Genomic DNA, 57,671 nt, shown 5'->3' with positions numbered 1-57,671 from the left:
TAGGTATACTGCCCTGCCGGAAAAAGAAGGGCCTTATATCATCAAGGCCTGCGGTATGGTCAGAATGCTCGTGTGTATACAGAATACCATCCAAATGTTGAATATTATGGGTCAACATTTGCTGTCTAAAATCTGGGCCACAATCAATTACATAATGATATTTGTCCCACGAAATTAAGACGGATACCCGTAATCTTTTATCCTTTGGGTTTTCACTTAAACATACCGGATGTGTACTACCTATGATCGGAATGCCCTGCGATGTTCCCGTCCCTAAAAAAGTAACACGTAAATTATTTGTCATGCTTTACAAATTTAATTCCTTTTTAGTAAAATAAAGGTTCAAAAATTAGAAGATCAGTGTAATTAAAGCGCAATAAAGTGAAGAATGAAAGTAATTCCATTTTTTTGGGGCATATGCCAAATGTAACGTCCATTCTTTATAACTTTGTTAAAAAGATAAACAGGTAAAAATGGCATCCGTATTAAAAAGAGATAGTGTTTTTGAAAACATTCCCTCGATCAAGGCAAAAACGTTACGTATAAATCTAAATCCAGATATTTATGGAACATTTGCTGAGATTGGCGCAGGACAGGAAACAGCGCGCCATTTCTTTAGATCGGGTGGAGCATCTGGCACGATAGCGAAAGCAATGAGTGCCTATGACAAGGATTTCAGCGACGCTATTTATGGCATTGAAGCAGATGGCCGGTATGTAACACAAGCCCGTCTTAAAACTATGCTTACCCATGAAATGCAGTTAATGGAGGAGCGTATAAGTAGGGAAAACCATCCGGACAGATTGTTCTTTTCCTATGCAAACACCGTAGCTACCATAGATTTTTCAAAACGGTACAAAGGTCATGGATGGGTTGGTATACGTTACCAATTGGACCCCAACCAAAAAGAATGGGATGAAATTATATTACATATACGATTTAAACAAAATGAGGCTCGTTTGCAGCAAGAGACCCTTGGAACACTTGGTGTAAATTTAATTTATGGTGCTTTCTATAAGTATCATAAGCCAAAAAAAATGTTGAAATACTTATATGACCATATTGACAAGGATACATTGGAAATTGATATGGTCAATTTTTCAGGTCCAAATTTTAAGGATGTAGATAACCGTTTAATGAGCTTGCAGCTTATTAAGAACAATATGACAGATGCCGTTATGTTTGGCCCGGACGGAAATAACCTGTTGCCTGCCGCAGTATTGTACAAAAAAAATATTTTGGCGTTACGCGGTAGTTTTAGACCCGTTACCAAAGTAAATCTAGACATGTTTGAAAAATCGTATGATATCTTCATACGTGATTCTCAAGTAGACCAGAACAACACCATAGTAATTTTTGAAATTACCCTTTCCAATTTAAAGGCATCCGGTGAAATAGATGAGCAAGACTTCATGGACCGCGCAGAGCTGTTGTGTTCACTTGGTCATTCCGTTATGATCTCAAAATTTCAGGAATACTATAAGCTGGTTGAATATTTCAACAACTTTACCAAAAATAGAATTGGACTTACCATGGGTGTCAATAATTTGGTAGATATATTTGATGAAAAATATTACAGGCATTTAAGCGGTGGAATATTAGAGGCGTTCGGTAAACTTTTCTTTAAAGATCTACAAGTGTATCTATACCCAATGAAGAATCCGGATACCGGACAAATAATGACTAGTAATAATGTTAAGGTACACCCACGTATGAAAGAATTGTATAAATTCTTTAAATACAACGGCAAAGTAATGGATATCATTGATTATGAGCCGGATATCATGCATATTTTCTCTAGAGATGTACTTAAAAAATTAATGAACAATGAGGAAGGTTGGGAAAAAATGCTTCCTGAGGGCATTGCGGAAATTATAAAGGAAAAGAATCTTTTCAGCAGAAAGGATAATGAAGAGGAACTTCAAGAATCATAAAGTCTTTAAATTTTCTTACTTAAAAAAACCGAGCGTCCATAAATTGGGCGCTCGGTTTATTAATTTAATCCTTAAAATTATTCCAATAGTTGTGCTGCATGGTCTTTGGTCTTCACCTTATCTATAACCTTTACAACCATACCATTACCATCTATAACAAAGGTTTTTCTATGTATACCATCATATTCCCTACCCATAAATTTTTTAGGTCCCCAGACCCCAAAAATATTAAGGACCGTATGGTCTTCATCTGCCAATAGCGGAAAAGGAAAATCATATTTACTTTTAAATTTTGCTTGTCTTGCTTCAGAATCTGCACTTACCCCTAAAAGTTCATAGCCATTGGCTTGCAATTCTTGGTAATTATCCCTTAAATTACACGCTTCGGCAGTACAACCGGGGGTACTGGCCTTAGGATAAAAGAAGACGATCAGTTTTTTTCCTTTGTAATCAGAAAGTTTAACCAAATTACCATCTTGGTCCTTTGCTGAAAATGACGGCACTTTATCCCCGACTTTTAATGTATCCATAATAGTAGTTTAAATTTATGTTTAAAATATTTGATTCAAAATTAAACAAAAAATGACTAAAGCAGAAAAAATAGCGTTTACAATCTCTACGTTACAAGAGCTTTATCCTGAAATTCCTGTACCCTTAGACCATAAAGACCCGTATACATTATTGATTGCTGTTCTAATGTCTGCCCAAAGTACAGATGTACGGGTAAATAAAATTACTCCCTTGTTATTTGCAAGAGCTGACAATCCTTATGATATGGTCAAGCTGAGCGTAGATGAAATAAGGGAAATCATAAAACCTGTAGGTCTGTCCCCAATGAAAGCCAAAGGTATATATGGTCTTTCAAAGATATTGATCGAAAAACATGATGGTAAAGTTCCACAAGATCTACCTTCATTGGAAGCATTGCCCGCCGTGGGCCATAAAACGGCTAGCGTTGTTATATCACAAGCATTTGGTATTCCAGCTTTTCCAGTAGATACACATATTCATAGATTACTATATAGGTGGGGTTTTACCAATGGTAAAAATGTAGTACAAACAGAGAAAGATGCCAAACGTTTGTTTCCCAAGGAAATTTGGAACGATTTACACTTGCAGATCATTTGGTACGGCAGACAATATTCTCCTGCCAGAGGTTGGGATCTGGAGAATGATATCATTACCAAGAAAATAGGTAGAAAATCCGTATTAAACGAATATTATAAAAAGAAAAAGACCCGTTAAAAACGGGTCTTTTATTAGTTTAAAAATGTTTCGAAACTTAAATCATTGTGCTCAAATTCGTAAAGCGCCTGAGAATAACTCAACAAGAAATTAATTGTCTTTGGACATACTTTAACAAATTCTGCCTGTTCTTGAAAATTAGAGTAAATTTTTTCCATACTTCCTACGTTGTTACACTAAAATAACGCCGCAAAATTGGAAATATTGTCTACCCTATGTTCTTCCCTCTTAATTCGTAAGAACAATATTGTTTTTGTCGATGATTTTTCTAAGATTAATTAAAGCATAACGCATTCTTCCCAATGCCGTATTGATACTTACTCCTGTATTTTCCGATATTTCCTTAAAGCTCATATCCTTGTAGATACGCATTAAAAGAACTTCTTTTTGATCATCTGGCAACTCTTCTACCAATTGTCTAAGATCTGTATCTATTTGATTTTTGATGAGTTGCTTTTCAGCATTTAACTTATCATCACCTATAACAGAAAAAATATTGAAATCATCGCTACCTTCAAACATTGGCATTCTCTTATTTCTTCTAAAATGATCAATGATCAAGTTATGCGAAATTCTCATTACCCATGGTAAAAATTTACCTTCCTCGCTGTATTTTCCTTTTTTTAAGGTCTTGATTACCTTTATAAAGGTATCTTGGAATATATCTTCTGTAATATCCCTATCCAATACCTTAGAATAGATAAAACTAGTAATACGCTGATTGTGTCTGTTGATCAATATTTCAAGGGCACTTTCGTTACCATTGATGTAATCCCTTACCAATTCTGAGTCTTCAATTTGTAGTTTCATACGAGTTACTTTCTTTTAAGGTTTTAGATTGGGAAAATCTAATTGGTTATTTTGGTTTGCTTTTTAATTCTGATATAAAACTATAGAAAAGGGGTGCTGTTCAAAAAAGTATGTTGTCAAACAGCACTTTTATGATGTGAAACATCGAAAAAGTATATTTCCATACAATAAATAAGAATAAGGAAAGTTCCGTGAGAAATTTAGATATAGCTTTTAAGGACAGTAGTATGTAAAAGAATATTGTTTTGGCCTTACTACAGGACAAATATTAAAATAGGAAAGGAACATTACAATAATGTATACGGTAAGGATACCTTATATATAATTGTATAAAAAAGAAAACCTCTTGAACTTCCGTCCAAGAGGTTTATATTATTTGGTAAGGATGATTAATTTAAATTACTTTCAAATTGTAATCCCTTTGTTTCTGTTATATCCAATGACTTAGAATAGGCCAATAAAAATTCAATAGTTTCTGGTCTGGCTTTTACTAAAGTGCATTTTTCAGTTTTATCGGTGTAAATTTTCTCCATAGTATTTGTTGTTTAGGTTCAACTAAAGAACGATACATTGATGAAGATAGTAGATCCACTCGACCTGTAACCAATTAATTCGTTAAAACTATACTATTGGCCTCAACTAACTTTCTTAGGTTGATTAATGCGTAGCGCATTCTTCCTAAAGCCGTATTGATACTGACACCCGTATTGTCCGAAATTTCCTTAAAACTCATATCCTTGTAGATACGCATTTCCAAAACCTCCTGCTGATCCTCCGGGAGTTCTTTGATCATCCTCACCAAATCAGTATCTATTTGCTCCTTGATCAACTGTCTTTCTGCATCAAGTTTTTCATCACCCAATAAGGAGAAAATATTATAGCTCTCCTTACTATTGTACATGGGCATTCTGTTGTGCTTTCTAAAATGATCAATAATCAGGTTATGTGCAATTCTCATGACCCAAGGCAAAAACTTTCCCTCCTCGTTATAGGCACCTTTTTTTAAGGTACGGATCACTTTCATAAAAGTATCTTGAAAAATATCCTCGGTCAATTCCCTATCCCCTACTTTTGAATAGATAAAACCGGTTAAACGAGAATTATGACGATTTATTAAAGCCTCTATGGCCTTTTCGTCTCCTTGAATATATTTTTTGACTAATTGGGAATCTTCAATCTGTACAACCATAAACTTTACTTTAAGGGTTAAAATGTGGTCCCTATTTCATTTGAACTAGGATACCAGTAGTATTAATTTTAACTTAAAAATGTAAAGTTACTTTATAGGCCGATTAAATTTTATTAGGCTTCAAAGATAGAAAAAAAATAATACTCTTATAATTATGTGAAAATTTCTTCTCAGATTTTAGTTGGCCATCCATTTTTTAGAATAGAAAAAAGGCAAAGCGTATCTTTGTACAATTAGATTTTTATATGCCTACACTTACCGAAGTAAATCCGAAAGAGAACATAATCATTAAGGGAGCAAAACTGCATAACCTTAAGAACATAGATGTAGTTATACCTAGAAATAAACTTGTAGTGATCACGGGTTTGTCCGGATCCGGAAAGTCTAGCCTAGCATTCGATACGCTATATGCAGAAGGACAAAGAAGGTATGTAGAAAGTTTATCATCTTACGCAAGACAGTTTTTGGGCAAATTGGACAAGCCCAAGGTTGACTATATAAAAGGTATTGCCCCCGCAATTGCAATAGAACAAAAAGTAAACTCTACCAATCCTAGATCTACTGTAGGTACCACTACGGAAATATATGATTACATTAAATTATTGTTTGCCAGAATAGGAAAAACCTTTTCTCCCATATCTGGTAACGAGGTAAAAAAACATACGGTTAGCGACATTGTCAACTTTATAAAAACTTTTGACGAGCAAACAAAACTATTATTACTGGCACCCATCCAAATTAGGGAAGACAGGGATACTATTAAATCTCTGGAACTTTTTTCAAAACAAGGATATGCACGTATTAAATATAACAATGAAGTCCTGAGAATTGACCAAGCCCCAAAAGATATAGGCAAAAAATTTGATTTGGTCATAGATCGCATCATTACCAAAAACGATGAGGATTTTTATAATAGATTGGCCAATGCCATTGATACAGCTTTGTTTGAAGGTAAGGGAGAGTGCGTAATAGAGGAATTGGCTACCGGAAAACAGACATTTTTCAGTAATAAGTTTGAACTGGACGGAATGACCTTTCTAGAACCAAATGTACATTTGTTTAGTTTCAACAATCCATATGGTGCCTGTCCAAAATGTGAGGGATATGGAGATGTTATTGGTATTGATGAAGATTTGGTCATTCCCAATACGGCACTTTCAGTCTATGAAAATGCAATTTTTCCTTGGCGTGGAGAAAGTATGGGCTTTTATAGGGACCAATTGGTCAATTCTGCCTACAAATTTGACTTCCCCATTCATAAACCTTGGTATGAACTGACAGAAGAACAAAAGGAGTTGGTTTGGAAAGGCAATAATCATTTCATAGGACTTCATAAGTTCTTTGGTATGCTTGAGGAAAAAAGTTACAAGATTCAAAATAGGGTCATGTTATCAAGATACCGTGGTAAAACCAAATGTAATGTTTGTAATGGTAAAAGATTACGTACGGAGACCGATTATGTCAAAGTAGGCGGTGCCAACATCTCATCATTGGTAGGTCGTTCAATAGAAAAGTTAGGTGAATTTTTCAATACATTGGAGCTAAATGACAACGACGCCAAAATAGCTTCACGCCTATTGATAGAAATTAGGACCCGTCTTGGTTTTTTAAGCAAAGTAGGTCTAAACTACCTGACCATAAACCGAAAATCCAACACCCTTTCTGGTGGTGAGAGTCAACGCATAAACCTGGCAACCTCTTTAGGTAGTAGTTTAGTGGGGTCTATGTATATTTTAGATGAACCAAGTATTGGCCTTCATCCAAAAGACACTGAAAACCTTATAGATGTTTTAATATCCCTTAAAAATTTGGGCAATACGGTTATTGTAGTAGAACATGATGAGGATATTATGAAGGCTGCGGATATGGTCATTGACATTGGTCCTGAGGCAGGCAGCCATGGTGGTAATGTTGTGGCGCAGGGAACATTAAAGGAAATATTAAAATCAGACTCACTAACGGCACAGTACCTCAATGGTAGTATGGAGATTAAGGTTCCAAAAGAACGAAGAACCTCTAAAAATTACATTACTATTAAAGGTGCAAGAGAACATAACCTGAAAAATATTGATGTAACCTTTCCTTTGGATATGTTAACTGTAGTTACGGGTGTTTCAGGTAGTGGTAAAAGTACCTTGGTAAAAAAGTTACTCTATCCAACAATATTAAAAGAAACTGGTGGCTATGGGGAAAAAGCCGGACAGTTTACGGATGTGGAAGGAAAATATAAACATATAAAACATGTTGAATTTGTAGACCAAAACCCAATTGGTAGATCCTCCAGGTCAAATCCGGTTACTTATATCAAGGCATATGATGATATTAGAAATCTCTTTGCAAGCCAAAAGCTTAGTACCATAAGAAACTATCAGGCCAAACACTTCTCATTTAATGTTGATGGTGGTAGGTGTGAAAAATGCAAGGGGGAAGGCGAAATTACGGTAGAAATGCAATTTATGGCAGATGTGCATTTGGAATGTGAAACCTGTGGAGGCAAACGTTTTAAGAAAGAGGTATTGGAGGTAACGTTCAATGAAGCCAATATTGATGATATCCTTAATATGACCATAGATGATGCCATTACGTTTTTTGAAAAAGGTTTACAGAATAAAATCGTTACCAAGCTCAAACCCTTACAGGATGTAGGTTTAGGTTATGTAACTTTAGGACAATCTTCTTCTACTCTATCTGGAGGTGAAGCCCAACGTATTAAATTAGCCTCCTTTCTGATTAAGGGTAGCACCAAGGACAAAGCGCTCTTCATTTTTGACGAACCAACTACCGGATTACATTTTCATGATATTAAAAAGCTTTTGAAATCATTTAATGCGCTGATCAAGAAAGGACATTCCATTGTAGTTATAGAACATAACATTGATTTAATCAAATGCGCCGATTATCTAATTGACCTTGGTCCAGGCGGCGGGGAAAACGGTGGTCATTTGCTGGCCGAAGGAACTCCTGAAGAAGTCTCTAAAAGTAAAAAATCTTTTACGGCCAATTACTTAAAAGATAAATTATAAAGATAAATTAGTTTTATTTATATAGAAACTGAATCTAGTAAATAGCTGTTTATCAACAGTATAAATATAATTTATATTTTTTGGCACGCTGTTTGTAATGATGTAAGGGAATGCGAATAATTGCATTTAGAACCGCTGTCGAAAGGCAGATTTAAAACCTTATATCATGAAAAATTTAGTACTCCTTTTTACGGCGATGATATTAAGCACCACGGGTGTTTTCGCTATCGGTATTAATGAAGATAAGGTTGCTAATAGCAATGCTTATAGATTTGACAACTCCTTCATATTTGTTGAAAACGGAATCACATTTTCGGTGTATCCAGATGGCGAATTTGATTTTTATATTGAAAGTCAAGTAAGCGGTAGTAGAAATGGCATTACGTTCAACTCAGGATATGATTATAGCCCTTTTGCTCAATATGATGATTATGGAGCAGTAATTCAAGTAGAAAACGTACCCATATTTTACGATTATTATGGAAGGGTAAACCAAATTGGTGATGTCCAAATCAATTACAGAAATAACCGTGTACGCAGCGTAGGTGGTATGTATGTGTATTATAACAATCAAGGATTTTATGACTATCATACCGGTTATATCAACATATACAATAGAAATTATGTTTATAGACCTTTCCATAGATGGTTTTCAAGGCCGGCAATTAACTTGTGCCTAGTATATAACAGACCCTATAGAAGATATTATACACCAATTAGGTATTCATATTATAGACCTTATAGAAATAACTTTAGAAGAGCATACGTAAATGTTGGTAAGACATATAGATATAATAAAGTTAGAAATGAAAGAGCTACAATATATAGAAATGACAAGCGTGTAGCGGTCAGGGACAATAATTTACGCAGTAACAGAACAGTAGCTAAGAGAGACAATGGACTTAGAAACGATAAAAGGGTTGTTTCCAGTAATACATCTAGAACAAATAGAAACACTACAATTAATAGGACATCTACCGTAAAACGTAACAATGGTGCGGTTCGTAGTAATGCTAATAATAGAAGTGTAAATAAAAGAGAGGTTACTAGAACTATTGGAAACAATACAAATAGCAAACGTAGTAACAATAATGCAGTGGCTCAAAATGGTCAAAAGAGAACGGTTACAAAAAGAGAGGTAATTAGAACGCCTAGGAGCACCACGGTAAAAAGAACTACTACAACACATAGAAAAGTAAATCCAAATGTTAGAACTCAGCGAAGTACAACGGTTAAACGTTCCGTAAATACACCTGCAAGAAGTAGAAGTGCTGTAAGTAAAAGTACAAGTACAAGGTCAACGGCAAAGACTCCCTCAAGAAGTTATAGCTCAAGATCGGTAAGCAAGGCTCCTTCAAAAAGTTCAAGATCGGTTTCTACGACCACAAGAAGTAGCAGAAGAAATTAAAAATAGTTTTTAGGTTGGTTAGTTGTTTAGCACCGTAATGAATACGTTCATTACGGTGCTTTTTTGTACATGAAACTACTGTTCAAATTCAGGGAATATGTTATAAAATTTTTTTGGCAAAATTGCCTTAAAGTTCATGGTATTATTAGAAATGGGGTGTTGAAATTGTAAGGAATACGCATGTAGATAAAGCCCTTTGCCCCTAAGCTGTAAATTGTCCTTAAAGTAAAGTTTATCTCCCAATATAGGGTTCCCAATAGCATATAGATGTTTACGGAGTTGATGCCTACGCCCAGTCTGTGGTTGCAACTCAACCAAGTTTAAATAGGTAAACCTATCTGACAAGGTTGATTGGATTACAGAAAAAGAAGAAGAAGCTACCTTGTTATCAATGGGTAGCGAAATATGACCGTTTTCTCTCATCTCACCGATTGTAACAGCTAAATAAGTTTTTTTGATTGCCCTATTTTTGAACATTTGATTTAAGGCCACTATTGCACTATTGGTTTTTCCTACCAATAATAGGCCTGTAGTCTCATAATCCAAACGATGAACGGGTTGCGGATCAACAGCATCCTTGGCCATACTAATTTTTAAATTTTGAGGAAGGGCATTGGTTATGGTCAAAAATTTATTGCCGCTCACCAAAATTCCTGCGGGTTTATTAATGACAGCTAAATACTCGTCTTCAAATATAACCTGCAATGATAATTTTAATCGTTTGGAAGGAGTTTGCGTATCTACGAGATATTCTATTTTCTCCCCTCCGGAAATAAATGTTGCGGTAAAAGCCTCTTTACCGTTGACCCAAATAAGTTTCTTTTTAATTGCTTTTTTTAAAGCGGATTTACTAGTAATGCCTTCAAAGATACCTACACCGTATTCTTGTAATCTACTTTTATGAATGTTCTTTGCTACAAAATGGGTCTCTCTAATATGCATAGGTATGAGGATAAAAGAATAGTTGGCAATTAAGTCACAAGTTAGATTTTTGAATTAGAAAAATAAGTTACAGAGTTAAATTATACTAAAATAATCAGTCACCTTTACCACAATCAATCCAACAGTAAAGATTAAAATTCCATGAAGAAAATTAACCATAAGCTCATAAGGCAGATAATCATACTTGCGCTTATACTTTTTCTTGGGGGATTGATCATCACCTATATGTTACCGTACATTTCCGGTGTACTGGGTGCGTTAACCCTTTATGTCATCTTAAGAAAATGGATGATTAAATTATTGAACAAGGGCATGAAAAGAACGTGGGCGGCCACATTATTGATTATTGCATCACTATTAGGAATTTTTATTCCATTGACCGGTGCAGCCTTTATGCTAGGTGCCGAAATTGGAAATTTGGCTGATAAATCCGAAGAAGTTACAAAAGCGCTCAAGGAACAGATATTTAAATTGGAAAAATATGCCGGTTATGACCTATCATCGGCAATTGACCCTAAACAAGCTTCTGGTTGGTTAACAGATAATTTACAAGGGTTTGCCAGTGGAACCTTTACAATCCTAATTTCTTTGGGTATTTTACTTTTTATTCTCTATTACATGCTTCAAAGTCCCAAGAAATTAAAGGATTCTTTATTGGAATATATTCCCTTAAGCAATAAAACCTTGGTCATATTGGGAAAAGAAATAGATAATGTCGTTCGTTCCAATGCTATTGCCATACCATTGGTAGCACTGGCACAAGGAATTATTGCCTTAATAGGATTTTATATTTTTGGAGTGGATAATCCATTGTTTTGGTTTGTTATTGTTACTATAGGTTCTATGATTCCCTTTATAGGCACCTTTGTAGGAATATTGCCGGTATTTATTTTAAGTATGGCCGGCGGCAATGATTTTCAGGCGTGGGGCATCTTATTGTATGGCATATTGGTGGTAGGAATGACCGATAATTTAATTCGATTAGTAGTCTTAAAACAAATTGATAGCACCCACCCATTAATTACATTAATAGGAGTATTGATCGGGATACCTATTTTTGGATTTGTAGGATTGATTTTTGGACCGCTCATTATTAGCCTTTTTCTTGTTATCGTAAAAATTTACAAACAGGAATATGGTATTCAGACCTCAAGTAAAAAAGCAAAACAAAAACTATAGTTAACGCCTTAAAGTTTTATTTATAAATTGATATATATCGTCAGAAATCCTAAATTTATAAAGTACACCTACGTATACCATCAACATTAATAGGCTTTTTAACGCTATGTTCACTATTGGGTGAAAAGGAAAATCTACAAACCAAAATATACACCCTATAGCTACCAACAGTATAAAAACCTTTACAGTTTCCCGGGTAAAAGGGATAATTTTAAACTTGGACCTTACATAGATTATCTTTAAAGTATTGTAAACAAAGAAAGCACTAAAACTTGCAATTGCTGCACCATTTAATCCAAATGTTGGTATTAACCAAAGATTAAAAAGAATAGCCATAAAAGTAAGTAATACCCCAAAAAATAAAATTGAACGGTAATAATCGGAATTATATAGAATAGAATTATTATTACCTAAAAGGGCATCATATACTTTGGCCAAGCCAATCCAAAATACAATCATAAATCCATTTGCATAATTATTGGGAAGTAATTTATAAAGTTCATCAAGATTTAAAAAAATCAACAAAAACAATATCCCGGACACAATGAACAAGGTTAACGAACTTTTCTGGTAAAGGGTTTTTAAAGCAGGTTTTTCCTTGTTGTTGATATAGCTTGCAGTTAATGGGTATGTTATTTGATGCATGGCCCTTGAAGGTACCGCAATAGTAGAAGCAATAAAACCAGAAACTGCATAATAGGCTACGTTATCAATTTCCAGAAAATTGTTCAGCATCACTTTATCCACTTCCAATAGCACAATAGCTGTAGAGCCACCTAATATAATCAAGGCACTGTATTTTACAATATTTATCCAATTATAGGGAAGTGTAAAATTAATCTTGGGCTTACGCAGGTAAAATGCATATACTTTCATGATCAATGTACGCAGTAGATATGCAGTTACAAGGGCATTGATAAAGAAATATACATCAATGACTTTGAACCACAATAAAATCAATAACACGGTTTGGACGATTCTGCAAAAAATCTCCTTCATAAAATTACCGAATATGGATTTCATTCTTATTCTGGCCCAAGCATAGAATATTTCAAAATAGGCCATGGCCATCCCTACAAAGAAAATATGCCATACATAACTACGCACAATGGGGTTTTTATTCGCCAAAATATTGCCTATAAAATCGTTGGCAAAAAAACTAAGGAAGGCAATGGGTATGATTAAAACCAAGGGTAAAAACAAGATAAATGTCAAAAAGCTGTCTTGTTTGGTATGATCTTTAAAACTGGAATAAAATTTAACTACGGTATTGGGGACGCCAAAGGCCAAAATGGGCATAAGTATGGCAGAAACCGATAAAATTACTTGTATTAGCCCATAATTGTCAGGCTTCATAAAACGGGTATACAAAAATAAGGTATTGATTGCCCCAATTGCAAAACCAATATAGGTTACAATAGTATTGCTCAATGATTGTTTAAGTACAATGCCCATTAGATCAATTCTGATAATTTACGGGTCAGTTCCCTTCTGCTATAGGTTTCTATTCCTGAAGATGATATTTTAAGTTCACCTTTTTTATACTGTTCAAACCAACTTAAAAGTACATTTTTAAGTTCAATTTCATCCGTATACTCAAAAATACATCCAGCATTGGTTTCGTTAATTATTGCACCGACCTCCCAACCTTTTGGACCTATGGCAAGTATTGGTCTTTTTGCGGCTATATACTCAAAAAGCTTTCCTGGTATTATACCTTGGGTCTCAATGGAATCTATTTCGGCCAAAAGTAAAATTTGAGACATATCTTGAAAAGCCAGTGCCTTATGATGTGAAACATATCCTACGAGCTCCAAATTATCCTGTAAGCCATAATGTGATAATGAAGATAAAACTTCATCACTTATAACCCCTATAAAACGAAGAAGCAACGCCTTCTTAAACGCTTTGTCCTGGTTCAGTAATTCAGACAATACCTTCCAAAGATTGGTTGGATTTCGACCGGACAACATAGAGCCGATATGGGAAATGGTAAATTTGACATCTAATGTTTTTTTCTGACCTACTCCCCTGTCAAATCCGTTAGTGATAACAGTTATTGGTTGCTCCGTTAAAGTAGTGAACTCTTGCTTTGTTGTAGCACTGGTAACAATGATTTTATCGGCACTATTTAGAACCTTGGATTCCAAACGCTTATGTTTCTGTGCAGCAAATGAGGATAATTTCAATTTTTTATGATACCCTATTGTAGTCCATGGATCTCTAAAATCCGCAATCCAATTAATGGGCATTATTTGCTTCAACCGTAAACCAATTAAATGTACACTGTGCGGCGGACCTGTGGTAATTATTGAGGATATTTGTTCTTTATCGATAATATTGCTTAAAAATTTTACCGAAGGCCCAACCCAAAATTTTCTTGCGTCCGGTACAAAAAGGTTTCCCCTTACCCACAATAAAATCTTTTCTATAAATGACTGATCTTTGGTATTGATAATACCTGCGCTTATCCGCTTTGTTTTTTTTCTTGAAAGTAATTTTGCCCAACGGTAGGGTTCCAAAATTTCATGACTATAGATAGTAATTCCTTCTGGAATATCTTTTAAAAATGATTCATCCACTAATGGATAATTTGGATTCTTTGGAATATAAACTATGGGCTCAACATTAAAATCCCTAAGATACTTAACGAATTTGAGCCAGCGTTGTACACCCGGTCCGCCAGCGGGAGGCCAATAATAGGTAATGACCAGCACCTTCTTCATTAAGCTTCCCCTTCTTTTTTAGTATTCCAAAATGTAAAACCTATTCCGCCTAGAATTATCAAGACCAGTAATATATTGCTGGCCAATGTAATTTTACTTCCTTGAGCAACGACCTGAGGTTCAAATTTAAATTCAATTTTATGCGCACCAGCTGGAATACTTAGAGCGCGTAATACATAGTTTACCTTAAAATGATCAACCACCTCTCCATCAATGTAAGCATTCCATCCATTCTTATAATACATCTCAGAAAATACGGCAACACCTTCATTATTATTATTAGATCTGTATACTAGATGATTGGGCTCGTATGCCGTCAATGAAATGGTGGCAGTGGAATCCATTGGGTAAGTCAATGGTGCTATTTTTTCAAATTGGCTTTCATTGAACACAGCACTATTTTTGGTGTCAAGACTATCCAATGCCTTAATTTCTTCATTGGCATTAGGTACCGGAACCAGTTGCTGTACAAACCAGGCATTTCCATTTGCATTTGGGTTTTCAATAGGAAAAGTTTTTCCTTCTTGATCTTGTCTTATTAAATACTTGACATTGAGCATATTCATGACGGACAGATTTCCATTATAAATATGAAAGTTGAACAAATCTTGCATTCCTGCAGGTTTTGCCGCATGATACCCCGTTATAGTTTGATGAAAATAGGCCGTTTTTGCAGAATCAAATCCATCGGTTTGGTCAAAAACCCTATATACCCCTTCGTCCTTGGCAATGATTTTATTGGCCGCCGATGCTTGAAAAGGTTCCAGCATTTTACGTTTAGAAACAAAATTATCATTGTTCACATAGCGTAAATCAACATTAACCAAGTCAACGACGATCATAAGCCCTATGGCTATTACCAAATAATTTAATTTTATTTTTTCTTTTAAATAGAACCAGATTAACAATGCCGTTACCAAGGCAAAACCTAACGAGCGTAAAAGATCGTTCGTATATACTGCTTTGCGGTCCAGCCTTAACATTTCCGGCAGTTCCTCTAAACCGGTCATCCGTAAATTATCATCTGCCGCACCCACAAAATCAAAACTTCCCTTAAATAAGAAAAGGATAGCCCCAATACCCACTATTACCCCTGTAGCCAGTTTAAGTGACTTGAATTTATCCATAGTAGGGACTTTATCCTTAGCAAGTTTCTTCAAGGCCAATATAGCAAGGATCGGTACACAGAGCTCCAATATGATCTGAATGGAGGAAACCGCCCTAAATTTATCGTATAAAGGAAAATAATCGATCATAAAATCTGTAACGACACTGAAATTCTTTCCCCAAGAAAGTATAAGCGACATTACCGAACCGAAGAGTAACCACCATTTATGTTTTCCTTTTACAAGAAATAGACCTAAGAAAAACAGAAAAAATACTACAGCACCTAAATAGGCAGGCCCGGATGTACCAGGCTGTTCTCCCCAGTATAATGGTAATCCGCTTACAAATTCCAAGGCACTGGACCTTGGTAGTCCCTTATCTATCAAGTAATTAAAAGACTTTGATTCTTCTCCCAAATTTTCCTGACTTGCACCACCAAATAATCGGGGTACAAATAAATTTAATGACTCCGTAATACCATAACTCCAATTGGTGATATAGCTCTTGCTCAAGCCACCTATATTTTGTTTTGGAGAACCATCTGGATTAATGGTCAATTCACTTTTACCACGCGTACTCCAATCCGCATATTCCTTGGTAGCCATTAGTCCAGTGGCATTTGCGGCAATACCCAACGTTACTGCCATTGCTAAAATTCCTACTGATATTCCAAAATGCTTGATTTCCTTTTCCTTGATAGCATATACCAAATACACCACTCCCATAATGAGAACCAATAGCATAAAATAATAGGTCATTTGGTAATGATTGGCTGTAATCTCCAATGCCATTGCCAATGCTGTAAGTACAAAGCCCCACAGGTATTTTTTTCTAAAGACCAAAACTATTCCCGCCAAAAGAACAGGAAGGTAGGCAATGGCATGGGCCTTGGCATTATGTCCGGCACCCAAAATTATTATCAAATATGTAGAAAAACCAAATGCTAGAGCACCTACTACAGCCAAACGATAGTCGACTTTTAAACAGCATAACAAAATATAAAAGCCAAGCATGTATAAGAATAGATAATCTGCGGGCCTTGGCAAAAACCGAATTACCCGGTCTAATTGCTTAATATAATTATGAGGATAATTTGCCCCAAGTTGGTAAGTGGGCATGCCCCCAAAAGCACTGTTGGTCCAATAAGGCTCTTGATCTTTAGCTTTCCTAAAATCATTCTGCTCCTTGGCCATACCGGTATATTGGGCAATATCATGTTGGTACATGACCTTTCCCTGAAGTACGGGGTTAAAATAGGATAGGGCCGCTACTATAAAAAAGGCAATAACAAAAAAATGGATGAAAAAGAATTTTAAGCCTTGCTTCATTTGAAAGATACATAGTGTTTAGACAAAGATAACTAGTCTAGCTCTTCAAAATCAATGTATTCGCCTACTTTTTCCGAATCTCTCTTTTTCCTGGAAGTTTTTTTGTTTATAATGACATCCCCTACTTTCTCCTCTGTAGAAGCACGTTGGTTATCAAAAGCTTGCTTAAAATGGGATTCTGTTTTTTTAGCCGCGTAACTTAAAATTGTAGGTGCAAACAACTTAACTAAAAATTTTAGCAGGTAATACACCAAGAGAATAATTAATATCGTTTTTAAAAAAGCCATTTATTATTACTTAGGTATATCAAAAATACAATTATCACGTTGTATTAGTAGAATCATACTATTAAAATATATATAAAATCGTGTTCATGAATAGTCTATTGGCTTACTCTAAACCCAATTATTACATTTTTGCCATTTTATTGCTTATACCTCTATATGGCCTTTCCCAATATACCGATGTAATAAATTCAAATAGACCTGGACTATCGGTTAGTGCCTATGCGGTAGGAAAGAATGTGGTACAGGCAGAAATGGGTTTATTCTATGAACAGAAAGATCATACTTTGCTCAATACACAATCTGATATTTGGGGTACGGATATTGCCCTAAGATATGGTTTGCTGTTTGAACAACTTGAGCTTAGTTACGAAGGTACTTTTCAAGATCAAGACCTTACCTATTCCAATTTTAATCTTTTGGCCAAGAGAAGGGATTTTTCAAGAAATAGACTAGGGCTGAAATACCTTGTTTATGACCCGTTTAAAAATCCAGAGGCCAATAAACCAAATCTTTACAGTTGGAGAGCCAACCATAAATTTCAGTTTAAAAACCTTCTACCTGCAGTGTCCCTATATGGTGGGGCCAATTTTGTAATTGGGGACAACCCCTTCTATGTAGGGGAACCTACCATATCCTATCGCGGTATGATCGCTACACAAAGCCGACTAACCCCAAGGTTTGTATTGATTACCAATACCGCCTTTGACCGAATAACAACGGACGATCCGGAACTAAGCTATTTAATTTCATTATCCCACGCCTTTAGAAATCCTAAATGGAGCGTTTTTGTAGAGCACCAAGGTATACAAAGCGATCGTTATGCAGATCTATTGTTAAGAGGTGGAATTGCACATTTATTAAAGGAAAATCTTCAGTTGGATTTTAATATGGGGGCAAGTTTAAAAAACACGCCTACCCGAATCTTTTTTGGTTTTGGCGGATCATACCGTATGGATTTTCACAAGGACAGCCTTAAACCCATAGAAGATCAAGAAGCCGATCAAAATGGTGGTGCAATTGACAAAAACGCAATGAAGAAGGAAAAAAGAAAAAAGCGGAAGGGTAACGGTGCTGAGGATATAGACCTAGGACCTTCTAAAAAGCAGCTTAAAAAGTTGAAGAAAAAAGAAAAGAAGAAACAAAAGGAGTCTAGCGAAATAGACTTCTAAATTTGGTACATTTTACTTAGTTCCTACTTTCCTGTTATAATTAATATACCTAATATTGACACTTCTAAAAACGTGTCATGATCAGTATAAAAGAAGCAAAAACAAAGCAAGATTTAAAACGCTTTGTAACCTTTCCTTTTTCCTTATATAAAAACAATAAGTTTTGGGTACCCCCTATCATAAATGATGAACTGGAAAGTTTTGACAAGGACAAAAACCCTGTTTTCAAAGATGCCGAAGTTTGGTTTTATCTTGCCTATGAAGGAAGTAAAATTGTTGGTCGTGTAGCCGCCATCATTAATCATCTAGAGGTGAACGAACAGCAGGTAAAAAAAATGAGATTTGGATGGTTTGATTTCGTCGATGACATAGAAGTATCCAAGGCACTTTTGCAACAGGTAGCAGAAATAGGCAAAAATAATGGCCTAGAATTTTTGGAAGGTCCTGTAGGTTTTTCCAATTTGGATAAGGTTGGAGTTTTAGTAGAGGGGTTTGACCATATTGGCACCATGATCACATGGTACAATCATGCCTATTATAAGGACCATTATGAACAATTGGGATTTGTAAAGGAAAAGGAATACATGGAAAACAAATTTCCTGCTAAAAATGCAGACCCAAAACTGTTTTCCAAATTAAACGATTTGGTCAAGAGACGCTACGGTTTAAAAGAAGTGAACTTTACGAAAACCAAGGAGGTTATGCCATTGGCAGATGAAATGTTCGACCTATTTAACAAAACATACGCCAACCTCAGCTCATTTGTACCTATCACGGAAATCCAAAAGGCATATTTTAAAAAGAAATATATTAGCTTTATCAATCCTGAGTACATCAAGTTCATAAAGGACAAAGAAGATAAATTGATTGCCTTTGCCATTGTCATGCCCTCATTTTCAGAAGCTTTGCAAAAAGCAAATGGCAAATTATTTCCTTTTGGCATTTTTCATCTTCTAAAAGCCAAGAAAAATAGCAAGGATGTTATTTTCTATCTCATAGGAATAGATCCGGAATATCAAAATAAAGGAGTTACCGCAGTAATTTTTAATGAATATTACAAAACCTTTACCGAAAAGAATATTGATATGTGCTATAGAACACCGGAACTAGAGGAAAATCTAGCAATAAAACAAATGTGGAAGCATTTTGACCCGGTAATCTACAAACGTAGAAGAACCTATAAAAAACCGTTATAAATAAAAAAGTCCGTGATCAATTACATCACGGACTTTTTTATTTATTATTTACCAATTTATTCTCCCATTGCTGCAGCTACAGCGGCAGACAATCTTTTATAGGTCCCGTTTTGCAAACGTTCACGTATAGCTGAAAAAGCAGCTAAAGTCTCCTCAACATCTTGTAACGTATGGGTTGCCGTAGGAATTAAGCGTAATAATATCAATCCTTTAGGTATTACAGGATACACAACGATCGAGCAGAAAATACCGTGATTTTCACGTAAATCCTTTACCAAGGCCATTGCTTCTGGAATACTACCGTTTAAATAAACAGGAGTTACACAACTGGTCGTTGTACCTATATCAAATCCATTTTCCTTTAACCCGTTCTGCAATGCATTTACATTTTCCCAAAGTTTCTCCTTAAGCTCTGGTTGGGTACGCAACATCTCCAAACGCTTTAATGCCCCTTTAACATATACCATAGGTAATGATTTAGCGAACATTTGCGAACGTAAATTATATTTAAGATAATCTATTATTCCTTGATCTGCCGCTACAAAAGCACCAATACTGGCCATAGATTTGGCAAAAGTGGCCAAATATACATCTATTTCATCCTGTACTCCTTGCTCCTGTCCTGCACCACCGCCGGTCTTACCCAAGGTGCCAAAACCGTGGGCATCATCTACCAATAATCTAAAATTATATTTTTTCTTTAATGCAACGATTTCCTTCAAGATACCTTGTTCTCCACGCATTCCAAAAACACCTTCTGAAATGACCAAAATACCGCCACCGTTCTGCTCTGCCATTTTACTGGCACGCTCTAGGTTTTTTTCAAGACTATCTACATTATTGTGTACGAATGTAAAACGTTTACCCATGTGCAAACGAACACCATCAATGATACAAGCATGACAATCTACATCATACACTATAATATCATCCTTGGTAACCAACGCGTCTATTACGGACATAAATCCTTGGTATCCAAAATTCAATAAATATGCAGCTTCCTTTTCGACAAAGGCAGCACACTCTCTCTCTAACTGTTCATGAAATTCGGTGTGGCCGCTCATCATTCTAGCACCCATTGGGTAGGCAGCACCGTATTCTGCAGCCGCCTCACCATCTACCTTTTTAATTTCGGGTAGATTTGCCAAACCTAGATAATCGTTAATACTCCAGGTAATAACATCCTTACCTTGAAATTTCATTCTATTAGAAATAGGACCTTCTAATTTAGGAAATACAAAATAACCTTCTGCTTGAGAAGCCCATTTACCTAAAGGGCCTTTATTTTCTAAAATTCTATCAAATAAGTCTTTCATTGCTTAATTCGCTTCTATCTGCAAAAGTAAATAATTTTGATTAGCTAACATAAATTATTTACTACGCAAAAAAGTGGGTTTGAAACCCACTTTTTTTCTATAATTTCAGTACGATTGATTATTTTATAAATTGTATTTCCTGCGTTTCTTCAACGGTTGCCGCATTTAAGAAACCTTGGTCTTCCATCCATTGATCACTATATATCTTGCTCATATAACGGGAACCATGATCGGGAAATATAGCAACTACGTTGCTATCCTTATCAAATGTATTCAGTTCATCCAATTGTTTTAAGGCCTGCATAACCGCACCACTAGTATAACCCACGAAAATCCCTTCAGTTTTAGATATTTCTCGTGCAGTATGGGCACTTTCTGCATCCGTGACCTTAATGAACTCATCTATTGCGGAAAAGTCAGTGGCCCCGGGAATTAAGTTTTTACCAAGTCCCTCTATACGGTAAGGATAAATCTCATTAGTGTCCAACTTGCCGGTCTCATGGTATTTTTTTAATACGGAACCATAGGCATCAACACCAATTACCTTAATATTTGGATTTTGTTCTTTTAAATATCGAGCCGTTCCCGAAATAGTACCTCCCGTACCACTACAGGCCACCAAATGTGTTATTTGGCCACCAGTTTGTTCCCAAATCTCAGGACCGGTCGTCTTATAATGGGCATCCATATTCAACGTATTGAAATACTGATTTATATAAATGGAGCCCTTGGTCTCTTTATGCAATCTTTTGGCAACCTCATAATATGACCTTGGGTCATCTGCACTAACATGTGCCGGACAAACATATACCTTTGCGCCCATTGAGCGTAACATATCTATTTTATCCATAGAGGATTTGGAACTAACCGCCAATATACACTCGTAACCTTTAATGATACTAGCCATGGCTATACTAAAGCCCGTATTACCGGAAGTAGTTTCTATGATAGTACTACCTTCTGTCAACAGACCTGCTTTTTCTGCCTGTTCAATAATATGCATAGCTATACGATCTTTAGAAGAATGGCCTGGATTAAAGGCTTCAACTTTAGCGTAAAAGTTACCGGTAAGGTTTTTGGCAATTTTATTTAATTTGACCAATGGTGTATTGCCCACTAGTTCTAAGATATTATTGTAAGCCCTGATCTCATTTTTCATAAGGGGGATCAATGTTTAGTTTTACACAAACGAAATGTGTAAATATTATTGCTACAAAGCTACTATTTTTTTTCAACTATGCGATTTTTCCTTCTAAATCTAGGATAAAAGCGTATTCCTTGGCTACTTCACGTAACGATTCAAACCTTCCGGATGCACCGCCATGACCGGCTTCCATGTTAATATGGAACAGTAATAAACAATTATTTTTTTTCAGTTCCCTTAATTTTGCCACCCATTTGGCCGGTTCAAAGTATTGCACCTGAGAATCGTGCAAACCTGTGGTCACTAACATATTAGGGTAATTTTGGGCCTTTACATTATCATAGGGCGAATATGATTTCATATACTCATAAAACCCCTTTTCGTTTGGATTGCCCCATTCGTCATATTCACCTGTAGTTAATGGTATAGAGTCGTCTAACATGGTAGTAACGACATCTACAAATGGAACTGCAGCAATGACTCCGTTGTAAAGGTCGGGTTGCATGTTTATGATTGCCCCCATCAAAAGTCCTCCTGCAGAACCGCCCATGGCGTATAAATGTTCCGCACTTGTCATCTTTTGTTCGATCAAGAACTTTGAACAATCTATGAAGTCGGTGAACGTATTTTTTTTATGCAGTAATTTTCCGGTTTCATACCATTTCCTACCTAAATATTCCCCTCCCCTTACATGTGCTATGGCATAGACAAATCCACGATCCAGTAAACTTAACCTGACCGTTGAAAAATAAGGGTCTATGGTTGAACCGTATGAACCATATGCATATTGGAGCACCGGTGTTTGTTCGTTTAGCTCAGTATCATTCCTATATACTATGGACATGGGCACCTTGACCCCATCACGTGCAATTGCCCATATTCTACGTTCGGTGTAATTTTCTTTCTTAAATTGCCCCCCTAGAACCTGTTGCTCCTTTTTAATTTCCTTTTCCCTAGTGCGCATGTTAAAATCTATCACCGAACTTGGTGTGGATAAGGAATTATAGGAATACCTTAAAATTTCAGTATCAAAATCTGGGTTGCTGCCCACATATGCTGTATAGGTTTCCAATTGAAAAGGCAGATAATAATCCTCGGTACCGTCCCAACGAATGATCCTAATTTTATTAAGACCGTTCTCCCTTTCGGACAGCACGTAATACTCTTTAAATATATCAATATCCTCTAACAGGACATTTTCCCTATGTGGTATGAATTCCTGCCAATTAATTGACGAGGTATTACCTTCATCAACCTTCATTATTTTAAAGTTCTCTGCCTTATCCTTATTGGTCAGGATATAGAAGTTATTTTCATAATGGAAAATGGTATACTCCAATCCACGGGTTCTAGGGGAGAAAATTTTAAACTCGCCGTCCGGATTGTCCGTAGGTAAAATTCTAAACTCGGAAGTTAGCGTGCTAAATGACCCTATGACCAAATATTTTTTTGATTTTGTACGGTAAATAAACGTACTGAACGTTTCATCCTCTTCATGAAAAACCAGTACATCGTCTGAGGTAGGCGTACCCAGTTTGTGTTTATAAATTTTATCCGAACGTAGTGTTACGGGGTCTTTACGGGTATAAAACAGTGTTTCATTATCATTGGCCCAAACACCGCCTCCTGTGGTATTCTCTATTCTATCTTCATAAACGGTACCGGTTTCCAAATTTTTAATTTGCATAACGTACTGTCTCCTAGAAACAGTATCTACACCAAATGCAGCTAATTTATTATTAGGACTAATAGCTATACCTCCAAGGCTAAAATAATCATGGCCTTTAGCCATATCGTTGCCATTGAACATAACCTCTTCAGCTGCCTCCAATGTTCCTTGATACCTTGAGTATAGAGCATATTCGCTACCAATTTCATATCGGGTGCTATACCAATATCCATTTAGTTTATAAGGTACGGAGGAATCATCTTCCTTAATACGGCCTTTCATCTCTAAAAACAAGGATTCCTGAAATTCCTTGGTATGGGCGGTAAGGGATTCGTAATAGGCATTTTCCGCATTTAAATATGAAATTACCTCTTGATCTTCTTTTTGGTTCATCCAATAATACTCATCTATACGAACATCATTGTGCTTGATCAATTCTTTGGGAATTTTCCTTGCAACCGGTGCTTTTTTACCCTCCATAACCTATTTATCTATAAAGTGCGCAAAAATAAGACTAATTCACAGAAGCCCTAAGATTTGTAAAAGGAAAAAAGAACTGCCTTTTTATTATTTTTGCAAACAACAATAAAACAAAAATTATGTTTGGAGATATGATGGGAATGATGGGTAAACTTAAAGAAACCCAACAAAAAGTTGAGGCAACGAAGAAAAGACTGGATACCGTTACGTTAAATGAAAAATCAAGCGACGGTTTACTAAATGTTACCATAACAGCCAATAGACAAATAAAGGCCATAGATATTGACGATTCTTTACTAGCGGACAAAGAGCAGTTAGAAGATTATCTAATCCTCACCATTAACAAAGCTATTGAGCAGGCTACAAAGGTCAACGAAACAGAATTGGCGGCTGTCGCAAAAGAGGGCATGCCCAATATTCCTGGTATGGATTCGTTATTCAAGTAATACTGGCAAGTTTTTTGCACTGGATATATAAATTTATATAATGAAACATTTATTGGTAATACTGTTATTCCCGTTAATTATTTCTGCACAGGCAGACCTATCGATAACGGAAAATTCAAAATGGCTCACAGATTACGACACAGCTGTGTCCAAGGCAAAAAAACAAGATAAGAATATACTTCTGTATTTTACAGGAAGTGATTGGTGCCCGCCTTGTAAGATGTTAAAACAGGATTTATTTGAAACCGATGGTTTCAAGACGCTTTCTAAGAACTATATATTACTATATGTAGACATTCCAAGAAACAAGGATATCCTATCAAAGAAACAATTGGAACACAACAAGGAATTATTGGGCAAATATAACGCCCGAAAAGTCTTTCCCCTACTAAAGGTATTAAATGCAAAGGGCAAGGAACTGGATGAACTTTCAGGATATAGTATGAACGGGGTGGTAGATTCCCATCTTAATTTACTGGAAAGGAACAAATAATTTTCTTAGATATTAACAATAGAAAAAGGGCTTACACCAACAAGTAAGCCCTTTCATTTAAACAACTAAAACCAACCAATTAGTTATTTATCAATCTAAACTGAGTTCTTCTGTTTACGGCATGTTCCCTAGCTGTACAAGAAACACCATCCTTACATCTGTTCAATAATTTTGTTTCACCATAACCGTTCGCTACCAAAAGACTAGAGTTGATACCTTTGGAAATTAAGTAATCCGCAACAGCCTTAGCTCTTCTTTCGGATAAATCTTGATTGGAAGCAGCTCCTCCTTGCGAATCTGTATGTGAAGCCAATTCAACCTTAACACCAGGGTTTTGAGCCAAGACAGGTAACAATCTGTTATCGATAATACTTTTTGCCTGTGAAGTCAAAGTTGCGCTACCAGAATCCCAGTTAATAGGCAATGCTTGATACTCAACCAAAGCACATTCAACTTCTTTCCAAGTTGTAAGGCCACCTTTTTTACTTAATACTTCTCTAGTAATAGTTCTAGTTTTTGCAGGTATGGTCTCTTCTACCGTATAAGCATCCTTATCCAAAACCGTTTTAGTAATCTCCTTATATTCTGCAGGAATGATTTTTTCAACAACTGTAGCCGGAGAAATCAATACTCTTTTAGTGTAAGAACCATTTGTAGAACCTAACGGTGTAGAAGTTGTAGATGCGGCATTGGCAAGAACTTGGGTTGAAACCGTTTCAAATTCCGCAGGATACCCTTTATAACACCAGTATCTACAATCGTCTGGATTACCAGATTCACAATCAGGCGCTGCAACACCTAGCTCCCATTGCGCATATGCAGGTTTAATTTCTAAAGTTTCTGAACTAGGGGAAAAAGATGCAGGAATAACTTTTAATGAATTTCCACCACCTTTAGATACGTAAGTTACAGTCTCTGTACCCCATTTAGCAGGTACTACCGTTAATACTTTTTCTTCTTCCTTTACCAACACACGTTCCGTAATTGTCTTAAATGTCGCGGGCATTGTTTTTAATATTTTATAGGAAGGGGCCGTAGTGATCGTTACAGTTTCGTTTACATACACATCTGGAGTTGTACAACGAACATAACATTTACCCGGTTCTGGATTTTCAGGTAAATCTTGTGCCATTGCAAAAGATGCGGTCAAGAATGCAATTGATAATAATACTTTTTTCATTGTAATTAGTGTTTAAAATTTAATAATGGTTATTTAATATGAATGAGATAGATATTGGTTTTTTTGATTCAAAAAGGATTGTAAATTTTATCCATATTGAAGAATTCAACCTCGTTCATTTAGTAAGACACACTATTATTTGATAGGTCACTAATTTTTTGAAAAATTATTATTTATCTTTAAAAGATATGATCAAGATCAATAAAAAAAAGGAGGGCGTTTATATTTTTAAGCTTAAATCTACCAATGGCCGCACCCTATTAAAAAGTGTTCCTTTTTCCAGTAAGGACGACTTGGATAAAACTTTGCAGGAGATTAAGACCAAGCGTAATTTAACAGCAAAAGTGTTTGAACGCAAAACCACTACTGATGGCAAATTTTTGGTTCAGTTAAAGAATTCTTTGGGCGAAACCATTGGGTCCAGCGGTCTATATTCCTCTGAAGCAGGCATGGAAAACGGCATATTAAACATAAAGAATAGTTTAAATACGGAGGACTAAAGAATTTGAAATATTAAAAAGAAACTAATTGTGATAACAATTGCTCATGCATAGCCTGGGTATAATCCAAATGCGTTACCATACGCAACTTACCCTGACCCATTCCTATGATTAGAATATCCTTTTCTTTTAATTTTTCCACAAAGTCCATGCTTGTCATGTACGATTCATCAATTTCAAAAATGACTATATTGGTTTCAATGGGCTCCACTTTTTTTATAAATGGTCTTGCAACCAAAACCTCCCCTATTTCCTTTGCTCTTTGGTGATCCTCAGCAAGACGATCTATATGATGGTCCAATGCATATATAGCTGCTGCGGCCAAAAAACCGGATTGCCGCATACCGCCCCCAAATAATTTTCGTATTCGTATTGCTTGCTCCATATGCTCCTTTGTGCCCAATAACAATGAGCCTACCGGACAACCCAAACCTTTGCTCAAACAGACGCTGACCGTATCAAAAAGTTGACCATACTGCAAAGGGCTCTCTTTCTTTTCCACCATTGCATTCCATAATCGTGCTCCGTCAAGATGGTAGCCCAACTTATGTTGCTTACATACTTCACCAATTTTTTCAAGCTCATTGAAATCCCAACAAGTTCCACCGCCCTTGTTGGCGGTATTTTCTACGCAGACCAAAGAGGTTAACGGACTATGATAAAAATCTGGAGGATTAATGGCCGATACTATTTGGGCAGCCGTCATGGTTCCCCTATTGCCATCTATTAACCTACACGAGACACCACTATTAAAACTTACCCCTCCACCTTCATAATTATAGATGTGGGCATATTTGTCGCAAATAAGTTGCTCCGCAGGTTGTGTGTGCAATTTTATTGCGGTTTGGTTGGTCATGGTACCACTAGGAAAAAAGAGGGCCGCCTCCATTCCAAAAAGGTGTGCTACTTTTTGTTCCAAGGCATTTACGGTAGGGTCTTCCTTAAATACGTCATCACCTACCGTTGCCGACATCATGGCATCTAACATGCCCGCCGTGGGCTTCGTTACGGTGTCACTAATAAGATTTATCTGCATAAATATTTGTTGCTAAATTTAGTGAAAACAGTCCATACCAATTGGAGAACCATCTGGTATTGCAGGTGAAGGAATTACTTTGAACAATTCTGGATGGTCATAAAAATCTTTAATTCTTTTTACCATCTCCCCTTTAATAGGGTCCGTATGTTGTTCAGGTGCAAAATCCTGTGATATCTTTCTTAACTGCGCATTTGTAATCGCATTTACCTGTGGAGCCACATTGGGGTGGTTTGCCAAATTCATGATATGTGTTAGGACCCTAAAATTAATAGTTACCTGCGCCTCGTTCAAATAGGCGTCCTTATGCTTTTTCATTAATGTATTCGCTACCAATTCGTCAAGTACCTCCTGTAATCCAATATTTTTTTGGTCGATGGATTTTTGCTGAATCAGTCTTGAAGCTCTTTCCGGATGCAATAAAAAGCCCAAGGTCATATCTGCAGCAGTTTCCACAGCGGAAAGGGCATCAAATGTAAGTCCTGTCTTCCCGTTAATGGATTCCCGTGTTCTAGGATGTCCAAAGGCACGAGGCGGAAACAATTTCAACTTATCCTTCGGAATAGCGATAACCTCCGCATTAACGGTATTTAGGATACTGGTCAGCGCATCTTTCTGCATGTCTTTATCCGCAATTTCAACAATGTTCTGGCCATCTCCTTTAACCGCATAATTATATTCCAACCCTCCAATAAGCTTTGCTACAGCCTCTGTTTGGTATCTATGAAAGAAATAAAGGGGCACAAAAACATCTTCTAATACGGCAAAGGCCTCCCCAGTTCTAATATTGTTCTCCGAAAAATTATTAATTGCCGTTTTCCTGATTTTTAGCATTTCATCCAGTTCCTTACTTACATTGGTACCGTTGTCCCATAAGTGTGCAAGAACATGTGCGCTACCTTGGGGCCTTGCATCTTGATCGGTTATAAAGCGTAGGCCGTTAGCTGTAGCTTGGTCCAAAATTTTATCCAATTCTTCTTTTTCGTTTACACCTTCAGGAAAGGTTTCATATGAATACGCAACGGAAACCTTGTCCCATTCTCCAATACCATTTTCATAGGCATTTGAAAATTCCACTTCACCATTTTGTAATGTAAATTGCGGGTGGGGATAGTCCATCACCGAAGCTTTATTTGTGGTACTGGCAGCATAATTATGCGCAAAACCAAGGGTGTGGCCAATTTCATGGGCAGATAATTGTCTAATACGTGCTATGGCCATTTGTAACATTGGTTCAATATTATCGTCCCGTTCTGCAAAAGGTTGTTTCATTAAGGCCTGTGCAATTAAAAAATCCTGCCTTATGCGCAAACTACCTAGGCTTACGTGGCCTTTCATTATTTCACCTGTACGTGGATCCGTTATACTGCTACCATAGCTCCAACCTCTGGTTGACCTATGCACCCATTGTATAACGTTGTAGCGTACATCCAATGGATCTGCATCATCCGGTAAGATCTTGACTTGAAATGCATCTTTGTAACCTATGGCTTCAAATGCTTGATTCCACCATCTACCCCCTTCCAAAAGGGCCGTACGTACCGGTTCTGGGGTGCCGTTGTCCAAATAATATATTATTGGTTCTACGGCTTCGCTCAATTTGGCAGTAGGGTCCTTCTTTTCAAGTCTATGTCTTCTAATGAATCTTTTTAAGATTGACGATTCTACCGGGGTCGCATAATCATAATAACTAAAAGGTGATGCTCCGGAACGCGGATCAAACTCCCGTGGTTCATAACCATCGTCCGGCAAGGCTATAAAAGAATGATGCTCGGCAACGGTTATCAAATTGGCATTGGGGGCCACACTTCTAATATAACTTCCGGCAGGCTCACCTTTAAAAGTAAGTGTTACATCAAATTCTACGTTTTGCGGAAAAGCTTTTGTCCGTTCCATAGCCATGGCGCTTTTTGACTTGTCCAAACTATAAGCGCCCTGCTTAGTTCGCTTTAAACGATTGGCAACGCCATGTGCATCCTGCATTAGAAAATCGGTAATATCTATGATATAGGTGCCATTTTTATCTTCCACTATAGGAAAACCATAAAGAATAGATTTTGCAAACGCCTGTTCCACCGAGATACGTTCCAATTCATTTTCCGTATTGGCCCTGAATTTTAAATTTGGCTGCACCAAAAGCAATTTACCACCTGCCTTTTTAAAATAAACAACCTGCTCGTCTCCCAATTGGCCGCGATCCAAACCTATATCATTACTTCCTATACCACTACTTAAGGAATAGACATACAAAAATTCCTTGTTCAATTCCTTTACCTCCAAAAATATTTTATCTGTTTTTTCTTCATAGAAAAAATCAAAAAAGCCATCATACTTTTTAAGGTCATTTTTTTTATCGCTGAACTGGCCCAACATTACATTGGCCGTTACCAATAACAATATGAATAGTGGCAGGTAATTTTTTTTCATGATCGTATAGTTTTTTCTAAAAGTATAGAAAAAGTAAGGAATACTAAAGACAACCTTATATCAAAATATGAAAAAACAGGCTTGATAAATAATGTGCCTAATTATTATTAAATATAAATTTCAACATGCCAATTAATATAAATATCACACCTATAAATCATACAATTTCATGTACCTTTTAGGAAAACAACTTCTATGGCAAACATTGAGAGTCAAATATTTGCATCGTACCTTAGAAACCCCGATTTATATGATGAATTATACAATAGGGAAGGCAAAATTTCTGAGGTGTATCAAAAATTATTCAATCTTTATGGAGAACATTCTATAAGCGATTATATAAATCTGAACTCAAAGGCAAAATCCTCTTTCTTTAATCAAGGAATTACCTTTCAAGTGTACGATGACAAGACCGTACAGGAAAAAATTTTTCCTTTTGATCTGTTTCCTCGCATTATAGATGCCAATGAATGGGAAATCATAGAACGGGGCTCTATACAAAGAAGCAAAGCCTTAAATTTATTTTTATGGGACATTTATCACGACAAAAAAATTTTAAAGGATAAAATTGTTCCTTTGGACCTGATTACTTCATCCGCAAATTATCTGGATCAAATGAACGGGATCGATCCCCCCGGTGGTATTTACAACCATATTTCCGGAACGGATATCATTAAACATAAAGACGGTCAATATTATGTTTTGGAAGATAATATTAGATGCCCATCTGGTGTAAGCTATGTCATATGTAATAGAACAGCACTTAAAAAAGCCTTGTTTGGGGTATTTAACCATTATAAGACCCATGCGGTAACCAATTATGCAGAAAATCTTTTGGACCTTTTGGAAACTGTAAAACCAAATGGTGTTGACGTCCCCAATTGTGTAGTAATAACTCCGGGAATGTACAATTCTGCCTTTTACGAACATTCATATTTGGCCAAGACTATGGGCGTTGAACTTGTTGAAGGTAGGGATCTTTTTGTGGAGAACGATTTTGTCTATATGAAGACTATTAAAGGTCCGGAAAAGGTAGATGTAATCTATAGAAGAATTGATGATCAATTCATTGACCCGTTGGAATTTAAACCGGATTCTTCTTTAGGGGTACCTGGTTTGTTCGCCGCATACAAAAAAGGAAATGTAACCTTAGCTAATGCACCGGGTACCGGGGTAGCAGATGATAAAGCGGTTTACACCTACATGCCACAGATTATAAAATATTATTTAAACGAGGAACCTATTTTAAATAATGTACATACCTACCATTGTAGTAGGCCAGATGAATTGAAATATGTGCTAGAGAACATACAGGAACTGGTCATTAAACCTGTGGACGAAGCGGGCGGTTATGGCATTTCCATTGGAAATAGACTGACCACGGACGAAATAGCGGAAGTAAGGAAGGTCATTAAGGATAATCCTCGCAAATACGTGGCGCAGCCCATCATGTCATTATCGGTACACCCTACCTATATAGATGAAACAGAATCTTTTGAACAAAGACATGTGGACCTAAGAACATTTACGGTCTTAGGTAAGGACAAGGAATTTGTATTAAAAGGAGGGTTAACACGTGTAGCGCTAAAAAGGGGAAATTTAATCGTAAACTCCTCTCAAGGTGGAGGATCAAAGGACACATGGGTTCTAAAAAAATAAAAACTATATGTTAGCAAGAGTAGCCAATAACCTTTTTTGGATGGGTCGTTATATAGAACGATCGGAACACATAGCACGGTATTTAAACGTAAACTATTTTTCTTCCTTGGATGCACCCAACCAAAAATCGCAAAATAGACAATTTGTACTCCGTTCCATGATGTTTATGGTTGGCAACCCAGTAAACGATGAAGATCAAATTTTAAATGAAGCCGATATTTTGTATAAAATAGGTCTTGATCCCAATTACAGTTTTTCAATTCTGAACAATGTAAAATACGCAAGGGAAAATGCAAATAGCGCTCGCGATTTAATATCAACGGAACTCTACGAAGCCATAAATAAGTTTTACCATTTTGTAATAAATTACCCTGCAGAGGTTTATGTTAAAAATGGCCTGCATGACTTCACCAATAATATTACGGAGATGACTGCGGTACTAAGAGGTAAAATAAGGGGAACTTTATTACATGATGCCACCTATGCTACTATTTTAATGGGGGTGAATATTGAAAGAGCCACCCAAATTACCCGTATGATAAATGCAAAATATAACGATGCCCTAATGGCACAAGGCAGTTATGGCGATAAATTCAGCAAGAGTTTTGAATGGACCACTTTATTAAAATGCGCAGAGTCATATGATATGATGCGTAGGTATTACAAAAAAGCACCAACAAGCATTTCAACGTTAGAATTTTTGATCTTGAATCCTAATTGTCCTAGATCGGTAATGAACGCGCTTAATCAAGTAAATGAACATGTAAAGGTATTGAACCCTGAAAAACGATATAACAAGGATTCTACAGCATTTTTAATTGGTAGGGTCAGGTCAGAATATGAGTTTAAATATATCGAAGAAATTGAGAATGATATAAAATCCTTTATTGAAAATATTCTGAATAGTTTGGATAAGATCAGTAATAAGGTAGATGCAGAGTTTTTTAATTATTAAACAGCACAAAACAAGTACCTTTGCCATGATGCCGAACAAATATGAAATTACCTATACCGCAGAAAATCATTATGACCATTGGGTATATGATGCATATTGGCAATTCCTTATTATACCCATGGAAAACCAAAGTCAATTTGGTGTTGAAATAGAATTTTATAATTCACTTTACGCAAATATTGAGTATTCTACCAATGGCTATGGTTTTAAAACCATAAGAATACACCCTAAAAAGAAGTTTGACAACATATCCTTCAAAGCCAATTTTGAATTTTTCAAGAAAGAAGAAAATCCATTTAACTTTCCATTAGATCTGGATATTTTCAAAGGTTACCAAATGCTTAAAAAACTTGATTTTAAAATATGTTTTGAACGTTTTTTGAAAGCCACTCAATTTACCCAATTGGAGAAAGCACATGAAACCATGTTTATCTTTGACCCCAAAACATCTATTTTTGACAATCTTCAAGCCCTTAACGACTGGACCTTTAAATTTATACAGTTTAAAACTGGTGTAACAGATGTTGACACTTTGCTGACGGAAATTGTGTTAAAAAAACAAGGTGTTTGTCAAGATTTTACGCATTTGTTCTGTGCATTGGCCAGAAAAAACGGGGTTCCTACCCGGTACGTATCAGGTTACTTAAACCAGGGAAGCGGTTTTTTTGGCGATTCTCAGATGCATGCTTGGGCAGAAGCATATATTCCTGAAATTGGCTGGAAAGGTTTTGACCCTACCAATAATATTTTGGCGAACATTAATCACATTAAAGTCTGTCACGGCAAGGATTACAATGATTGCGCCCCATTAAAAGGTGTGGTATATTCACAAGGAAGAAACCAGACTTCGCATACGGTAACCGTTCAAAGTCAACAATAGGTATTGTAAAAATTACTTCCCAAAGTATATAAAAGAGTCTTACTTTTACCTAAAATTTAAATTTATGAACATTACTACAGACCACTACAAAGGTCTTATAGATCGCCTTGGTGCGTTAAGGAGGTATCTTTGACATTGATGCCAAATTAATAGAAATAGAGAATGAACAGGAAAAGACCTTGGCCCCAGATTTCTGGAACAATCCACAGGAGGCCCAGGCACATATGAAATATATCCAATCCAAAAAGCAATGGGTAGATGATTACAATGCAGCAGAAGCCATTATTGCAGAATTGGAGGTATTGATAGAATTTCATCAAGAAGGCGAGGTTTCTGAAGATGAGGTAGCTGATCAATATGAAAAAGCCCTTAATGTTCTTGAAAAAATGGAATTCAAGAATATGTTATCTGAAGAAGGTGATGAATTGCCTGCAGTCCTACAAATAACCGCAGGTGCCGGTGGTACCGAAAGTTGTGACTGGGCGGCAATGCTCATGCGTATGTATATGATGTGGGCAGAAAAAAATGGATTTAAGATCAAGGAGCTCAATTATCAAGAAGGAGATGTAGCCGGTATAAAGACCGTAACGTTGGAGATAGATGGCGAATTCGGCTTTGGTTGGCTTAAAGGAGAAAACGGTGTACATAGATTGGTGCGTATTTCCCCTTTTGATAGTAACGCAAAACGGCATACTTCTTTTGTATCCGTATATGTATACCCTTTGGTAGATGATAGCATTGAGGTGGATGTCAACCCAGCGGATATTACGATTACTACCGCAAGATCCAGTGGTGCAGGTGGTCAAAACGTAAACAAAGTGGAAACCAAAGTACAGCTAACCCACCACCCAACGGGAATTCAGATTTCATGTTCAGACAGTAGAAGCCAGCATGACAACAGGGCTACTGCAATGAAGATGCTTAAATCGCAATTATATGAAATAGAATTGCGTAAAAAAATGGAAGCCAGGCAAGAAATAGAATCGTCTAAAATGAAGATTGAATGGGGTTCGCAGATTAGAAATTATGTCATGCACCCTTATAAACTGGTAAAAGATGTGCGTACCGGGGAAGAAACCGGAAATATAGACGCCGTAATGGATGGTGATATAGATAGGTTCTTAAAAGCCTTTTTAATGATGATGGGCCAAAAAGAGGAAGAGTAACACTTTTAAGGTTTACTGATGTTTTCCTATATTGTAAATTAAGTATACATATTAAAATACCATGATTAAGATCTACCATAATCCCAGATGTAGAAAATCTAGGGAAGGCCTTGAAATTTTAGAAAATTCTGGCAAGAAATTTGAAGTAATTAGATATCTGGATGATGTCCCAACGAAGAAGGAACTTAAACAAGTAATCAGCTGCCTGGACATTAAACCTATAAATTTGGTAAGGAAGTCAGAGTCAATTTGGAAGGAAAAATTTAAAAATAGACCATTGAGCGATGAAGAAATAATAGATGCAATGATATCCTATCCTAAACTAATAGAAAGGCCAATCGTTATTAAGAACAATAGTGCCGTTATTGGTAGACCACCAGAAAATATATCCAATCTAATTAATGGAGAGGTTTAAGTAGACCGTAAATATCTTAACAAATAATTAACCAAACACGGTTAAACCTAATTGAAAAATTATAATCAAAGCACATGAAAAAAGTAGCAAAATTCAGTAGTCTTAAGTTCTTGATCTTACTGTCGGTTCTATTTGCAGGTAGCGAGCTATATGCCCAATATGGATATGGTAGCGGTTATGGTTACGGCTCTAGGGGTGGTTATGGTTATGGCAGACAAAGAAGTTCCATACCGCAAGCTCAGGAGACCCAAAAAGAACCAGAGCCCAAAACTGCAGAGGAATTGGTAGATGGTGAAATGCCTAGAATTACAGAAGCTCTTGGATTAAATGAATTTGAGCAGGCAGTTTTAAGTTCGGTACTTAAAAAATATGTACAAGAACGAATAGAAGCTCAAATATTAAAGCTTCCTCCAGAAAAAATGAGGGAAGTTTATGATAATATTACAAAAAGACAGGACGAGGAATTAAAGGCTGGACTACCGTTAGAAAAGTACGAAGCCTTTGTTGCTTTACAAAAAGATGGTGTATCAAAAACACTGAAGAAAAAAAAGAAAAAAACTAAACGAAAGAAACCTAAAAATTAATTTGATGAAAAAACTTTTTCCCTTACTCCTAATTTTAGCTTTACAACCAATATTTAGCCAAACACCTCAAGGAGAAAGGGGAAGAGGCAATGGACAGGGGCCACGAGACGCTACACCCATTAAAATTACAGGAAAAGTACTGGACAAGGAAAACGACATTCCCTTGGAGTATGCCACCCTTGTATTGCAAAGTGTGGAAAACCCTGATCAGATTTCGGGTGGAATAACCGATTTGGACGGTAATTTTAATGTAGAGGCCAAGCCTGGCAAATACAATATTTCCATAGAATATATTTCATATAAGACATACAGGTTACCCAACCAAACCTTGACAGCATCTACAGATCTTGGCACCATAAGACTTGCCTTGGACGTTGCTCAGTTAGATGCCGTAGAAGTGGTAGGTGAGAAAACGACGGTAGAGGTTCGTTTGGATAAAAAAATATACAATATAGGTAAAGACCTTACCAATAGTGGTGCTACGATTACGGACGCCCTTAACAATGTACCTTCTGTAGATGTAGATGTAGAAGGCGCCATTAGCCTAAGGGGTAACGAAAATGTACGTATCTTGATAAATGGTAAACCATCTGCATTGGCAGGCTTTGGTTCTACAGATGCCCTTACTCAACTACCTGCGGACGCTATAGAAAAAGTTGAAGTAATTACCAGTCCGTCTGCCCGGTATGATGCCGAAGGAACAGCCGGTATTTTGAACATAATTCTTAAAAAAGAAAAAACTTTAGGCTTCAACGGCTCGGTAAATACGACTATTGGATACCCTGTTAATAGTGGTATAACCGTGAATGCCAATTTACGTACAGATAAATTTAATATTTTCAATACTACAGGTTATAGCTATAGAGATGCCCCTGGAAATGCATTTTTTGACAACACTTATACGTCAGGTAGTTTTGATAGAATTATAGAGGACAGGGAATATAATAGAATGCGTAAAGGCTTTAATACCAACCTTGGTCTTGAATATTTTATTACCGAAGAATCCTCTATTACCGGTAGTGTTTTTTATAGAACATCAGACAGTGAGGATAGTACGGAAAATACCAATCAACGATTTATTGATAGTGCAATAAGCAGTGAAACTTTTAGGACGGAGGATGAAACTGAAGATGATGAAAACTACCAATTCTCACTTAATTATGTGAATAACTTAGATGATGATGGTCAAAAATTAACGGTAGACCTTCAATACTCCAAAGGTGAAGAAACTAAATTTTCTATTATAGAAGAAAACAACACGGTACCTAACCAAAATTTGCTAGTACTTGAAAATGTATATGAGATTGAATCTGAAAACGAATATTTGGTACAAGCGGATTATGTATTGCCAATGGGTGATTCCCAATTTGAGGTCGGATATAGGGGCACGTTTGAAGAAGATGTAACGGATTATAGATTAGATTCCCTAAATCAATCTACCAATCAATTTGATATCAATGAAAATTTAACCAACATGTTCACCTATACAGAAAACGTAAATGCCCTGTATACACAATACGGTAATAAATTTGGAAAGTTTTCATTTCTTTTAGGCTTGCGTTTAGAGAATACCCAGCTAAAAGGTCAATTGGATTCTGAATTTGACACTACAGAATTGGAAGAGCAATTAGGTGTTGATGTAGATGTTAATTTCGATAAAAATTATTTAGGCCTGTTCCCTACCCTGAACTTTATTCTAGAAATTGCCGAAAATGAAAATATTTCGTTGGGTTATAATAGAAGGATAAATAGGCCTAGAGGTTGGTTTGTAAATCCTTTTCCTTCGCGTTCAAGTAGAACCAATATTTTTCAAGGTAACCCAGACTTAAATCCAGCATTTTCCAACGCTTTTGACCTAGGCTATCTAAAACGATGGGATAAGCTAACATTGACCTCATCTATTTATTACCAAAGAGAAACCGACTCATTTGAGAGAGTGCAGGAAGAAACGGGACAAACTACTACAGATGGTATAGAAATCATTAGGTCCATTCCTATAAACCTTTCTACAAATGACAGAATAGGTCTTGAGGCAGGTATGATGTATAACCCCACTAAGTGGTTACGCTTAAACTCTAGCTTTAACTTCTTTCAATTTTCTACAGAAGGTATGTTCAATGGTATTGATTATGGTGCCAACAATACAAGTTGGTTTGCCAGATTTAGCTCAAAAGTATCTTTACCATCTAAAATAGATTGGCAAACAAATGCTTTTTATAGAGGTCCGTCACAAAATGCTCAGACAGAAAGCAAGGGTATATTTTCTTTGAACCTAGCTTTTAGTAAGGACATTTTAGATGATAACGGAACCATATCTATGAATGTAAGCGATTTATTGAACTCAAGAAAAAGAAGGTCTTTTACAGAAACCGAGTTCTTTACTTCTGAGAGTGAATTTCAATGGAGAAGAAGACAAATTACCTTAGGGTTTGTATATCGATTTAATCAACCTAAAGAAAGGAATAGAAACGGGCGAGGCAATGGTCCCGGTGAAGGTGGCGAAGAAGAAATTGAAGGTTAATAAAATTTATAGATATAAAAAAAGAAGCCAATTGGCTTCTTTTTTTGTTTTAATATATTGTATCTCTAAGCCTCTCTTGCAGCCTTCTTTTTATCGCGTCTTTCTTTTAGCAATTCAATAATGTTTCCACCTAACCAGTAAGGGACAACAAATAATAACAAAAACATCATCAGCCAAAAACCAATGGTCAATATGGTTAAAAAAGCTAAAAATCCTAAATATTGGTCAAATTCAAACATATCTTATTCCTTATATTTTACAAAGATACCATAATCGAATTATTTTTTGCAAACGTTCCGTAAAATAAATTTAAGATTACCAACAATCTTGTCACCATAAAAATAAAAGTATGCCTTATTTTTGAGGCTATTAAAACGAAATAACCCAAGATTCATAAAAATAGAAAATATGGAATATAGAATCGAGAAAGATACCATGGGTAATGTAGAAGTACCCAAGGATAAATATTGGGGGGCGCAAACAGAGCGCTCTCGAAACAATTTTAAAATTGGCCCCGTTGCATCAATGCCGTTGGATATTGTATATGGATTTGCCTATTTAAAAAAATCCGCAGCATATGCCAATTGTGAACTTGGCGTCCTAGCGGTCGAAAAAAGAGATTTAATCGCTCAAGTATGCGATGAAATTTTAAAAGGTAAACATGATGACCAGTTTCCTTTGGTTATCTGGCAAACAGGTTCTGGAACACAAAGTAATATGAACGTCAATGAAGTTATTGCCAATAGGGCCCATGAAATTGCCGGTAAAGTCATTGGAGAAGGCGAAAAGACTATCCAACCTAATGATGATGTCAACAAATCGCAGTCCTCTAATGATACCTTCCCTACCGGTATGCATATTGCAGCCTATAAAAAAATTGTGGAGGTTACCATACCAGGAGTAACGCAATTAAGGGATACTTTAAAGAAGAAGTCCAAAGAATTTAAGGATGTGGTCAAGATTGGGCGTACCCATTTAATGGATGCTACTCCACTCACCCTTGGCCAAGAATTTTCAGGTTATGTATCTCAATTGGACCATGGCTTAAAAGCATTAAAAAACACCTTGTCCCATTTAAGTGAGCTGGCTCTTGGAGGCACTGCTGTTGGTACCGGACTCAATACACCGGAAGGATATGATGTTCTTGTAGCCAAATACATTGCTGAATTTACGGGAATGCCATTTATTACCGCCGAAAATAAGTTTGAGGCACTAGCCGCCCATGATGCCATAGTTGAAAGCCATGGTGCTTTAAAACAGCTTGCCGTATCCTTGAACAAAATAGCGAACGATATAAGGATGATGGCCTCAGGTCCCCGTTCTGGAATTGGTGAAATTATAATTCCAGCCAACGAACCTGGCAGTTCTATAATGCCAGGAAAAGTGAATCCTACACAATGTGAAGCTTTGACAATGGTGTGTGCTCAGGTAATGGGAAATGATGTGGCAATTAGTGTTGGCGGAACCCAAGGACATTATGAGTTAAATGTATTTAAGCCTATGATGGCGGCAAACATTTTACAATCTGCACAATTGATCGGTGATGCTTGTGTAAGTTTTGAGGAACACTGTGCGGCCGGTATAGAGCCCAATCATGAAGTTATTAAACAATTATTGAACAATTCATTAATGTTGGTAACTGCATTAAATACCAAGATTGGATATTATAAAGCTGCAGAAATTGCAAACACTGCCCATAAAAACGGGACTACATTAAAAGAGGAAGCAGTAAATCTGGGCTATGTAAGTGCAGAGGATTATGATAACTGGGTTAAACCGGAAAATATGGTGGGCAGTTTAAAGAAATAAGCAGAACACCCTCTTAAATACAAAAAGGCGACCAAATTGGTCGCCTTTTTTATTTTTTGAAGAAATTTTACTTTAAAACAAACTTAGAAGTTCCCAATAATTTTAATTGGTCATCATATACGTTCACCATATAATTACCATCCTTAAAATCTCCGGAAGGCTTATTAATGTAATCACACACATCCAAAGATTTGTTTTCAAAATAAAAATTGGTCTGTTTGCTATACGTAACGGAAGCACCATTATCATTTGTCTGGGAATTACTACCACCTAAAACATTGCCCTGTGGATCCAACACTTCTAAATAAAATGTTCTATCACCAGCTTGTGCAATAACATTATCGGCTACAGTAAAACAGATTTTAAATTTGTCCGTAGCCCTTGCACGTTGGGTTGAGACCAATTTACCGCTATTTCTTTCCTTAACGGCATCTACATTAAATTTAGATAAGTTCAAAGCAGAACCTTTTTCAACCACTTGGGCCAAGTTGGTGTTCTGTACTACTAATGAATCATTGAAAACAGTTTGTTTTTCCAACTCTACATATGTACTATCTCTTTGCATTGCAATCATTGAGTTAGATCTTGTTAAAGAATCAACCTGCTTTAATAATTGCTCTCTCTCCGCTTTCAATACACTTACTTGTCTTCTGTATCTTGACAAGGAACTAATATCAGCCTTCATCGTTTTAACAGAGTCAATATATTTTGCAATATTGTCCCTTGCACTTACCAACTCCTCATTAGTAGCATTGCTTTCCAATATAGCTTTGTCATATTCAGATTTTAAGCTATTTAAATCTTCGACTACCAATTCCTTTTCTTTAGAAAGAACAACTTCTGTCTTTTTCTTATCTTGATAAAGACTAACTGTGTAAATGATAGTTCCTAAAAGCACAACGCCTAAAAGGGCGGTTAAAACTTTTAAACCATTGTTATTTTTTGTTTCGGTCATAATTGTAAATTTAATAAAGTGTCTGTTTGTTAAGGTTATATACGAGTGGTTTTAAAATTTAGACTTTTTAAACGTTAAATTAATTTGGGATAAAATCCTCAAACCCTAATGAATCGTCTATCTTAGAGCTAATTTAACAAATAAATATCTACTGTGTTAACAATAGTAGCATTACCATTAAAAATAGTAGCATTACCATTAAAAAATGTTCATAATTTTACGATTTTAAAGAGGGTTCCCTACTATAAGAGACATACTTGAATCTTACAAAACTGATTTTTACAACAGCAATATATTACAGACCGGAAATGCAAATAACAATTTAAATACTATATGATGATAACTAAAAATTTAATTTTAATGGTATTGGCCGCCACCCTTATAATAGGATGTAAGGAAGATAAAAAACAGCCCAATACCAGTTCAGATACTATTGAGGAAGATGTGTCACAATCTACCGGTACAATAGAAAGGAAGGTACAAATAATTCCTATTGAACATGCTACAGCGGTTATTGAATGGGGAGAAACTACAATTTATATTGACCCAACAGGTGGTGCCGCTGCTTTTGAAGGGCAAAAGAAACCAGATATAATTTTAATTACAGATATTCATGGCGACCATTTTAATTTAGAAACATTGGAAGCCCTAGATACTTCTTCCGCAACCTTTGTAGTGCCTCAAGCCGTAGCGGATGATATGCCAGAGCAATATGCCCAGCAATTGGAAATATTGAACAATGGGGAAAATAAAGAGCTTTACCAAGTAGGTATAGAAGCTATACCAATGTACAATTTAAGGGAAGAGGCCAAAAACTTTCATGTAAAGGGACGTGGAAATGGATATGTGCTTACATTGGATGATCAACGTATCTATTTCTCTGGTGATACAGAGGATATTCCTGAAATGCGCTCTTTAAAAAATATTGACAAGGCCTTTATCTGCATGAACCTACCTTACACCATGACCGAGGAAAGTGCCGCCGCTGCAGTATTGGATTTCAAACCAAAACAAGTCTATCCTTACCATTATAGAGGTAGACCGGACGTTAGTGATGTAGAAAAATTTAAAAATTTGGTAAATGCAGCCAATCAAGATATTGAAGTTGTACAATTGGATTGGTACCCTAACGAAGAATATTAGAAAAACGACTTTCTAAAAATCAAAAAGCCCGCAATTGCGGGCTTTTTGTTATCTAATAAGTTTTTTGTATTTGATTCGCTTTGGCATTAAATCCCCTCCAAGTCGTTTTTTCTTGTTCTCTTCATAATCTGAAAAAGAGCCCTCAAAAAAGTAAACTTGGGAATTACCTTCAAAAGCCAAAATATGTGTACAGATACGATCTAAGAACCATCTATCGTGCGAAATAACTACAGCACATCCTGCAAAATTCTCCAAACCTTCTTCTAAGGCACGAAGCGTATTTACATCCAAGTCGTTGGTAGGCTCATCCAATAATAGCACGTTGCCTTCTTCCTTGAGTGTCATGGCCAAGTGTAAACGGTTACGCTCACCACCGGATAACATACTAACCTTTTTATTTTGTTCACTTCCAGAGAAATTGAACCTACTTAAATAGGCCCTGGAATTCACCTGTTTACCGCCCATCATGACCAGTTCTTGCTCGTCGCTAAAATTTTGCCAAATGGTTTTATCCGGATCTATGTTGGAATGACTTTGGTCAACATAGGCAATTTTAGCCGTATCCCCAGTAATAAACTCTCCTTTATCCGGAGTTTCCTCCCCCATTATCATTCTGAAAATTGTGGTCTTACCCGCACCATTTGGTCCAATTATCCCAACAATTCCCGCTTGGGGTAATTTAAAATTCAAGTCTTCATACAACAATTTATCATCATATGCCTTACTTACCCCATTGGCCTCAATAACATTTGTTCCCAGACGGGGTCCGTTTGGAATATAAATCTCCAGTTTCTCATCAAGCTGTTTTTGGTCTTGGCTCATCAGCTTGTCATAATTCTTTAAACGAGCCTTTTGCTTGGTCTGCCTACCTTTTGCCCCTTGACGAACCCATTCCAATTCTCGCTCCAATGTTTTCTGTCTTTTGGAAGCCGTTTTACTTTCCTGGGCCAAACGTTTGGATTTTTGATCTAACCAAGAGGAATAGTTCCCCTTCCAAGGAATGCCTTCTCCCCTATCCAATTCAAGGATCCAACCGGCAACATTATCCAAAAAATACCTATCATGGGTAACGGCTATGACCGTACCCTTATATTGTGCCAAATGATGTTCCAGCCAATGTACCGATTCTGCATCCAAATGGTTTGTTGGCTCATCCAATAAAAGAATTTCAGGTTCCTGCAACAACAATCTGCATAATGCCACCCTTCTTCTTTCCCCTCCGGACAATACCGCTATTTTTTTATCGGGTTCTGGCGTACGTAGGGCATCCATGGCAATTTCCAGTTTGGTATCCAATTCCCAAGCGTTGGCAGCATCAATTTTATCCTGCAATACCGCCTGTTGATCCATTAATTTCTGCATTTTATCCGCATCCTCATATACCTCTGGAAGACCAAACATATCATTGATCTTATTGTATTCATCCAAAATGGCAACGGTTTCCGCTACACCTTCCTTTACAATTTCCAATACGGTCTTGTTTTCATCCAATTCGGGCTCTTGCTCCAAATAGCCCACTTTGTAGCCGGGAGAGAATACTACATCCCCTTGAAAATTTTTATCGACCCCGGCAATAATCTTCAACAAGGTTGATTTACCGGACCCGTTCAGTCCCAAAATACCTATCTTGGCACCGTAAAAGAAACTTAAATAAATATTCTTTAATACCGGTGTATTGGCATTTTTATAGGTTTTCGTAACTCCTGACATGGAGAAGATTACCTTCTTATCATCTGACATAAAATACTGTATTAATTGAATTATTATAACCCTGTAGATATTTTATACCCACAGTTGAACCAAGAAGTCCTAAACCCTGCCTTTAAGTGCGTTGAAAACCCAGGCAATGGCAAAGAAACCTATACCTACGGATGCAAACCCCCATCCTGCAACATCATCATAACGAAAAGCGCCTAATGCGATCAAGGCCAAGCCTACAAATATCATAATAAAAGTGGCCCATGCGAGCACTGTGTTCTTGTTCATGTTCTATTGAATTATAAATTAAGCGAACTTCAAATATCGTAAATTTTAAAACATCTGTCCAATTTTAACTATGCTATTATTCAAAGGGGAAAACAATTCCTGTTTTACTCCTTACGGTATCCATAATTTCTATTAAATCCAAGCTGTTCTTATGGCTCCATAAACTACTTTCCTTTTTTCCTGAGTTTAGGCAAGTATGTACCTCTTCAATTTCATGTGTATAGCCTTTTCCAAGCTTACCTACTTCATTTACAGTAGAGTCTCCATCAACTTCCAAGGTATATCCTGTTGTTTCGTGCCATCTTGGATGAATATAGATAGATCCCTTGCTACCTGCAATTTCTGCTTTCATTTCAGAATTGGAGTTTAAACCGCTATAAAGCATAGCCTGGGCTTTTTCATAACTAAAAATCATACTGACCTGCATTTCTACACCAGTTTTAAAAAAATGTGCAGAAGCTTTGATATCCTTGGGCATACCCAATAACAAATACGATAGAAAAATGGGATAGATACCAATATCCAATAACGAACCACCGGCAAGAGATGTATTCAAGAGCCTGCCTTTTTCATCCCTATCCAATGCATAGAAAGCAAAGTCTGCATGTAAATATCCAATATCGCCAATGCTACCATCGTCTACCATTTCCTTGACTTTTTTAATGGTTGGGTTAAACCTGCTCCATAAGGCTTCCATTAAAAAAACATTTTGTGCCCTTGCCACCTGAAACATTTCCTTGACCTGATCTTTATTGACCCCAATAGGTTTTTCACAGAGTACATTAATACCATGGTTCATGGCGGCAATACTTAGTTCTGCATGAGAAGTGTGCGGTGTGGCTATATATACGACATCTACCGTATTACTTTTAAACAGCTCCTCATAACTTCCATAAGCATTTGGCGCTCCGTAAATTGCCGCAAAGCCCTTTGCCTTTTCCAAATCTCTTGAAGCTACCGATACCAGCTCACCACCACGGACCAAAGCCAAATCCTTTGAAAAACTATGTGCTATATTTCCGGCACCAACTATACCCCATTTAATCATACTTTCTATTTTTGTTGCATGTACACCAAAATTAACTTCTTATCTTTATCCGAAGAAAAGAAATTAAGCTAATGGATTTAAAATTCAATCAGAACGAAGATAAGAATAAGTTGTTATTATCAGACTTACGGCGCAAACTGGCAGAAGTCCAATTAGGAGGAGGAAAGGCAAAAATTGCCAAGCAGCACGACCAAGGCAAAATGACGGCCAGAGAGCGTATAGACTATCTTTTGGACCCAAAATCTGAACGAATTGAAATTGGCGCCTTTGTAGGTGAAGGTATGTATAAAGAACATGGTGGCTGCCCTTCTGGCGGTGTTGTAATAAAAATTGGATATGTAAAAGGAAAGCAATGTATCGTCGTTGCCAATGATGCGACTGTAAAAGCAGGCGCATGGTTCCCTATTACCGCAAAAAAAAATCTACGTGCCCAAGAAATTGCAATTGAAAATAGATTACCGATAATTTACTTGGTAGATAGCGCCGGGGTATACCTACCCATGCAAGACGAAATTTTTCCCGACAAGGAACATTTTGGAAGAATATTCAGGAACAATGCTATAATGAGCAGTATGGGTATTACCCAAATATCTGCTGTAATGGGAAGTTGTGTTGCAGGTGGTGCGTACTTGCCTATAATGAGCGATGAGGCATTGATAGTAGATAAAACGGCAAGTATATTTTTGGCAGGTAGTTACCTGGTAAAAGCGGCCATAGGTGAAAGTATTGATAATGAAACCTTGGGCGGCGCTACTACCCATTGTGAAATTAGTGGTGTTACCGATTATAAAGCTAAAGATGATGCAGCAGCATTGGACACTATTAAAAATATTATGGATAAAATCGGTGATTTTCCTCGAGCTGGTTTTAACCGAAAAAAAAGTATGAAACCCCAAGAGAATCCAGAGGATATATACGGCATATTGCCCGGTTCAAGAGCCGAGCAATATGATATGATGGAAATCATTAAACGCTTGGTGGACAATTCTGAATTTGAAGAATATAAGGCCGGATACGGACAAACCATATTGACAGGTTATGCCCGTATAGATGGCTGGGCGGTAGGTATCGTTGCCAATCAAAGAAAAGTGGTCAAGACCAAAAAAGGGGAAATGCAGTTTGGCGGAGTCATTTATTCCGACTCTGCAGATAAAGCGACACGATTTATTGCCAATTGCAATCAAAAGAAAATTCCGCTGGTATTTTTACAGGATGTTACCGGTTTTATGGTAGGTAGTAAAAGTGAACATGGCGGAATCATTAAAGATGGTGCCAAAATGGTAAATGCGGTAAGTAATTCCGTCGTGCCAAAATTCACTATCGTAATAGGAAATAGCTACGGAGCAGGTAATTATGCTATGTGTGGTAAAGCTTATGACCCAAGATTAATAGTTGCATGGCCAAGCGCAGAACTCGCTGTAATGAGTGGTAACTCTGCTGCTAAAGTATTGCTACAAATTGAAAAAGCTTCTTTGAAAAAGAAAGGTGAAACCATCACTGAGGAAAAAGAAACGGAGCTTTACGATAAGATAAAGAAAAGATATGACAATCAAGTTTCTCCATACTACGCGGCATCGAGATTATGGACCGATGCTATTATAGACCCTAAAGACACCCGTAAGTGGATATCAATGGGTATAGAAGCTGCAGACCATGCACCTATCGAGAAGCCTTTTAATTTGGGGGTTTTGCAGGTTTAAATTGATTAGATATAATTTTTTAATGATTGGGAAATAATGGATATTATTTCCCAAACTTATTTCTGGCCACAATGGAAAGGAGAGCCCTATTGATATTTTTTTCGGACATTTCAGTGATTTGTATAGTTTCTTTTTGCGAAGGTCTTCCATAATCATAATACACCGTGGTTTTAAGATAGGTAGGGTCAAAACCTTTATTTCCAAGATATTTTAAATTCACTTTCCAGACACCTTCTTGTGTTTCATCAATTAAAAATTGCTTACAAGAGTAGCCCTTGATTTTTTCATCATAAATGCGTTCAGATTCATTTTCCAAACTATGGCTCCACGTAAAATAACGCGCTTGTGGATTTACAAATTGCAAGTCAAATTCCGCCTCACTGTTATTCCACTCAAAAAGTATACGTATACCGCCAATATCCCCATCTATCCGATCTTCATTGGATATGGATAATTGGTCTGCATGTAAAGCCATAAGATTCGTAGTTTCGGTATCCATAACGGCATCTATACCGTCTTCTATAGGGGCTATAGTATCCAATTTTCTAAAACTTTTGTATCTGGCATAAATACCCAAACCTTTTTGGTATTGTTTATTTACTACGTACATATTGCCAAGATCTCTATAGGATTGTGTATATCTTGGTCTTAACACAAAGATCTTTTTATACAATGATAATGCTTCACCAACCCTATTTTGATTTTCATATAAGTACGCAAGCCCTTTTAATGCATTAGGATTATCCTCAAATTTTTGTAAAAGTTTGGTTTCAATTTGGCCTATAAAATCATTAGTAGATTTCTCATTAAAATGTTTTAAGGCAGTCAAGTAAAAGTATGGTGAACTGCCATATATTTTTTCCTGTTCCAGAAAGACCTCCGTAAGTTTATTATTACTAAGCGCTTCATCCATTTTGGTAATATAGATAGGATCAGATCGCTTTAATGAACTGGTTGCCATGGACTCATTATACTTATTGTTCCTTAATTTAGCCTGGTCATAAGGTTTATCAGAACCTTCTTCCCGCTTTAAGAACCTCCCTTTTGTATTGATAATGATTACCCCGCCACTGGCAATATTCCCATATTTTATTGAACCTTTTAAACCTGGGATAATCGCAATTCTATCTATACTGCTCAAATCCAAAAAATCTGGAGTCTCCGTAAATATTACCCCATCTATCTCAAATATTGGTGGCCTAGGGTTTTCCAATGAACCTCCGCCCCTTAATAGCACGGTATTACCTTCTCCACGTCTTAAACCGGGCAGCACACCAATTAAGGCATCGGCTAGGTAAACAGCACTAGTATTAATACTGGCACCATCGACAAAATTCATTTGATACCCTGCATTTTCCGCATCTATAAAACCATATGCAGTACGTATGATACTTTTTTTGGTAGCGTATTCAATGGCCATGGATTCTTGGCCTTTTAATTTTTTCTGCTCTACGGTTACCTCATCCAATTCCTGAACAACGGGTAACAGCTCTATATTTAATATCTTGGTCACATCCTCCACAATAATCTCTACCGTTTTCATGCCCATATAACTAAAGACCAAAATATCCCGGGGACTAGCAATAATTGAGTATTTACCATTACTATCTGTTTGTATACCTGAAGATGAACCTTTTAAAGAAATATTGGCATTAGGTAAAGGAGCGCCATAAGAGGTAACTATTCCTTTTATTTCATTTGAATTGTTCTGCGCTTGAAGAGTAATTGTACTTACAAGTATTAAAAAAACAAAAAAAGATTTCATAAATAGTGTTTACAATAAATATATTACAATTTTTCCTACAAATGGATTCCAACACCGAAATATGATTTAATTACCCTGATGCCCTTTTACCCTTGGAATCAACAAAAGTTCTGTTTGTCTACCATTTACATATCTAAAGCCTTCCTCACCATAATAACCGGCTTCTTCAAGCATAATGCGGATATCCCTATTCCATTCAGGAATATTGACCGTAGTATTTAATTCAATAGCATATACGGTATTTGGATTCAACGGATAATTCTCTCCATCATCTTTCATGACACCACCTTGAGCATCCCACATACCTATCGTAGTACCGGCGGAATGTCCGTACATCCCCAAAGGATGTGTGTATATAGAAGGTTTAAGACCGGCATCCTTGGCCTGTTTTAAGGACTTTGCCAAAATTTCATTCCCCGTTCTACCTTTTACCATATTACTAGTCAAGAAGTCTTGTACTCTATTTCCATCTTTTAGTCCGTTGATCAAGAAATCCGGAGCTGTTAGTTCTTCGGGTTTTAAAATATAGGCCAATTCTTGGCAGTCCGTATTCAGCCTTAGATAGGTAATGCCAAAATCACAATGTACCAAGTCTCCCGGTAAGATAACCATGTCCTCTGGTCTACCGGAAAACGAATATAAGTGACTTACCAGTTGCTCTTTACTACGTTGCACATCTACCGTTGGGTGAAACCATGTTTCCAATCCAAGATCAGTTACTTTTTGGCGCATCCACCATTCCACATCAGAAGTTGTGGTAATACCTGGAGTAATAACTTCTTCAGAAAAAGCTTCTGCAATAATATCGTGTGTAATATCTACCAATTGATCATAAATGACCATTTCACGTTCTGATCTTGTCTCGATCCAACGTACGGCAAGTTGTTCTGCAGATGTAACTTTTGATGCAAACTTTTTAGGCAGATTCGCCATAAATTCATCATAATCGGTTTTATCCAATCCGTCTGCAATATTATGGTCCTTGGAAAAATTGAGTCCGATTTTCTTTGGATTTCTTTCTGTTATCAATTGCATTAATCTTTTCCATTGATCGGGTTCTTTCTCCTTATCCCACGCAGAGACAATATTCTTACCTACATTGTAACGAGCAACAGCAAGTTTTTCAATTATATTTTTGGCCTTGTCCCTATAAAACAACAGAATTGTTCTTCTACGGGCATTAAGCCATGTAGCGGGCAGCATTGTTTTCAGCACCGGATCTTCATTATACTCCCTAGATATGACTACCCACATATCTATATTGGCGGCATCCATTAGTTGCGGCAATAGATTATTAAAACGATCGTCTAGAATTTCATCTATAACAATGGCTCTTTCTTTTTCGTTGAGGATTTGTTGGGCGTTGATTTTAGCAATAAAAAAAATGCAAAGAAAAAGGAATAGGTTTTTCATGTTCGTTATTTAGTTTGGCTTTAAAATACGAAATAACACACTTTCAATATTACCTATTCCTTAAAATCCGTTAAATATTATAGATTGAATAAAATCATTAATTATCCATTACCAATCTTTCATTATAACATTTAACCAACCTGACAAATTCAGCCCTATAACCATTTTCATCTTTACCCCTGCCCTGCTCGGCTAATTGAACAATAGTGTTAACTGAGCTATTGTTAGTAAATGCCGATTGCCTTAATTGTTGCCCGAATAATGCAACAGCAGCGGCAAATTGAAAGTCTTTGGACATTTCTTTAATAATAGCATTCTGTACATGAACCAATTCAATACTTTTATTTCCATCAGGTTTCTTATACCTGAATTTTACCGTAAACAACTCGTCAGAAAACGTATTATTTTTTATAGGATCAACATATTTTAATTTAATATCATCTTTTGTATAATTTGAGGAACCACCTTCTTCCACAATCTCATATAGTGCTGTTACCTTATGCCCGCTACCCATTTCACCGGCGTCCTTGGCATCATTGGTAAAATCCTCATATGCCAACAATCTGTTTTCATATCCAATTAATCTATAGGACTTTACTTTGGCTGGATTAAACTCTACTTGTAATTTTACATCTTTTGCAATGGTAAATAAAGTACCTCCAAAATCTTTACCAAATAATTTTTGAGCCTCTTGCATAGTATCGATATAGCCATGGTTGCCATTACCTTTATCCGCTAAAATTTCCAGTTTAGAATCTTTATAGTTCCCCATACCAAAACCTAATACAGAAAGATAAACTCCAGACGCTCTTTTGCCTGTAATAAGTTTTTCCATTTCATTATCGTTTGATAGACCTACATTAAAATCACCATCAGTTGCCAATATAACCCTATTGTTACCATGTTTTTTATAGTTTTTCTCCGCTAACTTATAAGCTAATTCTATACCCTCTCCCCCAGCTGTAGAACCACCTGCCTCAAGCATATTTAAAGCGTTTATAATCTTCGCTTTGTCCTTACCGGAAGTAGGCTCAAGTACCACACCTGCCGCACCTGCATACACCACTATGGACACCTTGTCTTTTTCCCTTAATTGATTTATTAAAAGTTTGAACGCCGATTTCAGTAATGGCAATTTGTTTTCACTTGACATGGAACCGGAAACATCAATAAGAAAAGTAAGGTTGGATGCAGGTAATTCTTCATTTAGGTATTCTTTTCCTTGTAAACCAATGCGGACTAGTTTAGTATCTTCATTCCACGGAGTTTGCGCAACCTCGGTATGTACGGAAAAAGTGTGTTGACCTTTTGGTTGCGCATAGTCATAATCAAAATAATTAATCATTTCTTCAATCTTGACCGCATCAATTGGAACCTGTTGCCCCCTATTTATGAATCTTCTAATGTTACTATAAGCGGCTTTGTCCACATCAATTGAAAAAGTAGACAACGGATTGACACCAACATTATGGAACTGATTTTCATAGAAGCTGGCATAATTTTCATCGTTCTTAACAGGATAATTTCCTTTTTTTGTTTCGAAAGGCGGCTGTACAGTATGGTTGTATTGCTTTTCTACAGCAGTTCCATCAACAAGGTACAAAGGGCTTTTTACTGCACCTCTAACTTTTTTATGTTGTACAGAACTTATTCCTCTAATATTAACACCGCTTACCTTACCCTGTAAAAGACTACTGATGTCAGTATTGGAAGATTGTTTATTTATATGGGTAACAGCACCCGTTATTTGAGATTTTCTTTGAATACCATACCCTGTAACGACAACCTCTTGTAACATTTCATAATCTTCTTCAAGAGACACATTAATGATCAACTTATCTTTTATTTTAACTTCATGTGTTTTGTAACCAACATATTTATATTCCAATTTGACCCCTTGCCGCACACTTAAAACATAATGCCCATCAAAGTCGGTTTGAGTATTGTTGCTTGTTCCTTTTTCCAGTACATGTGCACCGGGTAATGGGTTTCCTTTATAATCATAAACAAAACCAGATATTTCAACCTGCTGCGAAAACATCCAAAAGTTACTGAGAAGAAAAAATAAGAAAGTTGCGTTTTTCATAATAATTGGTTTAAAGATTTAGTAATAAACCTATTATGAAAAGTGCTTTGTGAAAATGATAAATGAGTAAACTACTATTTACAGCTAGGGAAGTTAAGTTTTCAATAAGGACAACGTTTTAAAGCGTTGTATTTTTCCGCTTTCCGTACGTATAAATTCTTTTAACACCACAATCGATTTTGGCTTCTCAAATTTTTTAAAATCAGTAATGGTATCCAGTGTTTGCTTAATATCCTCCTTAACGCCATTTTCAACTAACAGAACCACTTTCTCTCCTAAATCTTCATCTGCAATACCGGCAACAAAAAACGGAATATCCATATAATTTGAAATTACTTTTTCAATATGTTCCGGATGTACCTTTACCCCGCCGGAATTAATAACATTGTCAAACCTACCCAGCCAATAAAATTCCTTGGTAGAGATTATGTCCACAACATCATTGGTTATTACTGGTTCATCTGAAATATTTGGAGCGTTAATTACCAAACAACCTCTTGCATCGGTTGAAATTTCTACATTTGGCAAAACCGTAAAAGGAGTATTTTTTGCCATTTTATTGTTCAACGGTTTTACAGCTATATGGGTAATGGTCTCTGTCATACCATAAGTTTCATAACTACTATTATCAACACCCTTTAATTCTTCTCTTATAGAGTTTGAAATTGGCGCACCACCAATAATTAATTTTTTAATAAGGTTGAGTTTGGATAGAGAATTGGCAACTTGCATGGGTACCATAGCACCAAAATCAAACGATCTTTTAACAAATTCCAACGGACTTGAAGTAGGCGATACGAAATGGATATCTAACCCCAATACCATAGCCCTGACCAACATCATTTTACCAGCAATATAGGTCGCCGGTAAACATAGTAAAACAGAGGATTTTGAAGTTAAATTAAAATAGTTGCCCGTTGCCAAAGCACTATTTACCATTTGCTCTTTTTTTAAAGCAATATCTTTTGGTGTTCCTGTAGATCCAGATGTTTTTACCAATATGGTTGGTGAACTATCTATCCAATCCAGAATAAACCCACCAATATGCATTTCAAATTCTTCGCCTTCCTTGATCAAACTATAACCAAGTTCCAGTAGGTCATCCTTACTGTATAGACGACTATGTATTGAAAAATATGGGTGTATCCTAGTGTTGTACAATTTCCTCTTTTTCCGTATTTAAAAATTCTTCCCTGGATACAACTTTACCGGCAAGTTTCTCTTTCCAATTGGTCCATTTGTATTTTTTGGAAAATAAAATCAATAAAATAGGAAATACGACCAAAACCGGCACAAGAATATCCCAACCTAGCACAGGGTCAGAAATATCACGGTATAACGAATCCGTTTGAAATGCGGTCCAATCTGCGGTAACCAATAAGGCAGTGGTAAGGTTATTGGCAGCATGAAAGCCCAATGCCAATTCCAGGCCTTCATCCATTAATGTAATAATACCCAGAAAAAAGCCGGTACCAATATAAAATACCAATATACCGTATCCTAATTTTTCCACCTCAGGGTTCATGATATGAAGTAAACCGAACAACAAGGAAGTAAACACTAATGGGAACCACTTATTTTTTGTCATAGTGCCCAACCCTTGCATCATGTATCCCCGCATAAAATATTCTTCCATACTCGTTTGAAGCGGAATCATAAAAATAGCAACAATTGCAAGTACAATAAAAGGAACAGGTTTAAAATTAAATTCGTAATCTTCCGGGGACAGCCAAATATCCAAAAATATAAAACCAACCGATATTGCGGACCATAGAAAAAATGCAAACCAAATACGCTTAAAATCTACTTTTTTACGTGAAGTGGTCAGAGATGTCAACGATTGCTTATGAAGATACTTTACAATTACAAAAATGGAAATTAACGCTATTGCAAAAGTCAATAACATGAGAAACAAAAACAAATTGGAACCCAAAACCAATGACATTCTACCAATATCGCCACTGATCATGGCAGACATACCACCATCTTTTAGGGCCAAAGCAGCAATTAACGGAATAGCAGCAATTATTTGCCAAACAAACAACACCCCTAAAATTCCCAAAATATAACGCCAACCCTCACTTAAACCTTTATACGCTTGTTCTATATACATATACTTCTAATTAACCCTTTATTCCAATTTTGCGACTTATTATATAACAAACATCCATCCTTTACTTGCAACGGGCTTTCTAAATTATTGGTAAACAAAGCACCGGTTCCAAGACCTTGCGGCATATGGTTGCCCAAGGTAGCTGTCCATTGGGCTATGGCGTTCAACCCTACATTGCTCTCCAATGCGCTAGTGATCCACCACCCTATACTATTTTCCTGCGCAAGGGAAATCCATTCATTACTACCTGCAATACCACCCACCAGACTAGGCTTTAAAATGATATACTGAGGTTGTATAGTTTGTAGCAACTCATTCTTTTTAGTTACATCTGTCACCCCAATTAATTCTTCATCAAGAGCAATGGGCAAAGGGGTATCTCTACAGAGTTTTTGCATTTCCTGCCATTGTCCCTGTTTAATAGGCTGTTCTATGGAATGTAGATCCAGTTTTGATAATGTTTTTAATTTATCTAAAGCCTCATTAGGTAAAAACGCACCATTTGCGTCTACACGCAATTCAATTTCTTTTTTAGAATAGCGCTGTCTAATAGACTTTAACAATGCTACTTCCGTATCAAAATCAATGGCACCTATTTTCATTTTAATACAGGTAAAGCCGTTTTCTAACTTGTCCTCTATTTGCCTATGCATAAATTCCTTATCGCCCATCCAAACCAAACCATTAATGGCGATGGGTTGCTGGTCTTTAACAAATGAAGATTCAAATAAATGAAAGGGGTTTTTAGAACGAAGCGACAAAAAGGCCTGTTCAATACCAAATTGAATACTTGGAAAGTTAGATAATTGGCTTATTAATTCAGTTTCACCTAAATCAATGTTCTTGGTTACCCAATTACATTTTTCTTCATATTCAGGTACATCATCAAAACTAAGTCCTCTAAAAAGTCCACATTCACCAATACCCCAGGATACGCCATCTTCCAAAAAAAGAAACCATGTTTCCTTAGTCTTTAAGATTCCTCTAGAAGTGCCACTTGGGTTTTTAAAATTGAGTAAATACTTTTTAAAAGATGCTTTCATATAATCCTTCAAATTTAGCTATATTTTCACTTTAATACCGTTGAAAATAAAAGTATGGAAGATAAGGTTATTTGGATTACGGGTGCTTCTTCTGGAATTGGGGAAGCCTTGGCCTATGAATTAAATAAAATGGGGTGTAAACTAATCTTATCAGCAAGACGTACCACTGCACTCAACATGGTAAAGAACAATTGTCACTTTCCAGAATTGACTAAAATACTGTCTTTGGACCTTACCGATTTTGATACGCTGGAAAATGTTACGGCAGAAGCAATTTCCCTATTTGGAAAAATTGACATCCTTATCAACAATGGTGGATTAAGCCAACGTTCCTTGATCATTGATACCAGTTTTGAAGTTTATCAACAAATGGTCAATGTAAACTATTTGGGAACCATAAAACTAACAAAGCATTTATTGCCGTTTTTTGTACAACAACAAGAAGGCCATTTTGTAACCGTCACTAGTTTAATGGGCAAGTTTTCATCACCCTATCGTTCCGGGTACTGTGGTGCCAAACATGCCCTACACGGTTTTTTTGACGCCTTACGTATGGAGCATGAAAAGGACAACGTTTCCGTTACATTGATTTGCCCGGGTTTTATACAGACCAATGTAGCCAAGAATGCCTTAACAGGTGATGGTAGCGCCTTACAAAAGGAGGATGAGGCAACAGAGAACGGAATGCCCGTACAGCGGTGTGCCCAACAAATTATAAAAGCAATACATCAAAAAAAATATGAAGCCTATATTGGGGGCAAAGAAAAATACGGAATTTACCTAAAACGGTTTTTCCCTAAAATGCTACATAAAATTGTAATGAAAAGTAAGGTTAGGTAAGCTATTTAAAGTTGAACCAAAAACGCACCCCATCAGTAGTCTTATCTGTATTTAAGGTTGTCTGTAGTTGATTGGCCAACCTACTCATTAACCTAAAGCCCATAGACGATTTAGCCCGTTCTTCAGAATCATCAGGTAAACCTATACCATTGTCGGTATATTCAAAAAAGCCTTCCTTACCAACCATTTTTCGCAAATGAATATATATTTTTCCGTTGCTATCATCATGTGGAAAAGCATATTTAAATGAATTGGAAACCAGCTCGTTCAAAATGAGTCCAAAGGGTATGGCACGATCAATATCCAATTCAACACCTTCGGCATCGATAGCAATGTTGATATTGTGTCCTCCTTTTTTATATACAGATTGTATACTATTGATCAAACTTTCTATATAGCCTTGCATTTCTATTACGGACAAGTCATCGTTCTGATATAATTTTTGATGTATCAAAGCCATGGCCTTGACCCTACTTTTACCTTCTTCCAATGCCTCTATAGCTGCTTTACTGGTTGTATTTTTTGTTTGTAAACTTAATAGACTGGAAACCATCTGTAGGTTATTCTTTACCCTATGGTGAATTTCCTTGAGCAAGGAATCCTTTTCTACCAGTGCATTTTCTATAATAAATTTCTGTTCGGCAATTAAACGCTGGTTTTTAATACTTTTTAAATACGCGTATACTAAACCTGCAAAACCGATTAAGGTAAAAATCAAGGAGACAAATACTAGACTTATCTTATCATCCCGTGCCTTTATATCTTTTCTTGACTCTTCAAGCTCAGCCTTTTGCATCTCCATCATTTTTCTGGAGTTTTCCAAATCTTGGGCCACAACAGAAGTCAACTGCTGGTTTATAATATTAGAAGCTTGGGCATCTATGGAATCCCGTATTTTAATATTCCGCTTTAAATAAAACGTTGCATTCTTAAAATCGCCGGTCTTATAATAAAAATCAGCATAGATTCTATTACGCTTAAGAATATTCTCCGTTTTAACGGGTGTCATATCATCGCTCAAATAGTCGGTAGCTTTTGCAAAATTGTCCAGTTTTAAATAGCAATCTGCCAGTGCCAAGGTATTTTCAATAAAGTCCGAAGAAAACTTGCTCTTATTGAAGGTTTTAATAATGTCCCTACTTTCCTCCAAATAAGGAATTGCTTTTTCATATTCTTTAAGCTGTAAATGACATTTACCAATATTACCAATTATAATGGCTTTTAAAATTTTACCATCGGTAATTTCCTTATCTGTTCTTTGATTGGTAACATCACTAAGGAATACTTGGATTAATCCTTCTGATTTTTTAAAATAACTTAAGGCCGTGGGTGCAGATTTGTCCAATCTAAGATATT

The 57,671-nt window shown here is 36.5% G+C and carries 49 protein-coding genes (2 of these 49 running past the window's edge); 21 read left to right on the top strand and 28 right to left on the bottom strand.

The window, feature by feature from the left end:
* Positions 1 to 304, bottom strand: partial view of an MBL fold metallo-hydrolase gene (locus tag JM81_RS00625; protein ID WP_144800274.1) — the 5' end (the start) only. The gene continues 473 nt to the left of window position 1, outside the view; the window shows 304 of its 777 coding nt (coding positions 1-304); its start codon is at positions 302 to 304; its stop codon lies beyond the left edge, outside the window.
* A gap of 169 nt (positions 305 to 473) precedes the next feature.
* Here JM81_RS00625 and JM81_RS00620 point away from each other — a divergent pair, with 169 nt between their 5' ends.
* Positions 474 to 1,934: a nicotinate-nucleotide adenylyltransferase gene (locus JM81_RS00620; protein ID WP_089261474.1), complete on the top strand. Its 1,461-nt coding sequence runs from the start codon at positions 474 to 476 to the stop codon at positions 1,932 to 1,934.
* A 77-nt stretch (positions 1,935 to 2,011) separates the two neighbouring features.
* Here JM81_RS00620 and bcp read toward each other — a convergent pair whose 3' ends face one another.
* Entirely contained in the window at positions 2,012 to 2,464 is a 453-nt protein-coding gene (bcp, locus tag JM81_RS00615; protein ID WP_089261476.1) for a thioredoxin-dependent thiol peroxidase, read from the bottom strand.
* A gap of 52 nt (positions 2,465 to 2,516) precedes the next feature.
* Here bcp and nth point away from each other — a divergent pair, with 52 nt between their 5' ends.
* Positions 2,517 to 3,179, top strand: coding sequence for an endonuclease III domain-containing protein (gene nth, locus JM81_RS00610; RefSeq protein ID WP_144800273.1), 663 nt, complete (start codon positions 2,517 to 2,519; stop codon positions 3,177 to 3,179).
* Between the two features lie 228 nt (positions 3,180 to 3,407).
* Here the strand turns inward: nth and JM81_RS00605 are convergent, their stop codons facing one another.
* From JM81_RS00605 to JM81_RS00600, 3 genes are all read right to left on the bottom strand, one after another.
* Complete coding sequence (locus JM81_RS00605) at positions 3,408 to 3,989, bottom strand: RNA polymerase sigma factor (protein WP_089261480.1); 582 nt, start codon at positions 3,987 to 3,989, stop codon at positions 3,408 to 3,410.
* A gap of 389 nt (positions 3,990 to 4,378) precedes the next feature.
* A complete protein-coding gene (locus tag JM81_RS18360) occupies positions 4,379 to 4,522 on the bottom strand; it encodes a hypothetical protein (protein WP_179213203.1) in 144 nt (47 codons plus the stop codon).
* Positions 4,523 to 4,596: 74 nt separating this feature from the next.
* A complete protein-coding gene (locus JM81_RS00600; protein WP_089261482.1) occupies positions 4,597 to 5,178 on the bottom strand; it encodes an RNA polymerase sigma factor in 582 nt (193 codons plus the stop codon).
* 245 nt (positions 5,179 to 5,423) lie between these two features.
* On the opposite strand from JM81_RS00600, the gene uvrA reads away from it, so the two are divergent.
* Entirely contained in the window at positions 5,424 to 8,201 is a 2,778-nt protein-coding gene (gene uvrA, locus JM81_RS00595; protein WP_144800272.1) for an excinuclease ABC subunit UvrA, read from the top strand.
* 166 nt (positions 8,202 to 8,367) lie between these two features.
* Entirely contained in the window at positions 8,368 to 9,609 is a 1,242-nt protein-coding gene (locus tag JM81_RS00590; RefSeq protein WP_144800271.1) for a hypothetical protein, read from the top strand.
* A 75-nt stretch (positions 9,610 to 9,684) separates the two neighbouring features.
* Here JM81_RS00590 and JM81_RS00585 read toward each other — a convergent pair whose 3' ends face one another.
* On the bottom strand, positions 9,685 to 10,551 hold the full coding sequence (locus JM81_RS00585) for an RluA family pseudouridine synthase (RefSeq protein ID WP_144800270.1): 867 nt from the start codon (positions 10,549 to 10,551) through the stop codon (positions 9,685 to 9,687).
* Between the two features lie 141 nt (positions 10,552 to 10,692).
* On the opposite strand from JM81_RS00585, the gene JM81_RS00580 reads away from it, so the two are divergent.
* Positions 10,693 to 11,730, top strand: coding sequence for an AI-2E family transporter (locus JM81_RS00580; RefSeq protein ID WP_089261490.1), 1,038 nt, complete (start codon positions 10,693 to 10,695; stop codon positions 11,728 to 11,730).
* On the opposite strand, the gene JM81_RS00575 is transcribed toward JM81_RS00580, so the two are convergent.
* The 4 genes from JM81_RS00575 to JM81_RS00560 are packed head-to-tail and all read right to left on the bottom strand — an operon-like array spanning position 11,731 to position 17,178.
* Positions 11,731 to 13,185: a lipopolysaccharide biosynthesis protein gene (locus JM81_RS00575; RefSeq protein WP_144800269.1), complete on the bottom strand. Its 1,455-nt coding sequence runs from the start codon at positions 13,183 to 13,185 to the stop codon at positions 11,731 to 11,733.
* Positions 13,185 to 14,456: a glycosyltransferase family 4 protein gene (locus JM81_RS00570; RefSeq protein WP_144800268.1), complete on the bottom strand. Its 1,272-nt coding sequence runs from the start codon at positions 14,454 to 14,456 to the stop codon at positions 13,185 to 13,187. Before JM81_RS00570 ends, JM81_RS00575 begins: the two co-directional genes overlap by 1 nt.
* Complete coding sequence (locus JM81_RS00565; protein ID WP_144800267.1) at positions 14,456 to 16,891, bottom strand: YfhO family protein; 2,436 nt, start codon at positions 16,889 to 16,891, stop codon at positions 14,456 to 14,458. The genes JM81_RS00570 and JM81_RS00565 overlap by 1 nt, the downstream gene beginning before the upstream one ends.
* Positions 16,892 to 16,923: 32 nt before the next feature.
* A complete protein-coding gene (locus JM81_RS00560; protein ID WP_089261498.1) occupies positions 16,924 to 17,178 on the bottom strand; it encodes a DUF4834 family protein in 255 nt (84 codons plus the stop codon).
* Positions 17,179 to 17,264: 86 nt separating this feature from the next.
* Between JM81_RS00560 and JM81_RS00555 the strand changes: the two genes are divergently transcribed.
* Positions 17,265 to 18,347 carry a transporter gene (locus JM81_RS00555; RefSeq protein WP_144800266.1) on the top strand — a complete coding sequence of 361 codons (1,083 nt, stop codon included), beginning with the start codon at positions 17,265 to 17,267 and terminating at the stop codon, positions 18,345 to 18,347.
* Positions 18,348 to 18,424: 77 nt separating this feature from the next.
* On the top strand, positions 18,425 to 19,543 hold the full coding sequence (locus JM81_RS00550; RefSeq protein WP_144800265.1) for a GTP cyclohydrolase: 1,119 nt from the start codon (positions 18,425 to 18,427) through the stop codon (positions 19,541 to 19,543).
* Positions 19,544 to 19,599: 56 nt separating this feature from the next.
* Here the strand turns inward: JM81_RS00550 and JM81_RS00545 are convergent, their stop codons facing one another.
* From JM81_RS00545 to JM81_RS00535, 3 genes are all read right to left on the bottom strand, one after another.
* The gene (locus JM81_RS00545) at positions 19,600 to 20,859 is read right to left on the bottom strand and encodes an aminotransferase class I/II-fold pyridoxal phosphate-dependent enzyme (RefSeq protein ID WP_089261505.1); all 1,260 of its coding nucleotides are present in this window, start codon (positions 20,857 to 20,859) and stop codon (positions 19,600 to 19,602) included.
* A 118-nt stretch (positions 20,860 to 20,977) separates the two neighbouring features.
* Positions 20,978 to 22,018: a PLP-dependent cysteine synthase family protein gene (locus tag JM81_RS00540; protein ID WP_089261506.1), complete on the bottom strand. Its 1,041-nt coding sequence runs from the start codon at positions 22,016 to 22,018 to the stop codon at positions 20,978 to 20,980.
* Positions 22,019 to 22,094: 76 nt separating this feature from the next.
* On the bottom strand, positions 22,095 to 24,152 hold the full coding sequence (locus JM81_RS00535) for a S9 family peptidase (protein ID WP_144800264.1): 2,058 nt from the start codon (positions 24,150 to 24,152) through the stop codon (positions 22,095 to 22,097).
* A 119-nt stretch (positions 24,153 to 24,271) separates the two neighbouring features.
* On the opposite strand from JM81_RS00535, the gene JM81_RS00530 reads away from it, so the two are divergent.
* Positions 24,272 to 24,598, top strand: coding sequence for a YbaB/EbfC family nucleoid-associated protein (locus JM81_RS00530; RefSeq protein WP_144800263.1), 327 nt, complete (start codon positions 24,272 to 24,274; stop codon positions 24,596 to 24,598).
* A 40-nt stretch (positions 24,599 to 24,638) separates the two neighbouring features.
* Positions 24,639 to 25,091: a thioredoxin family protein gene (locus JM81_RS00525; RefSeq protein WP_144800262.1), complete on the top strand. Its 453-nt coding sequence runs from the start codon at positions 24,639 to 24,641 to the stop codon at positions 25,089 to 25,091.
* A 79-nt stretch (positions 25,092 to 25,170) separates the two neighbouring features.
* Here the strand turns inward: JM81_RS00525 and JM81_RS00520 are convergent, their stop codons facing one another.
* Positions 25,171 to 26,271: an OmpA family protein gene (locus tag JM81_RS00520; RefSeq protein ID WP_144800261.1), complete on the bottom strand. Its 1,101-nt coding sequence runs from the start codon at positions 26,269 to 26,271 to the stop codon at positions 25,171 to 25,173.
* 188 nt (positions 26,272 to 26,459) lie between these two features.
* On the opposite strand from JM81_RS00520, the gene JM81_RS00515 reads away from it, so the two are divergent.
* Entirely contained in the window at positions 26,460 to 26,771 is a 312-nt protein-coding gene (locus JM81_RS00515) for a DUF1508 domain-containing protein (RefSeq protein WP_089261516.1), read from the top strand.
* A 13-nt stretch (positions 26,772 to 26,784) separates the two neighbouring features.
* Here the strand turns inward: JM81_RS00515 and JM81_RS00510 are convergent, their stop codons facing one another.
* Positions 26,785 to 27,807, bottom strand: coding sequence for a threonine aldolase family protein (locus JM81_RS00510; protein WP_144800260.1), 1,023 nt, complete (start codon positions 27,805 to 27,807; stop codon positions 26,785 to 26,787).
* 18 nt (positions 27,808 to 27,825) lie between these two features.
* On the bottom strand, positions 27,826 to 30,234 hold the full coding sequence (locus tag JM81_RS00505) for a zinc-dependent metalloprotease (protein ID WP_144800259.1): 2,409 nt from the start codon (positions 30,232 to 30,234) through the stop codon (positions 27,826 to 27,828).
* A 195-nt stretch (positions 30,235 to 30,429) separates the two neighbouring features.
* Between JM81_RS00505 and JM81_RS00500 the strand changes: the two genes are divergently transcribed.
* From JM81_RS00500 to JM81_RS00470, 7 genes are all read left to right on the top strand, one after another.
* Entirely contained in the window at positions 30,430 to 31,893 is a 1,464-nt protein-coding gene (locus tag JM81_RS00500) for a circularly permuted type 2 ATP-grasp protein (RefSeq protein WP_144800258.1), read from the top strand.
* 7 nt (positions 31,894 to 31,900) lie between these two features.
* Positions 31,901 to 32,848: an alpha-E domain-containing protein gene (locus JM81_RS00495; RefSeq protein ID WP_144800257.1), complete on the top strand. Its 948-nt coding sequence runs from the start codon at positions 31,901 to 31,903 to the stop codon at positions 32,846 to 32,848.
* Positions 32,849 to 32,873: 25 nt separating this feature from the next.
* Positions 32,874 to 33,728 carry a transglutaminase-like domain-containing protein gene (locus JM81_RS00490; protein ID WP_261374917.1) on the top strand — a complete coding sequence of 285 codons (855 nt, stop codon included), beginning with the start codon at positions 32,874 to 32,876 and terminating at the stop codon, positions 33,726 to 33,728.
* Positions 33,729 to 33,792: 64 nt separating this feature from the next.
* A protein-coding gene (gene prfB, locus JM81_RS00485) for a peptide chain release factor 2 (protein ID WP_245838943.1) occupies positions 33,793 to 34,894 on the top strand; the annotation gives its coding sequence in 2 pieces (ribosomal slippage) (positions 33,793 to 33,858 and positions 33,860 to 34,894; 1,101 coding nt in all).
* Between the two features lie 61 nt (positions 34,895 to 34,955).
* Positions 34,956 to 35,309 (top strand): arsenate reductase (glutaredoxin), encoded by a 354-nt coding sequence (gene arsC / locus JM81_RS00480; RefSeq protein WP_144800256.1) that lies wholly within the window; start codon positions 34,956 to 34,958, stop codon positions 35,307 to 35,309.
* 74 nt (positions 35,310 to 35,383) lie between these two features.
* On the top strand, positions 35,384 to 35,893 hold the full coding sequence (locus JM81_RS00475; protein ID WP_179213204.1) for a hypothetical protein: 510 nt from the start codon (positions 35,384 to 35,386) through the stop codon (positions 35,891 to 35,893).
* A gap of 4 nt (positions 35,894 to 35,897) precedes the next feature.
* A complete protein-coding gene (locus tag JM81_RS00470) occupies positions 35,898 to 38,414 on the top strand; it encodes an outer membrane beta-barrel family protein (protein ID WP_144800255.1) in 2,517 nt (838 codons plus the stop codon).
* Between the two features lie 65 nt (positions 38,415 to 38,479).
* Here the strand turns inward: JM81_RS00470 and JM81_RS18355 are convergent, their stop codons facing one another.
* A complete protein-coding gene (locus tag JM81_RS18355; RefSeq protein ID WP_186435509.1) occupies positions 38,480 to 38,653 on the bottom strand; it encodes a hypothetical protein in 174 nt (57 codons plus the stop codon).
* A 169-nt stretch (positions 38,654 to 38,822) separates the two neighbouring features.
* Here JM81_RS18355 and fumC point away from each other — a divergent pair, with 169 nt between their 5' ends.
* Entirely contained in the window at positions 38,823 to 40,223 is a 1,401-nt protein-coding gene (fumC, locus tag JM81_RS00465) for a class II fumarate hydratase (RefSeq protein ID WP_144800254.1), read from the top strand.
* A 67-nt stretch (positions 40,224 to 40,290) separates the two neighbouring features.
* Here the strand turns inward: fumC and JM81_RS00460 are convergent, their stop codons facing one another.
* On the bottom strand, positions 40,291 to 41,178 hold the full coding sequence (locus tag JM81_RS00460) for a hypothetical protein (protein ID WP_144800253.1): 888 nt from the start codon (positions 41,176 to 41,178) through the stop codon (positions 40,291 to 40,293).
* A 336-nt stretch (positions 41,179 to 41,514) separates the two neighbouring features.
* On the opposite strand from JM81_RS00460, the gene JM81_RS00455 reads away from it, so the two are divergent.
* Positions 41,515 to 42,321 carry an MBL fold metallo-hydrolase gene (locus tag JM81_RS00455; RefSeq protein ID WP_144805535.1) on the top strand — a complete coding sequence of 269 codons (807 nt, stop codon included), beginning with the start codon at positions 41,515 to 41,517 and terminating at the stop codon, positions 42,319 to 42,321.
* A 48-nt stretch (positions 42,322 to 42,369) separates the two neighbouring features.
* Here the strand turns inward: JM81_RS00455 and ettA are convergent, their stop codons facing one another.
* The 3 genes from ettA to JM81_RS00445 all read right to left on the bottom strand — a co-directional run bounded on the left by ettA (position 42,370) and on the right by JM81_RS00445 (position 45,355).
* Entirely contained in the window at positions 42,370 to 44,061 is a 1,692-nt protein-coding gene (ettA, locus tag JM81_RS00450; RefSeq protein WP_089261539.1) for an energy-dependent translational throttle protein EttA, read from the bottom strand.
* A gap of 69 nt (positions 44,062 to 44,130) precedes the next feature.
* Entirely contained in the window at positions 44,131 to 44,307 is a 177-nt protein-coding gene (locus tag JM81_RS18350; RefSeq protein WP_089261541.1) for a CAL67264 family membrane protein, read from the bottom strand.
* Between the two features lie 76 nt (positions 44,308 to 44,383).
* Entirely contained in the window at positions 44,384 to 45,355 is a 972-nt protein-coding gene (locus tag JM81_RS00445; RefSeq protein ID WP_315897735.1) for a Gfo/Idh/MocA family protein, read from the bottom strand.
* 71 nt (positions 45,356 to 45,426) lie between these two features.
* Here JM81_RS00445 and JM81_RS00440 point away from each other — a divergent pair, with 71 nt between their 5' ends.
* Positions 45,427 to 47,055: an acyl-CoA carboxylase subunit beta gene (locus JM81_RS00440; RefSeq protein ID WP_144800251.1), complete on the top strand. Its 1,629-nt coding sequence runs from the start codon at positions 45,427 to 45,429 to the stop codon at positions 47,053 to 47,055.
* Between the two features lie 43 nt (positions 47,056 to 47,098).
* Here the strand turns inward: JM81_RS00440 and JM81_RS00435 are convergent, their stop codons facing one another.
* The 6 genes from JM81_RS00435 to JM81_RS00410 form a co-directional block, all read right to left on the bottom strand.
* Positions 47,099 to 48,820, bottom strand: coding sequence for a carboxypeptidase-like regulatory domain-containing protein (locus JM81_RS00435; RefSeq protein ID WP_144800250.1), 1,722 nt, complete (start codon positions 48,818 to 48,820; stop codon positions 47,099 to 47,101).
* A 66-nt stretch (positions 48,821 to 48,886) separates the two neighbouring features.
* On the bottom strand, positions 48,887 to 50,233 hold the full coding sequence (locus JM81_RS00430) for a M24 family metallopeptidase (protein ID WP_144800249.1): 1,347 nt from the start codon (positions 50,231 to 50,233) through the stop codon (positions 48,887 to 48,889).
* A gap of 97 nt (positions 50,234 to 50,330) precedes the next feature.
* A complete protein-coding gene (locus JM81_RS00425; protein WP_144800248.1) occupies positions 50,331 to 52,319 on the bottom strand; it encodes a vWA domain-containing protein in 1,989 nt (662 codons plus the stop codon).
* Positions 52,320 to 52,412: 93 nt separating this feature from the next.
* Entirely contained in the window at positions 52,413 to 53,480 is a 1,068-nt protein-coding gene (locus JM81_RS00420; RefSeq protein ID WP_144800247.1) for an AMP-binding protein, read from the bottom strand.
* Positions 53,467 to 54,432, bottom strand: a complete 966-nt coding sequence (locus tag JM81_RS00415; RefSeq protein WP_144800246.1) for a CPBP family intramembrane glutamic endopeptidase — start codon at positions 54,430 to 54,432, stop codon at positions 53,467 to 53,469. The genes JM81_RS00420 and JM81_RS00415 overlap by 14 nt, the downstream gene beginning before the upstream one ends.
* Positions 54,423 to 55,475 carry an o-succinylbenzoate synthase gene (locus tag JM81_RS00410; protein WP_144800245.1) on the bottom strand — a complete coding sequence of 351 codons (1,053 nt, stop codon included), beginning with the start codon at positions 55,473 to 55,475 and terminating at the stop codon, positions 54,423 to 54,425. Before JM81_RS00410 ends, JM81_RS00415 begins: the two co-directional genes overlap by 10 nt.
* A gap of 54 nt (positions 55,476 to 55,529) precedes the next feature.
* On the opposite strand from JM81_RS00410, the gene JM81_RS00405 reads away from it, so the two are divergent.
* Complete coding sequence (locus JM81_RS00405; protein WP_144800244.1) at positions 55,530 to 56,315, top strand: SDR family oxidoreductase; 786 nt, start codon at positions 55,530 to 55,532, stop codon at positions 56,313 to 56,315.
* Position 56,316: 1 nt separating this feature from the next.
* On the opposite strand, the gene JM81_RS00400 is transcribed toward JM81_RS00405, so the two are convergent.
* Positions 56,317 to 57,671: the 3' portion of a histidine kinase dimerization/phosphoacceptor domain -containing protein gene (locus JM81_RS00400; RefSeq protein WP_144800243.1), read on the bottom strand. It continues 619 nt past the right edge of the window; the window shows 1,355 of its 1,974 coding nt (coding positions 620-1,974); its start codon lies beyond the right edge, outside the window; its stop codon occupies positions 56,317 to 56,319.

The sequence above is a fragment of the Maribacter sp. MAR_2009_72 genome (assembly GCF_007827235.1).
Lineage (GTDB): Bacteria > Bacteroidota > Bacteroidia > Flavobacteriales > Flavobacteriaceae > Maribacter > Maribacter sedimenticola.
Note: the sequence above shows the minus strand (reverse complement) of the source record. Positions and strands in the feature narration are given on the sequence as shown.

Excerpts from the sequence above, each read along its gene's own strand:
- JM81_RS00525 (WP_144800262.1), top strand. The coding sequence starts at position 24,639 with ATGAAACATTTATTGGTAATACTGTTATTCCCGTTAATTATTTCTGCA.
- JM81_RS00490 (WP_261374917.1), top strand. The coding sequence starts at position 32,874 with ATGATGCCGAACAAATATGAAATTACCTATACCGCAGAAAATCATTAT.
- uvrA (WP_144800272.1), top strand. The coding sequence starts at position 5,424 with ATGCCTACACTTACCGAAGTAAATCCGAAAGAGAACATAATCATTAAG.
- fumC (WP_144800254.1), top strand. The coding sequence starts at position 38,823 with ATGGAATATAGAATCGAGAAAGATACCATGGGTAATGTAGAAGTACCC.
- JM81_RS00445 (WP_315897735.1), bottom strand. The coding sequence starts at position 45,355 with ATGATTAAATGGGGTATAGTTGGTGCCGGAAATATAGCACATAGTTTT.
- JM81_RS00425 (WP_144800248.1), bottom strand. The coding sequence starts at position 52,319 with ATGAAAAACGCAACTTTCTTATTTTTTCTTCTCAGTAACTTTTGGATG.
- JM81_RS00505 (WP_144800259.1), bottom strand. The coding sequence starts at position 30,234 with ATGAAAAAAAATTACCTGCCACTATTCATATTGTTATTGGTAACGGCC.
- JM81_RS18350 (WP_089261541.1), bottom strand. The coding sequence starts at position 44,307 with ATGAACAAGAACACAGTGCTCGCATGGGCCACTTTTATTATGATATTT.
- JM81_RS00550 (WP_144800265.1), top strand. The coding sequence starts at position 18,425 with ATGATCAGTATAAAAGAAGCAAAAACAAAGCAAGATTTAAAACGCTTT.
- JM81_RS00585 (WP_144800270.1), bottom strand. The coding sequence starts at position 10,551 with ATGCATATTAGAGAGACCCATTTTGTAGCAAAGAACATTCATAAAAGT.
- bcp (WP_089261476.1), bottom strand. The coding sequence starts at position 2,464 with ATGGATACATTAAAAGTCGGGGATAAAGTGCCGTCATTTTCAGCAAAG.
- JM81_RS18360 (WP_179213203.1), bottom strand. The coding sequence starts at position 4,522 with ATGGAGAAAATTTACACCGATAAAACTGAAAAATGCACTTTAGTAAAA.
- JM81_RS00545 (WP_089261505.1), bottom strand. The coding sequence starts at position 20,859 with ATGAAAGACTTATTTGATAGAATTTTAGAAAATAAAGGCCCTTTAGGT.
- JM81_RS00440 (WP_144800251.1), top strand. The coding sequence starts at position 45,427 with ATGGATTTAAAATTCAATCAGAACGAAGATAAGAATAAGTTGTTATTA.
- JM81_RS00455 (WP_144805535.1), top strand. The coding sequence starts at position 41,515 with ATGATAACTAAAAATTTAATTTTAATGGTATTGGCCGCCACCCTTATA.
- JM81_RS18355 (WP_186435509.1), bottom strand. The coding sequence starts at position 38,653 with ATGTTTGAATTTGACCAATATTTAGGATTTTTAGCTTTTTTAACCATA.
- JM81_RS00560 (WP_089261498.1), bottom strand. The coding sequence starts at position 17,178 with ATGGCTTTTTTAAAAACGATATTAATTATTCTCTTGGTGTATTACCTG.
- JM81_RS00570 (WP_144800268.1), bottom strand. The coding sequence starts at position 14,456 with ATGAAGAAGGTGCTGGTCATTACCTATTATTGGCCTCCCGCTGGCGGA.
- JM81_RS00435 (WP_144800250.1), bottom strand. The coding sequence starts at position 48,820 with ATGAAATCTTTTTTTGTTTTTTTAATACTTGTAAGTACAATTACTCTT.
- JM81_RS00555 (WP_144800266.1), top strand. The coding sequence starts at position 17,265 with ATGAATAGTCTATTGGCTTACTCTAAACCCAATTATTACATTTTTGCC.
- JM81_RS00495 (WP_144800257.1), top strand. The coding sequence starts at position 31,901 with ATGTTAGCAAGAGTAGCCAATAACCTTTTTTGGATGGGTCGTTATATA.
- JM81_RS00600 (WP_089261482.1), bottom strand. The coding sequence starts at position 5,178 with ATGGTTGTACAGATTGAAGATTCCCAATTAGTCAAAAAATATATTCAA.
- arsC (WP_144800256.1), top strand. The coding sequence starts at position 34,956 with ATGATTAAGATCTACCATAATCCCAGATGTAGAAAATCTAGGGAAGGC.
- JM81_RS00575 (WP_144800269.1), bottom strand. The coding sequence starts at position 13,185 with ATGGGCATTGTACTTAAACAATCATTGAGCAATACTATTGTAACCTAT.
- JM81_RS00620 (WP_089261474.1), top strand. The coding sequence starts at position 474 with ATGGCATCCGTATTAAAAAGAGATAGTGTTTTTGAAAACATTCCCTCG.
- JM81_RS00405 (WP_144800244.1), top strand. The coding sequence starts at position 55,530 with ATGGAAGATAAGGTTATTTGGATTACGGGTGCTTCTTCTGGAATTGGG.
- JM81_RS00520 (WP_144800261.1), bottom strand. The coding sequence starts at position 26,271 with ATGAAAAAAGTATTATTATCAATTGCATTCTTGACCGCATCTTTTGCA.
- JM81_RS00530 (WP_144800263.1), top strand. The coding sequence starts at position 24,272 with ATGTTTGGAGATATGATGGGAATGATGGGTAAACTTAAAGAAACCCAA.
- JM81_RS00500 (WP_144800258.1), top strand. The coding sequence starts at position 30,430 with ATGGCAAACATTGAGAGTCAAATATTTGCATCGTACCTTAGAAACCCC.
- nth (WP_144800273.1), top strand. The coding sequence starts at position 2,517 with ATGACTAAAGCAGAAAAAATAGCGTTTACAATCTCTACGTTACAAGAG.
- ettA (WP_089261539.1), bottom strand. The coding sequence starts at position 44,061 with ATGTCAGATGATAAGAAGGTAATCTTCTCCATGTCAGGAGTTACGAAA.
- JM81_RS00540 (WP_089261506.1), bottom strand. The coding sequence starts at position 22,018 with ATGAAAAATGAGATCAGGGCTTACAATAATATCTTAGAACTAGTGGGC.
- JM81_RS00565 (WP_144800267.1), bottom strand. The coding sequence starts at position 16,891 with ATGAAGCAAGGCTTAAAATTCTTTTTCATCCATTTTTTTGTTATTGCC.
- JM81_RS00430 (WP_144800249.1), bottom strand. The coding sequence starts at position 50,233 with ATGAAAAACCTATTCCTTTTTCTTTGCATTTTTTTTATTGCTAAAATC.
- JM81_RS00460 (WP_144800253.1), bottom strand. The coding sequence starts at position 41,178 with ATGACCGAAACAAAAAATAACAATGGTTTAAAAGTTTTAACCGCCCTT.
- JM81_RS00475 (WP_179213204.1), top strand. The coding sequence starts at position 35,384 with ATGAAAAAAGTAGCAAAATTCAGTAGTCTTAAGTTCTTGATCTTACTG.
- JM81_RS00580 (WP_089261490.1), top strand. The coding sequence starts at position 10,693 with ATGAAGAAAATTAACCATAAGCTCATAAGGCAGATAATCATACTTGCG.
- JM81_RS00410 (WP_144800245.1), bottom strand. The coding sequence starts at position 55,475 with ATGAAAGCATCTTTTAAAAAGTATTTACTCAATTTTAAAAACCCAAGT.
- JM81_RS00470 (WP_144800255.1), top strand. The coding sequence starts at position 35,898 with ATGAAAAAACTTTTTCCCTTACTCCTAATTTTAGCTTTACAACCAATA.
- JM81_RS00535 (WP_144800264.1), bottom strand. The coding sequence starts at position 24,152 with ATGGAGGGTAAAAAAGCACCGGTTGCAAGGAAAATTCCCAAAGAATTG.
- JM81_RS00515 (WP_089261516.1), top strand. The coding sequence starts at position 26,460 with ATGATCAAGATCAATAAAAAAAAGGAGGGCGTTTATATTTTTAAGCTT.
- JM81_RS00605 (WP_089261480.1), bottom strand. The coding sequence starts at position 3,989 with ATGAAACTACAAATTGAAGACTCAGAATTGGTAAGGGATTACATCAAT.
- JM81_RS00510 (WP_144800260.1), bottom strand. The coding sequence starts at position 27,807 with ATGCAGATAAATCTTATTAGTGACACCGTAACGAAGCCCACGGCGGGC.
- JM81_RS00415 (WP_144800246.1), bottom strand. The coding sequence starts at position 54,432 with ATGTATATAGAACAAGCGTATAAAGGTTTAAGTGAGGGTTGGCGTTAT.
- JM81_RS00590 (WP_144800271.1), top strand. The coding sequence starts at position 8,368 with ATGAAAAATTTAGTACTCCTTTTTACGGCGATGATATTAAGCACCACG.